Origin of the sequence: Bradyrhizobium sp. th-b2 (assembly GCF_000426785.1) — a bacterium.
GTDB lineage: Bacteria > Pseudomonadota > Alphaproteobacteria > Rhizobiales > Xanthobacteraceae > Bradyrhizobium > Bradyrhizobium septentrionale.
The window spans coordinates 110,704-166,203 of sequence record NZ_AUGA01000005.1 but is presented as its reverse complement, the minus strand read 5'-3'; the positions used below and the strand labels follow the sequence as shown (position 1 = coordinate 166,203).

Sequence of the window (55,500 nt, the reverse complement as noted above, 5' to 3'; positions counted from 1 at the left end):
GACGGGAGATCTTCGCCGGCTTCAAGAACACGGACCGTCGTCTCGGGGTCAGCGATACGCTGCAACTCGGCAAGCGCGCCTTCAGCGAGGTCTATCCCGGCTGGCCCGGCTCGCGCGTGGTGGCCAATCTCGATGCCGGACTGATCCGCGTCGATGACGTCAAGGGCTGGACCGCACAGGTCTACGGCGTCGGCCAGGTCGGCGACGTCGTCGATCTCAATGTCGGCACCTTCCGTCTCGACATCATCGACCAGCCGCTGATCGCCTTCGGTGCGACCAGCGGCTTGATGAAGGGCAAGATCGTTGGCCTGTTCTATCGCTACAAGACCGTCGGCGGCCTGGAGTATGTCAGCGATTTCGTGATCGGTCCGCGCGACGGCGACACGCCGCTCAACAACTATCCCGGCGACTCCGGCACGGTCTGGTTTCTCGACGATCCGGACGCGAAGAAGAACGCCGGCGGCGCGCGCATCCTCAGCCCTGTGGCGCTGGAATGGGGCGGCCAGGAATTGTTCGGATCGGGCGGCAAGGTTCCGATGCAGGTCGCGCTCGGCATCTGCATGGCAACGCTGTGCCGCGAACTCGACGTCGAATTGATCGGCGACTGGAATGCCGGCCATACCGAGTATTGGGGCGAATGGGGACACGTCAAGATCGGCGCCTACGCGACCGGCCTGATCGATGCGAAGCTTCCCAAGCTCGCCACCATGATGGAAGCCAACTCCGACAATATCGGCCTCGACGACAAGCTGCTCCAAGACCTCAAGCCGCATCAGAAAGGCACGTTCTCGCCGCTGGCCGACGTCGCTGATTTGGTCTGGCGCTTCACCCGGCACACCGACGAGAGCAACCATTTCGCCGACATGGACAAACCGGGCAGCGACGGCAAGACGCTGCTCGATCTTTGCGCCGAATCCACGCGCAACGTCGATCCGAAGGTCTGGAACGACTATTACCAGGGGATCGGCGAGGACCGGCGCGGTGCCTTGCCGTTCCGGGTCTGGCAGATCTTCGACGAGATGGTCGAGTACGCCGCCGCCAACCGGAAGCTGGAGTTCGTCTGCGCCGCCGGAATTGTCGCGCATTACATCGGCGATGCCTGCCAGCCGCTGCACATCTCGCAATTCCACCACGGCCTCGATCCGAGCGACAAGTCGCACGCCAAGGTGCACAGCGTGTACGAGACCACGATGATCGGCCGCCACGGCAAGGATCTCATCAAGATGATCCCCGATGCCAGGACCAGCGACGTCGCGGAGATTGCGCCGGGCGGAACGCCGACCGGGCGCGACGCCGCGGTCGCCGTGGTCGCGCTGATGCAGCGAACCGTCAAGCGGCTGCCGCCGATGACCATCGTGAACCTGTTCAACTCGCATATGGGCAGCGGCCAGGTCGAAACGCTGTGGTCCAAGCTGAAGGATGCGACGGCGGCCTGCATGCAGGACGGCGCGAAAACCCTGGCCCGGGTCTGGGAAGCCGCTTGGCGCGCCGGCGCCGGTGAGGACCGCGGGCAGGGCGGCAAGTTCGACCAGGACAACCTGAGCAAGCTCTACAATGATCCGAGCTTCCTGCCGGCGTTTCCGCTTCAGCAACTGACACTGGATGCCGACGATCACATCGTTCCGATCGGGGGCAGCGGCGGCGCACGGCGCCGTAGCGCAACCACGGCCCGGCGTGCGCGCCCGCAAGCAGCGAAGAAGGCGGTGAAGAAAGGGGCCAAGAAAGCAGCCAGGAATACGGCCAGGAAACCGCTCAAGAAGGCGGTGGCGCGCAAGCGTCCGGCTGCAGCCGCTCCGGTCCGCCGCGCCGCCGTCAGCAAGAAGACCGCGACCAAGCGCGGCGCGGCCAGGAAGCGATCCGTCGCAAAGACGCGGAAGGCGTCGCGCAAGCGCTAGGACCTAATCTGGCAGGCCTCCCTCGTCGGTCAGGCCGCATCTGATGTGGCGAGCGGGACGCTTGAGATCGGCGTCCCGCTCCTGCACCATGCGGAACAGCCGCGGCTTTAACCGCGGCATCGCGATCGGCTGCGATCGCCAAAAAAGACGACTGGGGAGAAACTCTCGATGAACCGCCGCGAACTCCTGCGCGCCGCTGCCGCTTTGCCGCTCGCGCACACTGCGCTTGCCAAGTCCGCCTTCGCGCAAGCCGCTTATCCCAACCGCAACATCACGATGATCGTGCCGTTTCCAGCCGGCGGCCAGGCCGATCTCGCGGCGCGTCCGGTGGCGCTGGCGCTCGAGCGGATACTCGGCAAGTCCGTCATCGTCGACAATCGCGCCGGCGGAGCGGGCGGATCGATCGGTAATGCGCAGGCCGCGCGTGCCGAGGCGGACGGCTATACGCTGTTGATGACCTTGTCCTCGCTTGCGGTGCTGCCGGAGGCCGACCGGCTGTTCGATCGTCCGATTGCCTACGAAGTGTCGCAGTTCGCGCCGGTCGCGCGCGTACTCGCCGACCCGACGCTGCTGGCGGTGCCGGCCTCGGCGCCGTGGACAACGCTGCAGGAGTTCGTCGACGACGCGAAGAAGCGCCCGGGACAAATCCCGTACGGCTCGTCCGGCCCCTACGGCACGCTGCATGTCGCGATGGAGATGTTCGCAGCGAGCGCAGGCATCAAACTGCTGCACGTGCCGTTCCGTGGCGCCGGTCCCGCGCTCACCGCGCTGCTCTCCGGCACCGTGCAGGCATTGGCGTCGGCGCCGGGCACGCTCAAGCAGCAGGTCGAAGACGGCAAGATGCGCGTGCTCGCCAATTGGGGCGCCGAGCGGATCGCGAGTTTTCCCGATCTGCCGACCTTCAGGGAACTCGGCTACAAGGACGTCGAGTTCTACATCTGGGCTGGATTGTTCGCGCAGGCCGCGCTGCCGGCGCCGATCATGACGCGCCTGCGCGCGGCGATGGCCGACGCGGTCAAGGCGCCGGAGGTGATCAAGACCTTCGAGACCGCGGGCAGTCCCGTCGCCTATCTGGACGCGCCGGAGTTTTCAAAATTTGTTGCAGACGACAGCGCGCGGTTGATTGCGGCGGTGAAGAAGATCGGCAAGGTCGAATAGGGAACCTGGCTCCCTTCGTCTTCACATTTAGTTGTCCGCGCGAACGATCCTTGGCCGCATTCATTTGCCAGCCTCAGGCAAATCGCCGCGTGGAACCCGCGCGTGCGCGGATCAAATCGAACAAGGGCACTGGGCATGCAGACGGAGCGGATTGTCCTGAGCTTAGCGATCGCGATCGGCGGCCTTGCCGCCGCAACGCCTGCGTCGTCGCAGGAGTATCGCGGCACCTGGGAACAGCAGATGGCGTGCACGCCCGACGTGATGCGCCTGTGCAGCGATCAGATTCCCGACACCAACCGGATCGTCGCCTGCCTGCGGCAGAACACGGCGCTGCTTGGCAGTTCCTGCCGGGCGGTGTTCGAGTCGAATGCGCAGCAGACGCAGGGGCGCGCGCCTCAGCCGCAGATGCAACAGCGGCAGCGCGCGCCGCAGCAGATGCAGCCGGCCCCGCTCGCGCCGCCGCGGTCGTCGCCCGACTACGATGAAGACTAGTTCTGGGGCATGATCCGGAAAAGTGTGAAGCGGTTTTCCGAACAGATCATGCCCTGGCAAGAAGCTAAAGCGCGATGACGATTCAGCTCGTCGCGCTTTAGGGACTGACGTCTGCCTGGGACCGGACTTCGCAGACGTCGACCCATTCCGCCGCGGTCAGCTCTGCCATCCTGTCGGGCGTGATGCGCACCGCGCTGTGGGTAGAGCCTGCGGCCGGCACCACGACATCGAATGCCTTCAACGACACATCGCAATAGACCGGCAGCGGCGTTTTCAGCCCGAACGGGCAGACGCCGCCGACCTCGTGGCCGGTGATCTCGGCGACTTCGTCGAGGCCGAGCATCTTCGGCTTGCCGCCGAACGCCGCCTTCACCTTCTTGTTGTCCATCCGCGCCGTGCCGCTGGCGACGATCAGCACCACGCGGTCGCCGACCCACAGGCTCAGCGTCTTGGCGATCCGCGCCGGCTCGGCGCCATAGGCCTCCGCCGCCAGCACGACGGTCGCGGAGCTCTGGGTGGATTCGATCACGGAAATTTCGGGCGCCTTCTCGGCGAAGAAGGCGCGGACGGAGGCGAGACTCATACGGTTCAGGACCTTGCAGACACCAGGGCAGGGAGTTCGGAGAGACCGTGGATCCGGTGATCGGGCACGACGCCGAGCTCGTCCATCTGGGTACGCAGCGTCTTGAACATCGTCAATGGGGCGACCGTCTCGCTCTCGACGCAGGCGAGCGCCATCGCTTCCGGCGTCACCCGTTCGATCCAGGCGACGGTGAGGCCGAACGCCTTGGCGCCGCAGGCGTCCCACGGGTTGGAGGAAATGAACAGGACTTCCGCGGGCGGCACTTTCAGCACCTCCTCGATCAGCGTGTAGGCCTCGGGCGCCGGCTTGAACACCTTGTGGCAATCGACGCTGATGGTCGCATCGAGCAGGCGGTCGAGCCCCGAATTGCGCACCAGCGCATTGAGCATGTCAGGGCTGCCGTTGGAGAGGATCGCGAGCTTCTTGTCCTTCATCGCCTCGAGGGCTGCGACCGCATCGGGATAGAGCGCGAGATGCTGATACTTGTCGATGATACGGGCGAACGTCGCTGCGTCATATTGCAGGCCGAGGCAGCGCAGCGTGTAGGTGAGCGAGTCGCGGGTGACCGCGGCGAAATCCTGGTAGCGCCGCATCAGCGAGCGCAGCCAGGAATATTCGAGCTGCTTGAGGCGCCAGATCTGCGTGATGATGTCGCCATAACCGGGGAACGCATCCTCGGTGACATCGGCCACCGACTGGACGTCGTAGAGCGTGCCGTAGGCGTCGAACACGATTGCCTTGATGGTCATTGAGTTTTCTCTTGTCCGCCAATGGTCGCATACAGGAATTTCCTGACAGCGTCGATGGACTGATCGAGGACCTGCGCGTTGAATTCGAGGTGATGACCGAGCAGCCGCCCCGGCGTGCGATATTGCGGCACGTCAAAATCGTGATGGGCGCCGGGATAGACGATCAGCTCGATCGGATAGCCGAGGCCCTGCTGGCGCGAGATGCCGTCATCGTCGCGGCCTTCCGCCAGGTTCCGGCACTCTTGCGCCGGCGTCCAGTCGTCGAGTTCGCCGACCATGATCAGGGTCGGCACGGTCATGTTGCCCTTGATGCCGAGGCAGCGCGGATAGAAGGCGACGGCGGCGCGGAATTTTTCCGTCGCGTTGACCTCGATCGCGCCGCGCTCGACCGACAACAATGCGAGCCAGCCGCCTTGCGAAAAGCCGATCACGGCAATGCGTGTCGGATCGACCAGGGATTGCCGGCTCAGGAAGCTCAGTGCGCGATAGGCGTCGTGAACCGTTGCGGCCGGGACACCGCCGGTGCAGGTGTCGCTGATGCCGCGCGGGCCGAACCGGTCTACGGTGAGCGTGACATAGCCCCACGCCGCGAGCCGTTTGCCCCAGCGCTCGTCGAGTTCCCGCCACTGCCCGCTGCAGCCATGCAGCAACACCACGGCGGGCAGGAGACCCGTTCGTTCCGGCCGCCGCAACAGGCCCTGCAGCGGCTGCGCGCTCGCAAGCGGGCTTTCGAACTCGACCAGCACGGAAGGCGCTTCGGCTGCCGCCGCAGGCTTGCCGCCCGCGCTCCCGATCAGGAGCACGGCGAGGACGGTGGCAAGTCCGGCGCAGTTCGTCATCGGCCGCCCCGCAAGCTGCAGCCGATGATACTCCCTTAAATACCCAAAATCTTGCGCGCGTTGGCTTTCAGGACCTTGGGGCGGATCTCCTCGCGGATGTCGAGTTTTGCAAAATCGGCGAGCCAGCGGTCCGGCGTGATGACAGGCCAGTCGGAGCCGAACAGCATCTTGTCCTGCAGGATCGAGTTGATGTAGCGCACCAGGATCGGCGGGAAATATTTCGGCGACCAGCCCGAAAGGTCGATGTAGACGTTCGGCTTGTGGGTGGCGACCGACAGCGCCTCTTCCTGCCAGGGGAAGGAAGGGTGCGCGAGGATGATCTTGAGGTCGGGGAAGTCGGCCGCGACGTCGTCCATGTACATCGGGTTGGAGTATTTCAGCCGCATCCCCATGCCGCCTGGCATGCCCGAGCCGACGCCGGTCTGGCCGGTGTGGAACAACGCGATCGCGCCGCCCTCGTTGATCGCTTCATAGAGCGGATAGGCCATGCGGTCGTTGGCGTAGAAACCCTGCATGGTCGGGTGGAATTTGAAGCCGCGGACGCCGTATTCCTCGATCAGCTTGCGCGCCTCGCGGACGCCGAGCTTACCCTTGTGTGGGTCGATCGAGACGAACGGGATCAAGACGTCGAGATGATCGGAGGCAATCTCCAGCATCTCTTCATTTTTATAGCGGCGGAAGCCGGTCTCGCGCTCGGCATCGACCGGAAAGATCACCGCGGCGATGTTCTTGGCGCGGTAATAGGCCGCGGTCTCCGGCACCGTCGGCGGATGCTTGTGCGGCGATTTGAAGTAATCGGCCATCTGCGCCTGGAAGTCGTCATAGCCGTCGTCGCCATGCATGCCGCACGGCTCCTCGGCATGGGTGTGGATGTCGATGGCTGTGACCTTTTCGATGTCGGGCAGTTTGAGCTTGGGCATTGCGGTTTCCCCGGCGGCCGGTTTGTTGGTGATGGAAAATAATTATATGATATAACGATTTTCGCAAGCGGTCTGCATTGGGAAAGCCGGACGCGCGAGGCTGGGTCGCAGCCGCAAACTCCCGGTCCGTGGCGCGGGCTTCAGCCGGGTGCGAACGCACGATTCGCCCTCGCTCCGCTGACGACATGATGTGACGGCGGACGGGATCGTGGTACAGGATAATCGTGCTTGCCGCCGTTTCCGGAGCGATCTCAATGGTATGGCTGGCAGCCAAAGGCCCGTTCCATGCCGGGCACGGGCCGAAAATCGGCCCGTCTCGGTTGACATTTAACGGTCCGATGGCTTAGAAGGCGGCCGTCCCGGGCGGCTGGCCGCTTGTAGGGGTAAATCCCATTTTGCCACCTTTCGGCATTGATCAGGCACGGCCTCCAACACGGGCCTTTCGAAGTAACAGGATTGTCCCATGAAGGTCCGTAACTCGCTGAAGTCGCTGCGCGGCCGCCATCGCAACAACCGTCTGGTCCGCCGCAAGGGCCGCGTCTACGTGATCAACAAGGTCCAGCGCCGTTTCAAGGCGCGCCAGGGTTGATTTCGGCGCGGATCGGCCCGCTGCGCTGATCCAACACATCTCTTTCACAGGTCTTTGACGCCGTGCTGCTTTGCAGTGCGGCGTTGTGCGTCTAGACTTCGGTCATGGGATTAAACTTCGGATTTAAGTTCCTTGGCCCTTTCCTTGGCCCCACCAATCGCCGGCTGGCGATCCTGATCGCCGCCCTTTTGGCCGGACCTGTTTTGACTTTGCCTGTCGCGGCCGCCGCGCAGGACGATCCCCGGGTGGTCCCGCCGCCGCGGGCCCAGAAGAAACTGCCGGAAGCGCCGACCAAGCTGCCGAAGGTGCCGGCCGACCGCACCCGCGGGCTGGATTTCCTGTTCGGCGCGCTGAAGGCCGCGCCCGATGAGGACAGCGCCCGCCATGTCGAGGCGCGGATCTGGGCGCTGTGGCTGCAAACCCCGAGCGATACCGCGGCGTTGCTGATGGTGCGCGCCAAGGCTGCGATCGACGCCCAGAACATCGATGTCGCGCTGCAGCTGCTGGACGCGGTGATCAAGCTCCGGCCCGACTATGTCGAGGCCTGGAACCGGCGTGCGACGATCTACTATTTGAAGAACGACTACGTCCGTTCGCTCGCAGACCTGCAGCAGGTGCTGACCCGTGAGCCCCGCCATTTCGGCGCGCTGGCGGGTGTCGGCATGATCATGCAGGACATGGGCGACGAAAAGCGCGCCCTGGACGCCTTCCGCAAGGCGCTGGCTGTCGATCCCTACCTCGAGAAAGTGCCGCAGATCGTCAAGCAGCTGACCGAGAAGGTCGAAGGCCGCGACATCTGATTGCGTGCAATTGATCGTGATCGCGGTCGGATGGCCGCGAATCGGCACGTGACTCGCGAGCTGGCATTTGCCCGCGATACGGTCCGGCGCAGGAGGCTAGTGCAGGAATTTTCCGCGGGACGCGCAGTCCTCGGCCACGGCAGCATAGAATTGCTGAAGCTCCGCTTCCAGGTGCTCATTCACGAGCAACAGCGCCTTCAGCGCACCGCGTAGGTCGCCATTGCAGCTCGCCACGATCTGATCGATGGCCGCATCGCTAGGGTCGGAAATCATGGTACTCCTCCGATTACTTCCCGTTGAACTCGTCGTGCGGACGCAGGTTCCCGTGAATCTTGTGCACAAGCCAAGAAGCGTTTTCCGGTGGCGTCCCGGTTTGGATGAAGCCTCGCGTCTGATGGCGAAATTGCCACCGCCAAACTATGAAATTACTAATGACGCAGGTATGAACCCGCTATCCACAGGCTGGGCGTGCTGTGGACAACTTCGCCGGGCGCGCGACCCGGAAAATCGACAATTGGCTTTCCGGACAAAAGCATGCTCGGGAGGACGCAAATCCAGTACCGGGCGAAACCTGACTTTGGGTACCTCGTAGTTTCCAGGTGCCCAACACCCTTCGGATCCCCTCGATGTTAACCGCGATCATCGCGCTGGCGGCCGCAGGGCTGGCGCTGGCCCTGGCAACGCAAATCGGCGTCACGCTGATCCAGCGCGCCTTTCCGCCTCAGGGCCGCATGATCGATGTTGCCGGCGCGCGGCTGCATGTCGTCGAGCTCGGCCCGCGCGATGCCGCGGGGCCGCCGGTCGTGCTGCTGCATGGCGCGAGCTCCAACCTCCGCGCGATGCAGCCGCTCGGCGATCGCATCGCAAGGACGCGCCGGGTGATCCTGATCGACCGGCCGGGCCATGGCTGGAGCACCCGCGAGCGCGTCGCGGATTCGACGCCCGCGGTCCAGGGCCGGATGATCATGGAGGCGCTGACCAGGCTCGGCATCGACAGGGCGATCGTGGTGGCGCATTCCTGGGCCGGCGCGCTCGGCCTGCGCATTGCGCTCGATCATCCGGACCGCGTCGCGGGCCTCGTGCTGCTGGCCCCCGTCGCCTATCCGTGGCGCGGCGGCGCCGGCCGCTACAATGACGTGATTTCGACGCCGCTGATCGGGCCGATGCTGGCGCACACGGTCACGCTGCCGCTCGGTTATCTCGTCGCCAATTCAGGCTCGCGCGGCGTGTTCGCGCCGCAAGAGATGCCGGACGATTTCGTCCGCGACAGCGCGACATTGCTCCTGCTGCGCCCGCGCGAGTTCATCGCCAATGCACGCGACCTCGTCACGCTGAAGGCCGCCGTCGTCGAGCAGGCGCCGCGCTACGCGGAGATCAAGGCACAGGTCACAATCATTGCGGGCGACGTCGACAAGACGGTCTCGACCCGCATCCATTCGCGGCCGCTTGCAGCCACGGCGCCGAACGCCAAGCTCATCGTGATGCCGGGCGTTGGTCATATGGTGCAGTACGCTGTGCCCGATCTTGTGGCGTCCGAGGTCGAGGCGGTGGCGGGCAAGTTGGTCCAACCGGCAGCAGCAAAGGACAAGACCGCCCCCGCGAATCTGTGATCGGCTAAGGCTTGCGCGGGTCCATCGCGCCGAACATCATGCGGCCGCGCGGTTCTTCAGATCTCACCCAAAGGATAAGCCCCATGCGGATCGACAACGTCGCCGACCTCATCGCTGAAACCCTTGCCCAGGCCGGCGTGAAGCGCATCTACGGTGTCGTCGGCGACAGCCTCAACGGCCTCACCGAGGCGTTGCGCAAGCGCGGCACGATCGACTGGCTGCATGTGCGCCACGAGGAGGTGGCCGCCTTCGCCGCCGCCGCCGAATCCCAGATCACGGCAGGCCTTGCGGTGTGCGCGGGCTCCTGCGGCCCGGGCAATCTCCATCTCATCAACGGCCTGTTCGACGCGCATCGCAGCCGCACCCCTGTGCTGGCACTGGCGGCGCAGATCCCTTCGGCCGAGATCGGCGGCGGCTATTTCCAGGAAACCCATCCGCAGGACCTGTTTCGCGAATGCAGCCACTATTGCGAGCTGGTGTCGGATCCGTCGCAACTGCCTTACATGCTGGAGAACGCGATCCGCGCCGCGGTCGGCAAGCGCGGCGTCGCCGTGCTGGTGCTGCCGGGCGACGTCGCGATGCGGCCGGCACCGAAGCGCGACATCGCGCCGAATGCCGGCCTGCTGCCGCCGGCACCGGTGGTGCGTCCGGCCGAACCCGAATTGAACGCGCTGGCGGCGCTGCTCAATGGCGCCAAGCGCGTCACGCTGTTCTGCGGCCGCGGCTGCGCCGGCGCGCATGACGGTCTGCTCAAGCTCGCCGAGACGCTGAAGAGCCCGATCGTGCATGCTCTCGGCGGCAAGGAATATGTCGAATACGACAATCCGTATGACGTTGGCATGACAGGCTTCATCGGCTTCTCCTCCGGCTACGCCGCGATGCATGGTTGCGACGTGCTGCTGATGCTGGGCACCGACTTTCCCTACAAGCAGTTCTTCCCGACCGGCATCAGCATCGCGCAGGTCGATCTCCGTCCCGAAAATCTCGGCCGCCGCTGCAAGCTCGACCTCGGCATCGTCGGCGACGTCGGCGAGACCATCGCCGCGCTGCTGCCGAAGCTCACGGTCAAGACCGACCGCAAGTTCCTCGACGCCAGCCTCGCGCATTACATGGATGCCCGCGCCGGGCTCGACGATCTGGCCCGCGGCAAGCCCGGCTCGAGGCCGATCCATCCGCAATATCTGGCGCGCCTGCTCAGCGAGCAGGCCACCGAGGATGCGGTGTTCACCGCCGACGTCGGCACGCCGACGATCTGGGCCGCGCGCTATCTGAAGATGAACGGCCGCCGCCGGCTGATCGGCTCCTGGGTCCATGGCTCGATGGCCAATGCAATGGCGCAGGCGATCGGCGTGCAGGCGGCGCAGCCCGGCAGGCAGGTGGCGTCGATGTCCGGCGACGGCGGCTTTGCCATGCTGATGGGCGATTTGATCACGCTGACGCAGGCCAAGCTGCCGGTGAAGGTCGTGATCTTCAACAACAGCGTGCTCGGCTTCGTCGCGCTGGAGATGAAGGCCGCCGGCTTCATCGAGACCGGGGTCGACCTGAAAAATCCCGACTTCGCGGCGATGGCCCGCGCCATGGGCATTCACGGCGTCAGGGTGGAGGATCCCGGCGAGCTCGAGGGCGCGATCCGCAACGTGCTCGCGCATGACGGCCCGGCGGTGCTCGACGTCGTGACCGCGACGCAGGAATTGTCGATGCCGCCGACCATTACGCTGGAGCAGGTCAAGGGCTTCAGCCTGTGGGTGCTGCGCGCCGTGATGAGCGGCCGCGGCGACGAGGTGGTCGATCTCGCCAAGACCAATCTGCTGCCGCGCTAGCTCGAGCATGATCCGGAAAAGTGCGAAGCGGTTTTCCGAAGAGATCATGCTTAAACAAGAATCTAAAGCGCGATGACGATTCAATCTGATCTCATCGCGCTTTAGGGTTGATCTCCGTCGCCCCGTTCTTGCGTCGGCTCAACCTAGATTCGGCGCAGGCACGCCGCGCTGAAAGGCTAAGAGGTCGAGTGAGGGCGGCTCGCCGCCGGTCAGGATTGAGCAGCACGCATGCGCCTGGCCGCGGTGGTGGGTCTGATGATTGAAGAGATGCAGCAGGATATCCTGCCGCGGCTGGCGATAGGGTTTGCCCGACGTTGTCTGATAGGCGATGGGCTCCATGAGGTCGGCGCCGGCATAGCCTTCGACCAACTCATTCAAGCGCGCATCCTCCGCCATCCGGGCACGAAGAAGATCGCGGCGATCGTCGTGCAAAATCGCGTCCAGGCGATCCGGATGCTCGCCGGTGCCGGTCAATCGCTTCAACCATATCCGATCCGTCAGCAGCAAATGATTGAGCGTCCCGTGCAGGCTGCCAAAGAACACGCCGGTTGAACGGCGATAGGCTTCCTCGGGCAGTTCAAGCGCGGCGCCGTAGAGCCGCAGGTTGGCCCAATGATTATAGGCCGCGAGCTGCCGGAAGTTTTCGGTTCCCATCTTGCTGTCCTGTTCGAAACGATAGCGGATGATAACTTGCCCACATCCCTCAATTGGTGAAAATATCTCACCAATCAGGAGGACTCGATGGGACGGTCGGTTCAACCATCGGCGCGTGCACTCACAGCGCTCTCGCTGTTCGCCACGCTCGGCACCCTGACCGAGACGGCCGAACAACTGGGCGTTACCCGGTCGGCGCTGTCGCACCGGATTGCCGAATTGGAAAAGCGCCTCGGCGTGGCATTGGTGAGAAAAGTCGGCCGGCGAATTTCGCTGACCGAGGACGGCGAACGATTGCTCGCCAGCATGGGCGACGCGCTCGACCGGTTGGAGGCGGCGGTTGAACCATTTCAACGTTATCGCGGGCAGATCCGTGTAAGCACGATCGCAACCTTTGCGTCTCACTGGTTGATCCCGCGCATTTCGCAATTTCAGGCGCGGCATCCCCTGATCGAGGTCGCTATCTCTACAACGACGAGAGCTGTCGACCTTGAAAAGGAAGACATGGATTGCGCCATCCGCCACGGCCGCGGGGCGTGGAAAGGGCTTTCCTCGACGCTATTGTTCCGGGAAACCCTGATGCCCGTTGCCAGACCTGATGTCGTGGGCCGTGCCGCGACGAGCGCCAAACCGGCAAATTCTGCAAAGACAAATTTTGCAAAGATCTGGCACGGCACACCACTGATTAGGGCCCGATCGCGATTCGCGGATTGGTCGATCTGGCAACAGCACGATGGTACGCTGACCAAACGGCGGATCAAATGGTTGACGGTGGAAACCCGCGCGCAGGCGCTCGATGCCGCAATGGCAGGCGCCGGCGTTGCGTTGATGGATATGGCCTATATTACGACGCCCGTGGACGAAGGCAGGCTCGAGAAGCTCGCGGAACGTCCCCTGCAACTCCAGACCGGCTACCATTTTGTAAACGTGCCCAACGCCCGCACCCTGCACCTGCTGAATCATCTGCGCGACTGGGCCGTGGAGGCGGCGCGGCCGTTTCGGACGGCGTAACGCGCCAAACAAGCTCCGCGTGATCTGGCGGAGTCTGATGTAGGGTCGAGGACCCTGGGGAACTCGACGTCGTCACCGCGACGCAGGAACGGTCGATGCCGCCGATTATCACGCTGAAGCAGGTCAAGGGCTTCAGCCTGTGGGTGCTGCGCGCCGTGATGAGCGGCCACGGCGACGAGGTGGTCGATCTCGCCAAGACCAATCTGTTATCGCGTTGATCGCGGCAACGGCGCCCGCCCTGGGAGTCGCGCAGGGCGGACGCCGGCCAATGGGGTCGATTACTTCGGCTTGCCATCCTTGTCGAACGACGACACGTAGGCCCAGAGGTTGTTGGCCTCGGTCTCGTTCTTGACGCCGGCGAACGCCATCTTGGTGCCGGGGATCTTGGCCTTCGGATCCTTGATGTATTCGAGGAAGGTGTCCTTGTTCCAGGTGATGCCGGAATTCTTGTTGGCGTCGGAATAATTGTAGTCCGGCGCGGAGCCGGAATGGCGGCCGTCGAGGCCATTGAGCTCGGGGCCGACCTTGTTCTTGGCGCCTTCGCCGATCGCGTGGCAGGCGAGGCATTTGTTGAACGAGGTCTTGCCGGCGGCGGCATCCTGCGCCAGCGCGGAGGATGCGGAGGCCAGCGATGTGACGACCGCCAGCGCGCTCAAGGTCTTTAGGTTCATGGGGTTCTCTTCGTTTCGTCCCGGGGGTAGTGTTTGGTTTGTGGCATGTCCGGCTTGGACAGGACAAGCCACGAAACTTTGACAGGTTTCATGGCCGCCCGCTTGTCCCAGAGAGAACTCGCCATTGCGGGGCGGGGCAATCCGACCTTCGGCCGGTTGACTGAAACAGGTGCAGAATTGATTGATTTGTCGTAACAAAATCGGCGAAGGGCAAAAGCCCTTCGAGGGAACAGCGATGTCCATCATGATGCCGGCGGCCGATCAGGCCGTCCTTGCCCGCCGCACTGAGATCGTGGCCGCCTTGCGCGCAATCGTCCCTGGCGAGGGCGTGATCGACAGCGCCGCCGAGATGCTGGCCTATGAATCCGACGGCCTGACCGCCTATCGGCAGCCGCCGATGGTCGTGGTGCTGCCCGATACGTCAGAGCAGGTCGCAAAGGTCCTCAAATATTGCCACGGGCAGGGCATCAAGGTGGTGCCGCGCGGCTCCGGCACCTCGCTGTCCGGCGGCGCGCTGCCGCTGGCCGACGGCGTGCTGCTCGGGCTCGGCAAGTTCAAGCGGATTCGCGAGATTGACTTCGACAACCGCGTTGTTGTCACCGAGCCCGGCGTCACCAACCTCGCGATCAGCCAGGCGGTCGCCCATGCCGGCTTCTATTACGCGCCCGATCCGTCGTCGCAGATCGCCTGCTCGATCGGCGGCAATGTCGCGGAAAATTCCGGCGGCGTGCACTGCCTGAAATACGGTATGACCACCAACAACGTGCTCGGCTGCGAGATCGTGCTGATGTCGGGCGAGATCCTGCGCATCGGCGGCAAGTCGGCCGAGAATGCCGGTTACGATCTGATGGGGATCATCACCGGCTCCGAGGGGCTGCTCGGCGTCATCACCGAGATCACGGTGCGCATCCTGCAGAAGCCGGAGACCGCGCGCGCGCTGATGGTCGGCTTCGCCGAGGTGGAAGCCGCCGGTGAATGCGTGGCTGCCATCATCGGCGCCGGCATCATCCCGGGCGGCATGGAGATGATGGACAAGCCCGCGATCCACGCCGCGGAAGCCTTCGTCCATGCCGGCTATCCGCTCGATGTCGAGGCGCTCCTGATCATCGAGCTCGACGGTCCCCAGATCGAGGTCGACGAACTGATCACGCGGGTCGAAACCATCGCGAAGGGCTGCGGCTCGGTGACGCTGCAGATTTCCAACTCGGAGGCCGAACGCAATCTGTTCTGGGCCGGCCGCAAGGCGGCGTTCCCCGCCGTCGGGCGCATCTCGCCGGACTATCTCTGCATGGACGGCACGATCCCGCGCGGCGCCTTGCCGAAGGCCTTGGCGCGGATCCGCGATCTCTCGGAGAAATACGGCCTCGGCGTCGCCAATGTGTTCCACGCCGGCGACGGCAATCTGCACCCCTTGATCCTCTACGATGCCAACAAGCCGGGCGAGATCGAGAAGGCGGAGGCGTTCGGCGCCGACATCCTGCGCTGCTGCGTCGAGCTCGGCGGCGTATTGACCGGCGAGCACGGCGTCGGCATCGAGAAGCGCGACCTGATGCCGGAGATGTTCACCGAGATCGACCTCAACCAGCAGCAGCGGCTGAAATGCGCGTTCGATGCGGAGGGCCTGCTCAACCCCGGCAAGGTGTTTCCCACCCTGCACCGCTGCGCCGAACTCGGCCGCGTCCATGTCCACGCCGGCAAGCTGGCATTTCCGGATATCCCGCGGTTCTAGTAGCGTCTCAGCAGGCCCAGCGCCGCGCTGGTCTCGCCATAGTCGGCGCAGGCCCCTTCCGGGTCTTTGATTAACTCCGCCCGGACTCGTTTGAACGTTTTGCCGGCCACTTCGGTCACCTCGGGGCGGAATTTACGCGGATCGTAGTCATTGCCGTCGTTGGCCTTGATGGCTGCGTCAAAGGCGCCGATCATAGCCATCGCGGCGTTGGGGCTGCCGAGAAGTCTGGCGCCGAGTTGAACGCCGCCGGCGCCATCGGCCTCATAGCCGGTGCATCGTTGTTCGAGCACCGCGGCTGCGGTGACGAGCTGGTCGAGGAACGTCGCCTCCGCGTCGGTGAGCATTTGGGCGCGCGCCTGTCCTGGTGCGATCATCGCAAGCAGTGCGATGGCTGGCAGTTTGATCTTCATGGTCGTTCTGCCTGCGGCCGTTGAGCCGTGATCACGGGGTTGCCGAGTTACGATGACGCAAGTCTGTTCCTTCGGGCATCAGGAGATGTATCAGCCGCGAGGCCGGTCGAAACAATTCGACGGATCGCGCTCACCAGCCGATAACCTTAACCGATGCTTGCCGCGATGGCCGTCAGGGCCCATCGCGCGTCGCCGCAATTTGCAGCCGGCACCGTTTACACGGCCTTAGACTGTTCCTCGGTATTTTCCCAAGATGCATGTCTTCGGCAACACATCGATGCCCAGCCTGGCCGATCAGCTGGCGCTTTCGCGCAATCGGCCCGCAGGGTTCGACTACATGCGGATTGCGCTGGCGGTGTCGATCATCGGCCTGCACAGCCTCAACGTGACGCTCGGGCTCGGCCGGGCGCTGGAGATCCAGAGCACGCTTCGCATCGGCGTCGCGATGATCCTCGCGCTGTTCTTTGCCCTGAGCGGCTTTCTGGTGACGGCGAGCCTGTTGAGGTGCAAGAGCCTGATTTCCTTCCTCGGCCTGCGCGTGCTGCGGATCGGACCGGCGCTCGCGGTCGAGACCACGCTGTCGGCCGTCATCATCGGTTCGCTCTTCACCGAGCTGCCGTTGGCGCAATATCTCGCCGACCCGAAATTCCACGCCTATTTCCTCAATATCGTCGGCGACATCCATTACGAACTGCCGGGCGTATTCCTGCACAATCCGCTGCCTGAGTTGGTGAATGCCCAGCTCTGGACGGTGCCGTATGAATTGTGGTGCTACGTCATCCTGGCGCTGCTCGCGGTGACCACGATTTGCTTCAACAGGGTGGCGTATCTTGTGTTCATGGTGATCACCCAGATCGGGCTCGCCGGCTACGACATCTACCGCTGGGACGAGGTGCCGATCCAGCTTCGCCCGCATCTTCTGGTGTTCTGCTTCCTCGCCGGCGTCGGCTTCTATCTCTGGCGCGACAAGGTGCCGTTCAACCGGACCGCCTGCCTGTGCGCGCTGGTGCTGTGTGCCGCCGCGATGGCCACTGGGCGCGGCGACGCGCTGGCGCCAGTGCCGGCCGCCTATGTCGCGTGCTATCTCGGCCTGATGAACCCGCGGCGGAGCTGGATCGTCTCGTCGGGCGATTACTCCTACGGGCTCTATCTCTATGGCTTCGTCATCCAGCAGTGCATTGCGACCTTCGGTCCGGGCGTTCAGCACTGGTATCTGAACATCCTGATCAGCCTGCCGCTCGCCTTCGGCGTCGCCGTTGCGTCCTGGCACCTGGTCGAGAAACACGCGCTCCGGCTCCGCGGCCAGGTCGAGAAGCTCGAGGCGGCAGCGCTGGCGCGGAGCTCGATCATAGGCTTCTGGCGCCGCTCGCCCGAGCGGGTCGAGTTGCGCGCAAGGCTCGGCAACAGCAGCGCATCGATCTGATCGGCGTGCGCGGGAAGGATTTGAGCTTCGGTTCTGATTGAATCAGAACCGAAGCTCTGGCTTCTTGTTTTGACGCGTTTTCTTCACGCGAACCGGTGTCCACTTCGCTCGAAAACGCTTAGCCTCCTCCCCGCGGCGGCGTCCCGTTACAGGAGGGCGTATTGTGTCCGCTCGCGCTTGGCGAGCAGCGGCAGCGCTTGTTCCGCGATGTAGGTCTTGAAGTAGGCGCTCTCCTGATGCGCCTTGAACGCCGCTTCGTCCTGGAACAATTCGTAGAACAGGAATTGCGCCGGATTGTCCTTGCCGCGGCCGATCAGGAACAGCTTGGTGCCGGCGTCCTTCTGCGCCTCGGGCAGGAAGCCGTCGAGAATTGCCGCGACCTTGTCGGCCTGTCCCTCCTTGGCTTCCCATTGCGCCACCACCAGAAGGCCTGATGTGTTGATTGCATCGCTGATGGTTCTCGTGCTCATCGCATAGTGCTTCATTTGCATTCCTCCGTTGCTTTGCTCCGATCGAGCTTGCGATCCGACCCAGGGCGAGACGCCGGCGATCGCCATGATCGCGAACGAGCCGATGGCCGATCGCCGGGTGAGCATCATCGTGGTGGTCGTGACTTCCGAACGTTTCATGATCGCCTCCAGATGGTTCGCACCAACCGTCTTGCCGGGCCGAACCGCGACGCGAGAGATAGTGGATCGTCCGGCGAACTCAGTTCGGTGGTGACCGAAATGTCGATGTCGTGAAAATGCTTCGACCATGGTCGAAGTGTTGCGGGCAGGGACGCGCCACGGTGGACGCCCCCACATCGGGCTTGCCGTGCCGACCGGCCTGCCGGAACAGGCGGAAATATCGTGTTCCTGCCTTTTGCAGGGCGGCGGATTTTGAGCTGAGCGGGACGTTCCGGGTAAGGCGGCGTGACGCCGTTTCCACGGTCGAGGCCCCCGCCACCGGGCCGTTCCGTCGAGATCACCGAGGCCGCGCTTGTCGCATTTAGAGATTTGTTCGGCGCGCATTTGATTTCGGAGCCGAATTTCGATACCGCCTAGCGTGTGGAAACGCTCAAAGTCAGGGATGCCCGGGACGTCGAAGAGGTGGTGCGCTCGGCTGTCGCCGGCGAGCAGCCGCTCGAGGTCATTGGCCATGGATCGAAGCGCGCCATCGGCCATCCGATGGCGACCAATGCGGTGCTTGATGTCTCGGTGCTCAACGCGGTCACCGCCTATGAGCCGAACGAGCTGATCATCACCGTGCAGGCCGGCGCGCCGCTCGCCGACGTGCAATCCCTGATCGACGCCAAGAACCAGCAATTCGCCTTCGAGCCGATGGACACATCGGTGCTGCTCGGCACTGCGGGAGCCGGCACGATCGGCGGCATGATCGGCGCAGGGCTGGCCGGTCCGCGCCGCATCAAGGCCGGCGGCGCCCGGGACCATCTGCTCGGGGCGCACGCGGTGTCCGGGTTCGGCGACAGCTTCAAGACCGGCGGACGGGTGGTCAAGAACGTCACCGGCTACGACCTCTGCAAGCTGCTCACCGGTTCCTGGGGCACGCTCGCCGTCATGACCGAGGTGACGCTCAAGGTCATGCCGAAGCCGGAAGCCGAGCGGACGCTGGTGCTGCGCTCCCTCGACGACGTCACCGCCAACCGGGCGATGACCGCGGCGCTGGGCTCGCCGTTCGACGTCTCCGGGGCGGCGCATCTGCCACAACAGGTGTTGCGGTCCGGGACCGGTGCGCTCGGCAGCCTTGCCGCCTCCGGCCAGGCCGTCACGCTGGTGCGGCTCGAGGGCATTTCGGCCTCGGCGGCACACCGGGCGGCCTCGCTGACCCAGACATTATCTTCCTATGGCGCGGTCGACGTCCTCGCGGACGATGCCTCGGCTGCGATCTGGAGTGCGCTGCGCGACGTCGTGCCGTTTGCGGCGAACGCCGCGCTCGGGGCCTGGCCGGTGTGGCGCATCGTTTGCCCGCCGGCCGCTGGCGGCGCGCTGGGCCAGGCGCTGTCGCGCTTAACCGGCGGCGACGTGATCTACGACTGGGGCGGCGGGCTGATCTGGGCTGCAGTGCCGCAGAGCGCCGACGCGCAGGCCGCGCTGGTCCGCGGCCAGGTCGAGGCGATCGGCGGGCACGCCACCCTGATCCGCGCCGGCGAGGAGGTGCGCCGTGCGGTCGATGTGTTCCAGCCGCAGGCGGCCGGGCTTGCCGCGCTCGGCGAACGGGTCCGGGCGAGCTTCGATCCGAGATCGATCCTCAACCGCGGCCGGATGAGGCGAGGCGGGGCTGCATGAAGACCGAGTTTTCCCTGGCGCAGCTTGCCGATCCCGACATCAAGGAAGCCGACAAGATCCTGCGCGCCTGCGTGCATTGCGGTTTCTGCACCGCGACCTGTCCGACCTATGTGCTGCTCGGCGACGAACTCGATAGCCCGCGCGGCCGCATCTACCTGATCAAGGAGATGCTGGAGAAGGACAAGCCGCCGACAGCAGACGTGGTCAAGCATATCGACCGCTGCCTGTCGTGCCTCGCCTGCATGACCACCTGTCCGTCGGGCGTGAACTACATGCACCTCGTCGACCAGGCCCGGGTCAGGATCGAGCGGGACTACCAGCGGCCGCTGACCGAACGGCTGCTGCGGTCGGTGCTCGCCTTCGTGCTGCCGCGGCCCGGCCTGTTCCGGATCAGCATGATCCTCGCCGGGCTCGCCCGCCCGTTCGCGGCACTGCTGCCAACGCCTTCGGTCGGCGCGTCGAACCCCGGCCTTTTACGGCGGATCAAGGCGATGCTGGCGCTCGCGCCGCGCGGCCTGCCGCAGCCGGGTCCATCTGCCGGAACCGTGTTTGCGCCGATCGGCCGGCGCCGCGGCCGGGTCGCGCTGCTGCAGGGCTGCGCCCAGCAGGTGCTGGCGCCGCGTATCAACCAGGCCGCGATCAACGTCCTGACCCGGCACGGCGTCGAGGTGGTGCTGGTCAAGGACGAGCAATGCTGCGGCGCGCTGACCCATCACATGGGGCAGGATCACGACGCGCTGGCGCGCGCGAAAGCCAACATCGCGGTGTGGCAAAGGGAAGCGGACCAGAGCGGGCTCGACGCCATCCTGGTGACGACCTCGGGCTGTGGGACAGTTGTCAAAGACTACGGCTACCTGCTGCGCGAGGACAAAACATTCGCTGAGCCTGCCGCGCGAATCTCGGCGCTGGCAAAGGATATCACCGAGTATCTCGCTGGCCTCGAGCTCGCGCCTTCAACGCAGAAAGGCGACGTCACCGTCGCCTATCATTCGGCTTGTTCGTTGCAGCATGGACAGAAAATAACTCAGCTACCGAAAGAATTGCTTTCCAAGAATGGATTCGTGGTGAAAGATGTACCTGAGAGCCATTTGTGTTGCGGTTCGGCGGGGACCTACAACATTCTCCAGCCCGACATTGCGAGCAGATTGCGCGATCGCAAGGTCGCCAATATTGCGCTTGTCAAACCGGACATGATCGCTGCGGGCAATATTGGGTGCATGGTTCAGATTGCCGGCGGTACGTCAGTTCCTGTGGTGCACACGATTGAGCTTCTCGATTGGGCGACAGGAGGTCCCCGGCCAGGATTGAATTGATCGACTGCCACTCGAGCATGATCCGGACCCAGCCTTGCCCTGATGCAACGTGAAGGACCGGCGCTTCCTTGCCACAGACGCGAAGCGATCGCGCGGCCATCATGCCCGACAAGCGAAGTGGAGGGGCCTCTCTCCGAGGTGCAGCCAACGTCCGGCAAGCGATCACTTCAATACGCCCGGTGGACTCAAATCAGCGGCAACAGGAGGACCACGATGGCGAAGTCGAAGAAGGCGAAGAAAAGCAAGAAGGCCAAAAAGGCCAAGAAGGCAGTAGCGGCGAAGAAGTCGGCCAAGAGGGCCGCGAAGAAATCCGCCAAGAAGGCGGCGAAGAAATCAGCGAAGAAATCAGCCAAGAAGTCGGCCAAGAAGACTGCAAAGAAAGCGGCCAAGAAGGCTGCTCCGAAGAAAGCGGCGCCCAAGAAAGCTGCTCCCAAGGCTGCGAAGAAAGCCGCCAAGAAGAGCGCTCCGAAGAAGGCCGCCGCGCCGAAGCCGGCTGCGCCGGTCGCAGCGCCCCCGGCCCCCGAGCCCGCGCCGCAGCCGGCCCCGAGCTGGGCGACGCCAAGCCCTGAACCCGCGCCGGGCTGGAGCGCCGGCAGCTCTGATAGTGGCGAGCACCACTAGCCGCAGCTCTCCCGGAGAGGTTCACCTGACCGAAGCCGCAGCGCACGCCGCTGCGGCTTTTCCGTTTCACGATTCCGTTCCACGACGGCGGTCCGTGCTTTTTGCGGGTACGGCGATTCGCTTCGGCGCTTTCGCAGCAGGCCGGCTGTTGCTCATCCCCCACTTCCGGTGCCCGGCTCAACCGCTACGGGAGCGACTGTTTTGTGGTGCAAATGCAACACCCGCAAGTCAACGTGCGACGGAATGGCTGGAACGCCTAAAAAGTCGGCACATGCATGTCTTTTTTGCTTCACGCTACCGTGCACGACCTGCAAATTGAACCCACGCGATTTAGTTGCAGTCCGTTATCGCGCGCCCTGGGGGCCACGGAGCTGGGCTGTCTGGACAGTAGATGGGGATCGTCATGAAGAAACTGGCTTTGTTAGCAACGGCGCTAGCAATGATTTCGAGCTCGGCAATGGCAGCTGACATGGCGGTGAAGGCCGTCAAGGCGCCGCCGCCGGCTCCCTTCGATCCCTGGGACATCGCCTTCGGCGCCGGCATCATGAACGACTACATCTTCCGCGGCGTCACCCAGTCGAACCACAATCCGTCGGTCACCGCGTATTTCGAGCCGCGCTACAACGTCAACAAGGACCTGCAGCTCTACATCGGTACCTCGACCGAAAGCATCTCCTTCGCCAACCGCGCCGCGGCCGAAGTCGACGTCTACGGCGGTATCCGCCCGACCTTCGGCGCCTTCGCCTTCGACATCGGTGTGTGGGGTTACCTGTATCCGGGTGGAACCTGCTATTTCGGCGGCCCCTTCGACACCGCCGGCAACCCGCTCAGCGCGCAGTGCGCCGCCAACTTCCTGCCGAACGGCAACGTCATGAAGAAGGACGTCTCGTTCTTCGAAGTCTACGGCAAGGCGACCTGGACCATCAACGACAACTGGGCGTTCACCATCAACGAGTACTACTCGCCCAACTTCCTCAACACCGGCGCCTGGGGCAACTACGCCTCGATCATCGGCAAGTACACCGCGCCCAGCACCACGTTCGGGTCGAGCGGCGTCGGCATGTATGTTTCGGGCGAGTTCGGCCGCCAGTGGCTCGGCACCTCGGACAGCTTCTACGGCGTTCCGGCGTTCCCGAACGGCATCAAGTATGCCGACTACAACACCTGGAACATCGGCATCGGCTTCACCTACAAGGTGTTCACGCTCGATCTGCGCTACTCCGACACCGACCTGTCGAAGGGTAATTGCAGCGCCTTCACCAGCGACTTCACCGCGGGCGGCACCACCAACGTGACCCCGATCAACCCGCTCGGCACCGGCTCCAACTGGTGCGGCGCGGCAGGCATTGCCAAGCTCTCGGTCGACCTGACGGCGGCGTCCAGCCTGAAGTAATTCTCCTCTCGGAGATCGCGGGGGCGGCAGAGTAATCTGCCGCCCCCTTTTGTTTTTGTGGGCAAGGCTCATGGCATCAGACCGGACCGCGGTGAAGGCATTGATGCGGGTGGGGCGGCGCGACTTGCTTGCGGGCGCGGTGGCAGGCCTCGGCGGCGCGATCGCGATCGGCACGATGGAGTGGTTCTCCGTTGCGGCCGGATATCCGCTGGGCGTGATCCCGTTCGCAACCTCGATCGTGCTGGTGGTGGGATCGCCGGAGGCCGAGCCGGCCCAGCCGCGCGCCCTGATCGGTGGACATCTGGTGTCCGCACTGGCCGGCTTTGCCGTGCTGTGCCTGACCGGGCCGCATGCCTGGGCGGCCGCCGCCGCGGTCGGGGTTGCAATCTTGGCGATGGTCGTGACCGACACCTTCCACCCGCCGGCGGGAATCAGTCCGCTCCTGATCGTCTCCGGCAATTTGCCGTGGTCATTCCTGCTCGCGCCGGTGCTCACCGGCGTCCTGATGCTGGCAGCCTTCGCCTATGGCTGGCACCGCTGGGTCAGCCGCAGGCCATGGCCGCGGCTGAGCCAGTAGTCCCCGCTACGACGCGGCGACCTTGACCGTGTCGCGCAGGCTGAAGCGATCGCCATCGCGGACCAGCGTGACGTTGCGCTCATGGAAGGCGCCGAGCGTCGAGCGGTGCCCGATCGAAACCACCGTGGTGTCGGGCAGCTTCTCGGTGATCAGCCTGTACAGCGCGGCTTCCGACGGCTCGTCGAGCGAGGCCGTCGCCTCGTCGAGGAACAGGAATTGCGGCGCATGCAACAGCGCCCGCGCGATGCCGAGCCGTTGCTGCTCGCCGAGCGACAGCATCCGGTTCCAGTGCGCCTCTTCCTCCAGCCGCGCCGCGAGCTGCGGCAGTCCGACCGCGGTGAGGACGTCCCGAACCCGGCCCGCCTCGAATTGCGTGGCCTCGCCCGGATAGACGACGGCGTCATGCAGCGACCCGATTGGCAGATAGGGACGCTGCGGCAGCATCATCAGGCTGGCATTGGCCGGGATCTCGACCGCGCCGTTGCCGAACGGCCAGATGCCGGCCACGGCACGGAACAGCGTCGACTTGCCGGCGCCGGAGGGGCCGGTCACCAGCGTCCGCTCGCCGGGACGGAAGCTGAAATGCTCGGCCGCGACCAGCGGCGTGCCGTTCGGCAGCTTGACCAAGAGCTGCGGCAGCGCGATCTCGCCGCCGGCCGCGGGCTTCTCGTGAATCGCGGCAGGATCGTCGGCGAGCTTTTCGGCAGCCGCAATCGCGTTCTCGAAGCCGTCGAGACGGGCGACGGTCGCGCGCCACTCCGCCAAGGTGCGGTAGGCCGAGACAAAGAACGAGAGCGAGTCCTGCACCTTGCCGAAGGCCTCGGCGATCTGGATCAGGGAACCGAGCTGCACCGTCTTGCTGACGAAATAGGCCGGGCCCGCTAGCGCGAAGGGAAACACCACCGACGCCTGCGCATAGCTTTGTGTGAAGGCGGTGATCCGCTTGGTGCGGCTCATGATGCCATACCAGTTGGCGACGACGCGGCCGAACCGATCCAGCAGCCGTCCGCGCTCGGCGCCTTCGCCCTTGAGCAGCGCGATCTGCTCGGAGTTTTCGCGCACCCGCACCAGGTTGAAGCGGAAGTCTGCTTCCAGCCGCTGCTGGTTGAAATCGAGACCGACCAGCGGCGAACCGATCCATTGCGTCAGCATGGTGCCGAAGATGGCGTAGACCAAGGCGGCCCAGACCAGGTAGCCGGGAATCGAGAGATCGATGCCGAACAGGGTCAGGGGCAGCAGTTCCGAGAGCCCCCAGAGGATGATCACGAAGGAGGCCAGCGAAACCACCGCGTTCAACAGGCCAAGGCCCAGCGCCAGCGTCTGGGCGACGAACAGCTTGACGTCGTCGGTGATGCGCTGGTCGGGGTTGTCGGCCGCATCGTTGGCGAGCTGCATGCGGTAGTGGTTGGCGTCATGCACCCAGTCGCGCAGATATTTGCTGGTCATCCATTTGCGCCAGCGGATCTGTAGCCACTGATTCAGGTAGAGCTGGTAGACGCCGAGGGCCACCGAGACGGCTGCGATCGCACAGAACACCAGCATTTCGCGCTTGAACGTGTCCCAGTCCTTGTTCTGCAGCGCGGTGTAGAAGCGGTTGCGCCACTGGTTGATCAGCACGTCCATGAGGACTGACGACAGCTCGATCGCGACGACCGCGCCAAGCAGCACGCGGCCGGCCCATTTGTCCTCGGATTTGAAAAAGGGCGAGGCGATGCGCCACACCGTCGCGAGTGTCGAGCGAATGTTGTTCACAGATTATCGTCTCCGGGGAAGGGGGCCGCAAAGGCCTGAAGAATCGGGACAATCGGAGTGGGCATCGACTAAAGTCGTAAGCCTGGCATGCAAGCGTTGGCTTGTCCCGGCGAGCGAGTCAACCCTAGCATGGCAGTCAACGGCGAGGGGCGGGGGACCTTCGATTTTCGCGAGGATGTGAGCGATCCTTACCGATCGTTCATTCGCGAGCCGGGGCTTCAAGTTTCGTAGACGGACTCCCGCAATCGCACCAGCGCCCGGCCTGCAGGCAGGCCGGCACGCTGCATAAGAACATGGGGAGGACCCGAGATGAACACCTGGAATCAAATCTACAATCCGCTGGGCAATGCGGCGCTGTCGACGATCGCGGCCGCCATTCCCGTCGTCACGCTGCTGATCCTGATCGCCAGCGGAAAGGTGAAGGCGCATATTGCTGCCATCATTGCGGTCATCCTGACCAATCTGATTGCGATCTTCATCTTCACGATGCCGGCCAACATGTCGATCCGCGCCTCGGTGCTCGGCATCGTCTCCGGCTTCTTCCCGATCGGCTGGATCGTTCTCAACGTCATCTTCCTGTACCAGCTCACGGTCGCAACCGGCCAGTTCGAGCTGCTGAAGCGCGCGGTCGGCGGCGTCACCGAAGACCGCCGCCTGCAATTGCTGCTGATCGCGTTTTCGTTCGGCGCCTTCTTCGAGGGGGCATCGGGCTTCGGCACGCCGGTCGCGATCACCGGTTCGGTGCTGATCGGGCTCGGCTTCTCGCCGCTCGCGGCCTCCGGCCTGTCACTGATCGCCAACACCGCCCCGGTTGCCTATGGCGCACTCGGCACGCCAATCCAGGGTCTCGCCTCGGTCACCGGGCTCGATCCCTACATCCTCGGCGCCATGGTCGGCCGGCAGCTGCCGCTGTTCTCGCTGATCGTGCCGTTCTGGGTGGTGTGGGCATTCGCGGGCTGGCGCGGCATGAAGGAGATCTGGCCAGCGATCCTGGTCACCGGCGTTTCCTTTGCGGTCCCGCAATTCGTGATCTCGAACTACATCAACCCCTGGATCGTCGACATCGGCGCCTCGCTGATCTCGATGGGCGCGCTGATCCTGTTCCTCAAGATCTGGCAGCCGAAGCAGCTCTGGCTGTCGCCGGCGCTGCGCGGGCGCGATGAATCGGCGGCGACGATGACCGCACCGAAGCCGATGGACAAGACGCCGCTCACCAACCGCGAGCTCTGGACCGCATTGCTGCCGTGGATCATCGTCTGCATCGTGATGCTGATCTGGGGCAACGGCGCCTTCAAGACCTGGGCGAACTCGATCTTCACGGTGAACTATCCGATCCCCGAGCTCGACAAGATGATCAACAAGATGCCGCCGGTGGCGGCCAAGCCGACCCCGGAAGGCGCCGTGTTCGGCTTCACCTATCTGTCGTTCACCGGCACTGGCATGCTGATCGCCGCGATCATTTCCGGGTTCTTGGCGGGCTTTTCGCCACTGCGGATGATCGCCGATTATGGCCGCACCATCCGCCTCTGCGCGATCTCGCTGATCACGATCTCGGCGATGCTGGCGATCGGCACGCTGACCAGGCTGTCGGGGGTCGACGCCACGCTCGGTCTCGCCTTCGCGGCGACCGGCGTGCTGTATCCCTTCTTCGGCACCTTGCTCGGCTGGTTGGGCGTGGCGCTGACCGGATCGGATACCGCCTCGAACATCCTGTTCGGCAATCTGCAGAAGATCACCTCCGAGCAGCTCGGCCTGTCGCCGATCCTGATGGCGGCGGCGAACTCCTCGGGCGGCGTGATGGGCAAGATGATCGACGCGCAATCGATCGTCGTCGCCTCGACCGCGACCAACTGGTACGGCCACGAGGGCTCGATCCTGCGCTACGTGTTCCTGCACTCGATCGTGCTGGCGTGCCTTGTCGGTCTGTTCGTGACCTTACAGGCCTATGTCTATCCGTTCACGGCGATGGTTTTGAAATAACGAGGCGAGGCGTCGCCCAAACGACGATCCCCGCGGGCGGCGAGCCCGCGGGGATTTTGCGTTTCAAGCGCTTTTTCTCGCGCCGCCATTCTAGCCAATCGCAGCTTCGTCCCATACAAGGGCGGCGTTGCGCGGGGTATGTCGAGGACGGGCATGATGTCGATGAAACGGATTCTGAACGGCGGCATCGCCGCGTTGGCACTGCTTGCCGCGGCCGTCGTCGCGGTTCCGGCCGAGGCCCAGGAGGAATTCCCGTTCGGCTTCGTGATGACGCTCGATGCCGCGCGCATGCCGGGCTCCAAGCGAATCCCCTCGATCGAGGTCGGCGACAATGGCGAGGTGATCCTCGAGCTGTGGTGCGACGGCGGCAAGGGCCAGTTCTCGGTAGCCGGCAACACCATCGTCTTCGTTTCCGGCGCGATGGAGAACCGCAGCTGCGCGCCGGAGCGGGCGCAGGCCGACAAGGATCTGCTCGCAGCACTCGGCGATATGACGACCTGGCGCCGGCAGGGTGATCAGGTCACGTTCATCGGCAGCAAGTCGCTGCGTTTCGTGATCAACAGTAACTGATGGCGGCGTAACGCGCTGGCGCGTCGAGCGCACCCGCTCAGGGCGTCGCGATCAATCCGCTGGCGGTGGCGACGATCCAGCGGTTGCCCCAGCGTACGATCGAGTCGACTCGACCAAGCCCAGGGACGACGTCGCCGCGCGCGGCCATCTTGACGCCCTCCGGCCCTTCGAGCACGGCGGTGCCGTCGCGAACCTCCACCACTGACCAGCCGGGGATGGTGCTTGGCCGCGTTTCGGGCGCGGCCGGAAGCGGCTGCTTCGGCCCGAGCGCCATGGCCTGCGCGTTCAACGTCGTGGGCGCAGCACCGACGACCTGCGGGCGCGGATTGGCAACGGATTTGGGAATGCTGCCGGTCACGGCGGGGTCCGCGTTGGACGCAGTCCGCCGCGGGCTCTCGATTCTCCCCTCGTTCTTGGGGCTCGGCCGCGTCTCAGCGATGTGCGGGACGGGCGCTTCCTTCTGGGCCACCGCGACCGGGGCGGGGCTTGCGAAGTCGTGCCAGTTGGCGCCGCCGGTCCAGCCCAGCACGAAGCTTGCGGCAAGGGCCGTGGCTGCCAGCAGCGCGGTGCCGATGCGGTCGGCGAACGGCTCGCGCAGCAGCAGGGCGGCGTCGTGGTTTTCGTTGGAGACGTCCCAGAGGTCCGCCGTCTGCGCCGGCGAATGCCCCTCCGTCACATCTGTTGGCCAGATGCTCGCAGCACTGATCGGCTCGCGGTTTTGCATGGCGTGACCTGTGTTCGATGACGCAAAGGATGATCCCCGAAACTAAATCGAGCCTTAATTTTCGGTGACCGAACTGGGGCAGCACGAAGTCTTTTGGTCGCAGTCCCCGTAAAAGTGCGGGGCTCAGGACGCAGCGGTCGTTTCCGGACGTCGTCTCCGCAAACCGGGTCGTCGCAGCGTGCGTGCGCGGCTATAGCGATCGCATGCTCGATTTCGCCGCACAATATGCCGCCTTTCAGCGCCGCGATCCGGCCTGGGACGGCATCGTGTTCGTCGCGGTCAAGACCACCGGCGTGTATTGCCGTCCGGTCTGCCGGGCGCGCACGCCGCTGGCGCGCAATGTGAAATTCTATGGCAGCGCCGCATCGGCGGAGCGTGCCGGCTTCCGGCCGTGCCTGCGCTGCCGTCCCGAGGCGGCGCCGTTCTGTCCGGCGTGGAAGGGCACCAGGACGACGGTCGAGCGCGCGCTGGCGCTGATCGAGGCGGGCGCACTCGATCGCGGCGATGTCGCGGCGCTGGCCGACCGGCTCGGCATCGGCACGCGGCATCTGTCGCGGCTGTTTGCCGAGCATCTCGATGCCTCGCCGCTGCAAATCGCGCTGTCGCTGCGCGTGCAGCGCGCCAAGCGCCTGATCGACGGCAGCGATCTTCCGCTCTCTCTGGTGGCGCAGCGCGCCGGCTTCTCCAGCGCAAGGCGCATGAACGCTGCGTTCGCAAGGCTCTACGGCCGCTCGCCCGCCTCGCTGCGAGGCAAGCGGCAGCCAGACATCACGATGCAATGAACCTCGATGGAGATCGGCAATGGCCAAGAGCTACGGCACCGTCAGTGCCGAACGCAAAACGCAGATGAGCGGCCTCGAATTAGTCCAGGGGCTCGCCTCCGGCGCGCTGCCGCTCAACACCATCGCGCAGACCCTGGGTTATGACGTCACTGAGGCCGAGCGCGGCCGCGTCGTGGTCACGCTAGAGCCGACGGACGCGCACCTCAATCCGGCCGGCACCGTGCATGGCGGGCTCACCGCCACGCTGCTCGACAGTTGCATGGGGCTTGCGGTGCAGTCGACGCTCGACGCGGGCACCAGCCAGACCACGCTCGAATTCAAGATCTCGCTGGTGCGGTCGATCACGCCGGACACCGGCCCGATCCGGGCGGAGGGCCAGGTGCTCAATTGCGGCCGCCGCATCGGCACCGCCGAGGGCAGGGTCACCGACACCAAGGGACGGTTGCTTGCACATGGCACGACGACGTGCCTGATCTTCCCATCGTAGCGCAACGCCGTTGGCGCGGAGAGACTGCGCCAGCCTGCATCTGTAGATGCGATGCCGGCGCAGCAACATTGGAACGTGTCCAGCGAGCCACCGAATTAGAGACCTTCAATTTCACTGAACCGATCGATTGGCTTACCCGAACGCTATGGGAATAGCGTTCGGGGAGACGTGATGCGATCGTCGATGAATCGCAGCTACCCTGCCGTTTTCCATCCGGCAGGCAATGCGCCGCCGGGATCAGCCGGCGTAGCCAACGTGTTCAGGCAAGCGAATGAGGCCGAGCTGAAACATCGCGGTCAGCGCATCTTCCTGCCCGAGCTCTTCGGCGATCCGTCCGTCGCGCACGCGGAGCACGGTCGTGCCGGCGAACGTCATCTTGCGGCCCGAGGCTGCAGGCAGCGAGCCGAGGCGGAAGTCGCTGAACGCCGGTCCGGTGTGGGTGCCGCCACCTTCCCAGCGGCCGACAACGAGGTCGCCTTCCGCGATCAGATCGCCGACGCCCCAGAAATTGAGATCTGGAAAGGCTACGCGAAATTCGGTGATGAATTTCTCGACCGCGGCGCGGCCGCGCTTCGGCTCGTGCATCGGGTAATGCACGACAATGTCTGACGTGGCGAGCTCGTTGATGATGCGCGGATTCCAGGGGTTGCCCCAGAATTCCTTGAACCATCGCCCCACGACGTTCTTGTTTTCCTCTGACATCGGATCGTCTCCATTTGCGGTTTGCCGGTATCGCGACCGGCGCTGTCTCGATGCACGCAATAAGCATCTGGAAGCGCGTGTCGTGCCACCCGATTCCGGATCGGGCGTGCGCTTGAGCATCAGGCGAGATTCCGCTGTGCCGGCATGGTGCTTGGCGCAGGTTTTTGCGCGCCGTCGCTCAATCGGGAAACGGGTGGTCCGCGCAACGCGGGCGCGAAATCATCGTCTCAAATACAATGGAGAACATCATGCGCAATTTTGATGCGATCGCCGCGCTGCGCGGCGACGGACTTCGTCCCGAACTGCGGGCGCTGTTTGATCGCGCTGCGATCGAGCCTCGCGCTGACTTGTTCATCACAAGCGACGGGATGCTTCAGTCCGGTCCGGACGCTGCTCCCAAAGCGGCGCGCGACAATGTCGTGCCGCTGAAGAGCAGGGCGGCTTGAATCACTGGAGCATGATCCGGAAAAGTGTGTAGCGGTTTTCCGAAGAGATCATGCTCAAATCAAAGAGCTGGAACGGGATGACTTCTCGAAGAAAGTCATCCCAGTCGAGTGCGCCGGCGTTAGCGCCACACCGACTTGTCGGCGTCCCAGCGCTGGCCTCTGAACTCCTTGATCAGGGCGTCGATCGCGCCGTTGTCGTCCTTCGGCTCGCTGCCTTCCTCGTCGCTGCCGCTGGAATCGTCTGAAAGATTGAGCTTGGCGCCGGCGCTGTCGTCGGATGTCGAGACGGTGGGCGTCGAGACCCACAGCATCAGCTTGTCCGAGCTGCCGGGCTTGTCGGGCGAGACGAGGGCGGTGACCTCGTAATTCTGGATCAGGCCGAGCGCCGGATAGACCGCGCTCGGCCGCTTCAGCACCAGCTTCAGCTTGCCGGTATTCGCGTTCCAGGTGGCGGAGGCAGGCTTCGCGGCAAGGCTCTTCGCCAGCACGCCGGCGACGGCGGAGGCGAGCTTGTCCTTGTTGATCTTGTCGCCATCGCGCCAGTCGGCGGCGGCAAAGCGGATCGTGCGATCCATCTCGAACACGCCGCTGGTCCAGCCGGCTGCGGTCACGCCGGGCGCGCTCTTGGCCTTGGCGAGCAGCGCGCCGGCGCGCTCGGGATCGACGGTGAGGTTGATGGTCTGCTCGCCGGCGCGGATCTCGTCGCAGGTCACCGCGAGGCTGGAGGTGCCGATCTCGACGGCCTCGCCCTTCAGGCTCTTGAGGAATTCGGCCGCCGCATCCAGCTTCACTCGCACGCCGATCGATTCCGGCGAGACATCGGTGAAATCCTTCGGCTGCGGGGTGATGTCGTCCTGGCTGGCCTGGCTGTCCTGGAATTCCTTCTCGCTGAGATCGGAATTGTCCGTCGAGGCGACCTCGGTCACGGCTTGGCCGATCGTGATCTGGCCGCGGAACTCGAAATCGTCGCCGGTCTGCTTGCGGGTCAGCTTGACGGTGACCGGCTGCTTGTCGGCGATGCTCTGGCTGGTGCCGGTGAGGCTCTGGCCGCTGACGGCGAGGTTGGCGATGAAGCGGTCCTTGCGGTCGGAGCCCTTCTCGACCGGATAGCAGACGTCGAGCACGGCCGCGGTCACGGTCTTGCCCTGGCGGGTTTCCTTCAGGATGACATCGGCATTGCCGTCCATCAGGCCGATGATCGAGTTGAAGTAGCGCGTCTCAGGGCCGCCGCCTGGCGCCGCCTTGGGCTGCAGCTTCATCTGGGCGAGAGCCGGCGCCGAGACGACGGCAAGACCGAGCAGCAGGAGCGGGAGCGCGCGCATACGATAAGTCCTCGAAGGGCAGAATCGGTTCCGTCGTAACTAGCAAACCTGCGTGTCATTGGCCAAAAAGAAGGCCGCCTAGCGGCGGCCGTGGAGCGTTTTCGAACGAAGTGGAAACTGATTCGCGTCATGCGCGCTTGTCAGGTTCCTCGCTGCTCTCCAGCCTGCCGCGCAGCGCGGTGACGACACGGCTCACGGTTTCGATGTCCTTTGTCGAGAGACCGTCGGCGAGGCCGTTCACCCAGGGTAGCTGCAGGCGCATCGCCGCGTCGAAGGCCTGCTGTCCCTTGCCGGTCAGCACCACGAGCTGGGCGCGGCGGTGATGCGGGTTGGTCTCGAAGGTGACGAGCCCGTCGCGCTCCAGGTCGTTAACGATCCGCTGCACGTTTTGTCTGGCAGCGCCGAGGTCGCGCGCCAGCCACGCCACCGGTTGCGGGCGTTCGGCGGCGATGATGGCACCGAGGATCTGCCAGCGCGCGCTGGTCAGCCCGAGCCCGGCCACGAGCCGGTCGCCGGCGGTGAACAGCAGGCTGTTCAGCCTGAACAGGTCGAGAATCAGGTTGCTCAGGGCCTCGCCGGCCGGCGTGCGCTTGGTCTGCGGCATTTGTCACCATAAGAGGATATTGACATCATGATGTCAATATTGATATGTATCCATCGTAACGGAATGACATCATAGCACCATATCAACGGAGCCAACCATGCCGCAGATGCGCCCCCTCGACCCCGCATTCCCGATCGACCGCCAGCTCGCGGTCGATGCCACCGCCGTCGTGCTCGTCAACCTCTTCACGCTCGATGCGGCCGACGAGGACACTTTCCTCAAGGCGTGGCAGGACGACGCCGTCATCATGAAGCGGCAGCCCGGCTTCATCTCGACCCAGCTGCACCGCGCGCTCGGCGACAGCCCGGCCTACCTGAATTACGCGGTCTGGGAATCGACCGCGGCTTTTCGGGCTGCCTTCGCCAATCCCGAGTTCAGGGCCAAGCTGTCGGCCTATCCGGCGTCCGCGGTGGCATCACCGCATTTGTTCCAGAAGGTGGCGGTGCCTGGCGTCTGCGTCGCGTAGGCGCACGGTGAGGTTGGCTCGATGCTGGGCTCCCTCTCCCGCTTGCGGGGGAGGGTAGGGTGGGGGTCTTACCGCGAGTCATACTGCGGTGAGAGCCCCCACCCGGATCGCATCTTGCGATGCGATCCGACCTCCCCCGCAAGCGGGAGAGGTGAGCGAGGCTGCTGCCTCAGACAAAAAAGAAGGCCGCCCGGAGGCGGCCTTCGATTGCGATGCGGATGCGCTGACCGGGCTCAGAAGCCGCCCATTCCACCCATGCCGCCGCCGCCCGGCATCGCCGGCGCAGCGTCCTTGGGCAGTTCGGCGACCATGGCTTCCGTGGTCACCAGCAGGCCGGCCACCGAGGAGGCGTCCTGCAGCGCGGTGCGCACCACCTTGGCGGGGTCGATGATGCCCTTGTCGACCATGTCGACATAGTCTTCGGTCTGGGCGTCGAAGCCGAAGGTCTCCGACTTGTTCTCGAGGATCTTGCCGACCACGATCGAGCCCTCGACGCCGGCGTTCTCCGAGATCTGGCGGACCGGAGCTTCCAGCGCCTTGAGCACGATGTTGATGCCGGCCTGGACGTCGGCATTGGCGTTGGTGAGACGGCCGACCGCCTTCTTGGCGCGCAGCAGCGCGACGCCGCCGCCGGGCACGATGCCTTCCTGCACCGCGGCGCGGGTCGCGTTCAGGGCGTCCTCGACACGGTCCTTCTTCTCCTTGACCTCGATCTCGGTGGCACCGCCGACCTTGATCACGGCAACGCCGCCGGCGAGCTTGGCAAGGCGTTCCTGCAGCTTCTCACGGTCGTAGTCCGAGGTGGTCTCCTCGATCTGCGCCTTGATCTGGCCAACGCGGGCGTCGATGTCCTTCTTCTTGCCGGCGCCCTTGACGATCGTGGTGTTCTCCTTGTCGATCACGATCTTGCCGGCGCGGCCGAGCATGTTCACCGTGACGTTTTCGAGCTTCATGCCGAGGTCATCGGAGATCAGCTGACCGCCGGTCAGGATCGCGATGTCCTCCAGCATCGCCTTGCGGCGATCGCCGAAGCCCGGCGCCTTGACGGCGGCGACCTTGAGCCCGCCGCGCAGGCGGTTGACCACCAGCGTCGCCAGCGCCTCGCCCTCGACGTCCTCGGCGAGGATCAGGAGCGGACGGCCCGACTGCACCACGGCTTCCAGCACCGGCAGCATCGACTGCAGGCCGGTCAGCTTCTTCTCGTGCAGCAGGATGTAGGCATCCTCGAGCTCGGCGGTCATCTTCTCGGCATTGGTGATGAAGTAGGGCGAGAGATAGCCGCGATCGAACTTCATGCCCTCGACGATGTCGACCTCGGTATCGAGCGACTTGTTCTCCTCGACGGTGATCACGCCCTCGTTGCCGACCTTCTGCATCGCCTGCGCGATCATCTTGCCGATGGCGGCATCGCCATTGGCCGAGATGGTGCCGACCTGGGCGACTTCCGAGGAGGAAGCAACCGGCTTGGCGCGCTTCTCGATGTCCTTGATGACGGCCGCGACCGCGATGTCGATGCCGCGCTTCAGGTCCATCGGGTTCATGCCGGCGGCGACCGACTTGGCGCCCTCGCGGACGATGGCCTGCGCCAGCACGGTCGCGGTGGTGGTGCCGTCACCGGCGGTGTCGTTGGTCTTGGAAGCGACCTCCCGCAGCATCTGCGCGCCCATGTTCTCGAACTTGTCGTCGAGCTCGATTTCCTTGGCGACGGTGACGCCGTCCTTGGTGATGCGGGGTGCGCCAAAGCTCTTCTCGATGACGACGTTGCGGCCCTTCGGGCCGAGCGTCACCTTCACGGCGTTGGCGAGCACGTCGACACCGCGCAGCATGCGCTCGCGGGCGTCTCCGGCGAATTTTACGTCCTTGGCAGCCATTGTTTTCAACTCCTGGAATGTCTGTGAATTGCTTGCCGCTCGTGTTGCTCGTCATTGCCGGCTTGACCCGGCAATCCATCGCTTCAGAAGACTCTTCCGCAGATTGATGGATGCCCGGATCAAGTCCGGGCATGACAGCGGAGGGCGCGGCGGCCCTCGGAGTGCATGGCGTTAAGCCAGCACGCCCATGATGTCGGACTCCTTCATGATCAGGAGCTCCTGGTTGTCGAGCTTGACCTCGGTGCCCGACCACTTGCCGAACAGCACACGGTCGCCGACCTTGAGGTCGATCGGGATCAGCTTGCCGGCCTCGTCGCGGCCACCCGGGCCGACGGCGACGATCTCGCCCTGGGACGGCTTTTCCTTGGCCGAGTCCGGAATGATGATGCCGCCCTTGGACTTCTCCTCGGCATCGATACGCTTGACCACGACGCGGTCATGCAGTGGGCGGAAGGTGGATTTAGCCATGACGTTCCCTCTTGGAGGCTCGGTTTCAGGTCCGGTTCATCGAGACCGGCGCTGAATGCCGGCCCGGTCGGCGCCAGGCAGGACGCCCGGCGCATTTAGCAATCGTGGTACGAGAGTGCTAATTGCGGGCCGGGAAATATGGCTTGGCGGGTTTTCTGTCAAGCAAAGTGGTTAAGGCCTTGGTGAGGCCAATATAGGATGGTGGACCGGAAACCAAATCGTAGCGATGACGTAATTTTGTCAGACGTCGTTGCTCCGCCTTAAGTTTTACGCTTGGCTGCAGGACGGGTGCGGCCGGGATATAGTCGGGGGATGCATATGATCAGGTCACTCAACGCGCGATTGGTCGCACGGTTCGCGGCTGTCTCGGTGCTGACGGCACTCTTGGCGGCGTGCAGCAGCTTCAGCCTGCCGTCATTATCGTCGAACCCCGAGCCGGCGCACATCGAACCCGGGGTAGCCCCGGAAATGCCGGCGAGCATCCGCCCCGACGAGATCGTCGGCCGCTGGGGTCTCGCCTCGTTCCAGAATCCCGCCGACCGCGCCCGCACCGAGGCCGCGGCGCGCGGCCAGTGCAAGCAGCCCTACGTGATCGGGGCCGGCCAGAACGGCGGCGTCATCATGCATCTGGCCGACCAGGCCACCCCGCAGGAATTGCGGCTGAAGGGTTCCCCTGGCGGCAAGAACTATATCGGCCCGCCAGGACCTGTGCCCGGCGAACAGGACCGCGAGATCATCTCGTTCGACGGCCGGGTCTTGATCACCCGCTTCGTCGACAAGGACGCCGCCACTCGCTACGGCAACATGGTCTACGTCCGCTGCGCGCCACGGGCGTAACGGCGAGGCATCCGTTTTATCTCGGGCTAGCGCCACATCGGCAGTCCGCCTCTCCCCTTGCGGGAGAGGCCGGATTGCATCGTCAGATGCAATCCGGGTGAGGGGTCTCTCTCCGCGATTCCAACTCTGTCATTTGAACTCGTGGAGAGAGACCCTCATCCGGCGCCATAGCCGATGCGAAGCATCGGCGTTCTACGAGACGGCGGCCGGAAGACCGCCTGTGCCACCTCCTCCCACAAGGGGAGAAGGGAAGGTTGTCGTCATTGCGAGGAGCGAGGCGACGAAGCAATCCATGCCGCCGCGATAGATTGCTTTGCGTCACGAGCCCCCAATCTGCACATGCCTGCGGGATTACGCCCTTAGACAAATGGCCCCGACGATATCCACGTCGGGGCCATTCGAGATCATCGGCCACGGGTACATCCGCCGGACCATCCGATCATAAGCGTCGCTGATCACGGTACTTGGTCAGGGCTGGATGTGGCAATCGCTCCATCGAGGTAATCACATTCCGTGCAAAAGCGGCTCGCGGCCAGCTCGCGCTTGCGCCAACCAGAACGCGGCCGGATGCATCAGTTTGTCTTTGCAATCCGATACGTGCCCTTCTTGTGGCCAATGACCTGACCAATGCCTTCGAAATTGCTCTTAAGAGGCTCGATGGAAATGATCAGTTCGGCTTGCAGCCCTTCGAATTTGCCGGTCCCGCCGGTTATGTTGCACTTGTTGGGTTGCCCCGGCAGGAAATCGCATTGTTCGAATGTTTGATCGCCGTCCTTGTCGACGTAAGTACAGAACCCGTGGATTTCGACGGTCTTCGCCGATGTATCTCTGAGCCGACTAAACTGGCATCGTCCACCCATGTTATTGAGCACCGGGTTTCCCGCGTCGTTCATTGCTGCCATCGCTTGGTTCAGCAGGTCAAACTCTCTACCGCCGCCGATCGGCATTGGCTTCGGTGGCGGGATTGGTGTCGCAGTAAATGTCACCGAGACGGGCCCTTCCGGTGGCATGCTCTGAGCCTGGGCATTGCCAGCCGTGAGAACAGCTGCAATCGAGGACAACGCGACAAGTACGTGAGTAATTGACATTGTTCCCTCCCATAATGGCGTTTGAGAACTAATTGCGTCGAGCGATAACTTGATTGGCAAACGAACCGCTTGCAGTAAATTGCAGGCGCTCCTGTTCGTGGAGCACGCAGCGGAACGTACAACCCTGCATTGCTCCGTACAAGTTGACGAATTCGACCAATTGACGCAGATGGGTCAGCGTCGTTGACGAAGAGCCTCACTCAACCGCACTGGGATGATGCGTGATGTGTTCGCGGACTGAGGCGCCAGCAGTATCACACGCAATGCTTCGGTATCAGGTCGGGCACTTCCGCCGCGCCTTCAGGTTTCGTTGAAGTCGCTGATTACCGCATCCAACGCCGGCCCGAAGGCCGGCGTTTTCGTCTGTCTATGACGAACTTCAGGGGGGCACGAACGAACCTGGCTTGCCGTCTGCCGTCCAAAGTCGTGACCCGCAAACAACTGCTACCGCCGCGCTCCGACGCGATTGACGCCGCCATTCAAATTGCCGCCCGCGTTATGACGAACCGCAGCACGCGCCACCGGACGAGGCCTGAGCACCACGCCTGCTCTCGCCACGCAACCCACTGGATAGCCGACGTACTGGCAATAAATGACGGCCTTAGCCGGTGCCGGACTGAGAGTGACACCTGCAAACCCCAGCACGAGGCTGGCCGCAATTCCCGCAACGGTCACTGACCTGGTCGAAAGAATGTTCGTCCGACGCATGGTGATCCTCCTCATCGCACGCGAACCGAAAGGTGATGGAGCCGCTGCAGATGCGGCCCAACATATCGTCGGAGGTAAAGGATGAGTGATGTTGACATGGATCAACGCCGGGCGGGCCCCCCGGGCCATTTCCGGACTCTTGCATCGCAAGAAGTCCTCCAAAAATGACGCGCCAATCCAATTGTCTGCCCGGAGTGGCGCTTGCTACTTGCAGCCGCGGCAAATCGTAAGCTTGCCCTTTAGCTTGTCATCTTCCCCGGGATCGACCGATTGCTGCCCAGAGACACGATCTGCTTCTTGATTGAGTTTGGGCTGCTTTGCCCGGCGCGACCTGACGGGGCGTGTCGTCCGGCTTGACGTGTCATTGTCGTCGTCGATTCCGACGCTAAAGCCATCGTAATCGGTGGCCGGCTTGGCGGACGGCGGCGACCTGTCGATCACTTGTGCTGGCGAAACGCTGTCGGACTCTAGCGGCGTGTGCTCGACAGTGGCAGATCGTGGGGCGGTCGCGCGTGGCGGCACATCTTTAACGGCTCGGGGCGGTACCGAACCCTTGGCTCCCCTGGCGGTCGCCGTCGGCGGCGGAACGTCATCCGTCGCCCGTGACGAACCAACATTGCTCTTTGCCGATGGTGTGGGACTTTCGGCCGCCGCCCGCGGCGGCGACACGCTGGGTGCCGCCACCGGCGGCCAAACGCTGTTGGTCGCGGCCGGAGATGCCGACCCCTCATTCAACGGAGACGGCGGCGCAAGCGAGAGCGGCGGGGACAGCGACGTCTGACATCTCGCGCTGTCGTGTGACCAAACTCCCGCCGCCAATAAACCAAGGGCAAACAGCGTTGCGTTTTTCATTGCCGTCCTGCAAATCACTTAGACAAAAGAATTGATCGCGTGACTCCTGCAGCCACGCTTCGGCGAAAATTTCCACATCTGACATGGCGATCAAAATTGACGGAAGTGGGGAGTCAGGGCGGTTGCATGCGCGCTTCGGTCCGCTTGGGGCTTTAGGCCACCCTCGTTATTGGCCCCCATGTCTGCTTGGGCCAAAACCGGAAGTGACACCGCGCCGCATTCTAAATCGAGGCGTTGTTGCGGGACAAGACGTCGATGATCACTGCATCGACGGTCACCATTCGTCGTAAAACCACTCCCTTGGGATTCGAGGCCGCAATCTTGCGTACGGTGGCTGAGACGTCCGCTCGGGCTTGCGTACGGCCGGAGTCGACTGCGTCGGAGGCGGTAACGTCCTCTGCTCGGAAACCTTCGCGAGCGCCCGTTTCATTTCTTCCTGGCTCGCCTTGAGTTCCTCAATGGCTTTGGAGCTCTCGCGGGCCATTTGTTGCTGGTCCGCCTTGAGCTGTTCGATATTTCGCTCCAAATTTGCGAGGTCGTGCGCGATCGTTTGCAGCAGCTGCGTCTGATCGGGCAGGGCTGTGTTGGCTGTCGGCGCGGCGTCCTGCGGCGGTGCGGTCTGAACCATGGGCGTCGCTTGGGGCGGAGCGGCGTCCGCCGCGGCGACCTGAACGGTGGGTGGAGCGGGCTGCGCCGTAAGCGGTGGATCATCAGGCGGCAATGACGGAGTTGAAACAAGCTGCGGCGCCCAACGGGCGGCAATCAGCTTGGCTTCCCCACCATAAGACGACTGCAAAGCCAGGGCAGCGATAACGATACACGCTGCCAGCGACAAGCCGGCGAGGGCTCGGAACACCGGCCTTCCAGGCGGCGATTGCGAGCCAGGTCCGGAAGAGCCAGGTCCGGAAGAGGCAGGGCCAGGCCCGGAAGAAGCAGGGTTAGGTCCGACCGCAGGCGGGTTAGGTTGCGCCGAAGGTGGGGACGCGGCATCGCGCTCCATTCTTGCAAGCTGTTCACTCAAACGCGTGAGCTCTTCATCGGCGCGCGCGATCTGCTTGCGGGCTTCCGCGAGTCTTTCGTCGGCGCGCGCGGTCAGGCTATCGTTCGATTCAACTGGGTTTGGAGTGGGGGTGGAGTTCACTGACGTTTCCCTTTCCGTCCAATGTCACCCAAGCAGCCGACCCGGCTATCCGTTAGGGTCGATCAGCCCCCAGCACTCCCGTCAGTTTTGTCCAAAGAATGGCCGGATGAAAGCGCGCTTGAGGTCTCGTGATAATAGAGCGGGATACCGGCCCGGGCCTGGCCGGAGGTCAGGTGCGCTCGGGGTCACAAGCCGCCGATGACGATCGATCCCGGCGAGTTCTGCCTCGTAGTTGGAAGCCGACGCTTATGAGTACACGTCCTGGTCCGTCATGAAGATCAAGAGGGCGGCTCCAGGAGCCGCCCTCTTGCGGTGCCGTTGCGACGACTTCACTGGCAGACGTACATGTTGCCGTCAGGCATTTTCGTCATCGTACCGGGTTCGCAGCCGATACCATTGGCGGCCTTGTAGTCTGCCCATCCGGCATAACCGTAATACGGACTGACCCGTTGATAGGCTCGTGCGGGATAGTAGGGCTGGCCAAAGCGGGGATCCGTCTGGGCGGCATATGAATCGGTCCAGTTATTCGTGCCCCAGCCCGAATAGGCCGCCGTGGTAGCGGCCGCCGTGGCGACCGCCGCCGTAGCAGCGACCCCCGCGCCAACCCCGTATCCATACGCAGCGCGCCGGGTTTGGCGACGCGCAACGCCTGCGACGCTCATGGGCGTCAGCGGTCGGCCCACACGCGCCTGGGCGCTTTCGACTGACGCCGAAACGCCGCCCTGCTCAGACCAGGTGATGGAGAACAGTGTCGCACAAGCGAAAGTCGAGAGCGCAATTGCAGTATTCCTGACCATTCTTTGCGTCATGTTCAATCTCCAGCGTTGAGTACTCCAGTGGCTCCCCCCAATCAGTTATCCGATAACAAGGCGTACGGCATCGCTCGAGAGAAGCCAGCTTGCCCTCGTCGGATGCGCGCGGCGAGTGGCCGCGAACCTGTGACTGTGTGCTTGTGGAAGTACAAAACCCCGCTCGGGGGCGACCGGATTCACTCCGGAAGTCCCATGCAACCGGCACCAAATGTTGGCTTCCGGCATGCGCATGACAATTTCCCTCAGACACAGTATGCGTCCGCGGCAGCAAACCTGCCAGTCAATTTCCAAGTGTTGCAATTTCCAAGTGTCGCAATTGGCACAAACTGCATGAGGTCGAGACAGAGGTTCTGACTGATGCGTCACTTGACGCACACACACGGAGAGCCGCAGCACTCAAACAAAAAACGCCGGCCCGAGGGCCGGCGTTTTTTGTCTTGATCCGACAAATCTCAGTTGAACATCGCGTCGATGTCGTCCTGCGAGGCGTGGCCGGCGTCGCCGTCGAGCTTCGGGCCGTTGAGCAGGCGGGCGTCGCCCTCGCGGGTGTCGACAACAGGCGGGACGTGCGTCTTGATGGCGTCGACTCCGCCCCAGATGTTCATCATCTCGTTGATGTGCTGCTCGATGAACTTCATCGTCTGCATCACCTTGTTGATGCGCTGGCCGGTGAGGTCCTGGAAGTTGCAGGCCTCGAAGATCGAGACCACGCGCTCCTGGATATCCTCGCTGAGCCGCCTCTGCTGGTCGGGGGTGACGTTGTTGGCGAGCGCCGACGCGGCCTGGTCGATCGCCTCGACAGCCTCGAGGATCTGCTGGGTGGCCTGCTCGGTGCCGCCGACCACGGCGCCGAGCTCGCCATTGACCTTGGCCATCTCCTCGCCGTTGAAGCTCTTGCCGTGCAGCACGGCGATCTCGCGCTTGGTGCGGCTGATCGCGTCATGGATCAGGTCGAGCTCGACCTTGAGCTTCTCGCATTGTTCGACCTGGGCGCGATAGGTCTCGAGCATCTTATGCGTCTCGGCGACCTCGCGGGCCACGATGGAATCGATGCTGTCGGCGGTGCGCTGCGCCGGTGCTGCGGCCATCTGGGCGCGGATCGAGCGAAGCTCGGCCATAATCTCGCGATGCATCGGACCGAGGTCGTCGCCGCCGGCGGCCTCCGGCTCCGCCATCACCACTTCGCCCATCGCCTGCTCGACACGAAAACGCTTGCGCTTCACTGACATGATTTCATTCCCGCCCCTTCACTGAGGTCCGTTCTAGCGAGAGGTGATTTAACGTCAGGTTCACGCGGAACAATTTGCGCGCACGGCGCGCGGCGGCGGGCTAACGGCGATTAACCATGTTGCCGCGGCGTTCACGCAAAATAAACGCTACCCGGCAAAACCGTGCGCCATTACCGGGATGGTGAATCGAAACCGCCGATCCGTTTACCAAACCGATGCGGTTTTCATTGCTTATTGACCACGTGCAACGGCGCTCGTCGCGCCCGCGCGCATCACCTCACGACGAAACCAGTACAGAGTACGTCGATGTTCAGGAAAACCACGCTTGCGCTGCTTGCCGGCGCCTCTTCTCTTGTTGCCATTCCCCATCACGCCATGGCGATCGACGCGGTGTCGTCCGCCGAGCCCTCCGTGATCTACGCCAACCAGGGCGCGCCGCAGCCGCCGATGCGCACCGCCTATGTGCAGCCGCAGCGCTCCAGCATGGGCGGCGGCTTCATCGAATTCCTGTTCGGCGATGCGCCGTCGTCGCAGGGATATTCGCCGCAGTATCAGCAGCAGCCCGGCTATTACGGCAACCGCCAGGGCCTGCCGCCGATGGATCCGCAGCAGCAGATGATCCGCCAGCAGGAAGAGGCCGCGGGCGATCCGGCCCAGCGTCGGTTCGATCCGCGATATGAAAAGCAGCTGGTCGACTATCACGGCAAGGAAGGCGTCGGCACCATCGTGGTCGATACGCCGAACAAGTTCCTCTATCTGGTGCAGGGCGATGGCCGCGCGATGCGCTACGGCATCGGCGTCGGCCGGCCCGGCTTCACCTGGGCCGGCGTCAAGACGATCTCGGCCAAGAAGGAGTGGCCGGCCTGGACGCCGCCGCCGGAAATGCTGGCGCGCCGCCCCGATCTGCCGCGGCACATGGAGGGCGGGCCGGAGAATCCGCTCGGCGCACGCGCGATGTATCTCGGCTCCTCGCTGTACCGCATTCACGGCTCCAATGAGCCCTGGACCATCGGCACCAACGTCTCATCCGGTTGCATCCGGATGCGCAACGAGGACGTCATCGACCTCTATGGCCGCGTCAATGTCGGCGCCAGGGTCGTCGTGATGTGATCGTGGTTTTGAAGCAGCTGCCCCAAAGATGGTGTCGTCCCGGCGAAAGCCGGGATCCATAACCACAGGCGGTTGTTACTGAGAGAAGCTGTAGCCCCAGCCGTGTCAAATCTTGCACGGTTGTGGTTATGGGTCCCGGCTTTCGCCGGGACGACGGAATCAAAACGGCCGCTCGATTGGAGCGGCCGTTGTCGTTTCAGCGATCGCGTTTACGCGTAATCGCTGTTGTCGTCGCCGCCGTTGTCGTCGAAGTCGTCGGCGTCTTGATCATCGTCACTGTCCCGGTCGGCCTGCGCCTGGTCGAACGCGCCGGCGCGCGAGCCGGAATCACTGTCGCGGCCGGATGAACCGACATCGTTGATCCCGGCGTCACGCGCCAGGTCGCTCGACGACTGGTCGCCGCCCCAAGGACGCGAACCGCCGCCGAGGCCGCCGGCATCGGCCAGCGACTGGTGGCTGCCGCCACCCATCATGCCGCGGATGCTGGAGAGCAATAGCCCGCCGCCGACCACGCCGGCCGCGGCCGCAGCCGCCGTGCCGAGGAACGAGCCGCCGCCACCACCGGGAGCGCCACCGCCGAAGGCCGGGGGCTGCGGGCCGCCGTAAGGCTGGCCGTATTGGCCCTGTCCGTATTGCTGCGGCGGCTGGCCGTAGTTCTGGCCATAGCCGCCTGCCTGCTGCATTGCCTGGCCCGAGTTCCAGACCGGGCGGCTGCCGCCGATATCGGGGGCGCGGACCGGCGGCACCGAGCCATGCGGCTGGCCCTGTCCGAAGACCGCGTCGCGCATCGAATCGAGGAAGCCGCCGCCCTGCTGCTGTGCGGGCGGTTGCTGGCTGACCGCGGCCTCGAGCTCCTGGATCCGATCATGGGCGCGCTTCAGCGCCTCGTCCTGCACCAATGCGGTCTGCACCAGCGCGTAGACCGCATTCGGCGCACTGCGCAGGCCCTGCATGATCGCGGACATGGCCTCGCCGTCGCGCGGGGCATTCTCCAGCTTGGCAAGCCGGTCGAAGAGATCGTCGATCAGTTGGCGTTCTTGCGGTGTCATGGCGTTCTCCATCGCGTCGATCGAATCGGCGCGCCCGAGATGTAGGACGGGCTTTGTGGCGCAAGGAGTGGGGGGCCGAATTAAATTTATGTATGCGACAATACGACCGGCGGCTTTTCGTGAACCTAAAGCGTTTTCGAGCGAAGTGGGTACCGGTTCGCGTGAAGGAAACGCGTCAAAGCAAGGGTCAGGCAAGGTAACTTTATTCGAGTGTAACTTTATTCAGGGCGAGCAGGGCCGGGAAATCGTCGCCTGCCAGATAGGCATGTTCGGTCTCGCGCTGCGTCGTCAGCGGGTCGAGGCTTTTGAGCGTGTCATCGACGAAACCGGGATGGCACATCACGAGGCCGCCGTCGGGCATGCCGTCCAGAAAGCCGCGCATCAGCGCCGCGAAATCGTTCTCGCGTGTAAAATCATAGGCGCCGGCGAAGGCCGGGTTGAACGTCAGGCCGGCGCGGGTCGCTTTCGCCCGGAATTGCGTGCTGAGCACGTTCAGCACCAGAGCCTTCGGCCCGACCAGTCGCGCCAGCGGACCGTCGCGTCCGCACTGCCGCACCCAGGCCTGCGGCGCGCGCTCCTTCACCGCGCGCAGGAAGCCGTCGCGCACCTGCGGGAACAGCTGCGCATGCTGGTGACCGTCGACGAAATCGGGCGCGCGGCCGAACAAATCGTGGAAGGCGTCGAGCTGCGCCAGCACCTCGGCATGCACGAGCTCGGCGTCGAGCCGCCGCATCAGCCCGGCGCGCAGCAGTTTCGCGAACGGCAGGAACATGTCGCCGTCGAGCGGGCGGAAATGCATCGTCAGCGGCCGGAACGGCGCGGTCAGCGTCACATGCAGCCCGATCGCGCAGCGCGGGCTGTTCGCCACCGAAGCCTGCAGCGCCGCCGCAGCCTCGCGGCCGATCGCCGGCGTCACCGTCATCACCGAGGTCGCGTTGAGGCGGCCGCGCTCGATCAGGTCGCGGATCGCGCGGTTGACGCCGTCACTCAGGCCATAATCGTCAGCACACAGCCAGATCCGGCGTGGCGCAGCGGCATCGCTCATTCGGCGGCGGTCCGCTCGGCGGCGCTTTGCGCCGCGCCGCCGTCGGCGTGCTTCTCGGTGTGCTCGGCGACGAAGTAGATCGGCCGCGCCTTCAATTCGGAGAGGATCTTGCCGATATATTCGCCGACGATGCCGATCATGATCAGCTGCACGCCGCCGATCGTCATCACGCCGATCATCAGCGACGGATAGCCGGGGACCTGCTTGCCGGTGGTCAACACTTCCCAGAGGATCGAGAGACCGAACAGGAAGGCCGCGCCTGCGAGCAGCGCGCCGAGCAGGCTGGCGAAGCGCAGCGGCGCCACCGAGAACGAGGTCAGGCCCTCGATCGACAGGCCGATCAGCCGGCCGGCATTGAAGGTGGTGACGCCATGCGCGCGCGGCGCCGGCTCGTAGTCGACGCGGATCTGCCTGAAGCCGATCCAGCTGGCGAGCCCCTTGAAGAAGCGGTTGCGTTCCGGCAATTGCCGCAGCGCTGCGGCCGCGCGGGGCGACAGCAGGCGGAAGTCGCCGGCATCCTCCGGGATCTTCTGCCGCGCGCCCCAGTTGATCAGCGCGTAGAAGCCGCGCCCGGCCAGCCGCCGGAACGCCGATTCATTGTCACGATGCGCCTTCGCCGTGTAGACGACGTCGTAGCAGTCATCGATCCAGTGCGCGACCAGCTGCTCCACCAGCGTGGGCGGATGCTGGCCGTCGCCGTCCATGAACAGCACCGCGCCGCGGCGAGCGTGGTCGAGGCCGGCCATCAGCGCGGCCTCCTTGCCGAAATTGCGCGACAGCGACACCACCTGCAGGTCCAGCCCATCGGCGGGCAGGCCGTGCGCGATGGCGAGCGTGCTGTCGGCGCTGCCGTCGTCGACATAGACCACTTCGCAGGGAAGCCCGTAGCGGGCGCGCAGCGACTTGGCGAGATCGATCAGCCGCTGGTGCAGCGCCGCAAGCCCGGCGGCCTCGTTGTAGACGGGCACGACGATGGACAGACCCTGCGCGGCGGCGGTCTTGGCGGTTGTGGTCAGGCTGGAAACGTCAGAGCCCAGCATCATCGGTCAGGTTCCAGAACTAAGCGCGTTTTCGAGCGAAGCGGACATCGGGCTCGCGTGAGGAAAACGCGTCAAACGAGAGAGCATGGACACAATATGGTACCGACGGCCGGCTGTCGCCAAGATGAACGGCCTTATCGACTCATTGTCGCAGGAACGCCTCGAGCCTGGCGAACAGCGGGTTCTCGCGGTCGAACACATAGTCCAGCGACACCACCGACACGGTTTCCGCGCCGTGGTCGCGCAGGAAGCTTCCGAGCCCGTAAAGTTTCCCTGGTGGGCAGTGCAGCGTAAGCATGCCCGACGAGGTCGGCCCGCCGAACGGGGCAACCACGCCGAAACGGTTGTGCGCCTCGGAGAGCAGCGCATCGTTGCAGCCGGCAAAGCGGGTGCGGACCTCGCGATACTTGCTGGCACGGGCGCGGGCGGCGATGTGGTCGAGGATCACGCGCGCGGTCTCGCGGGCGCCGGTCGACCAGTCGGCATCCCGCGACGCCACCAGATTGGCCTGGCTGCGCAGCATGACGCCGTCGTCGAGCACCTTGAGCCCGTTGGCGGCGAGCGTCGCTCCGGTCGTGGTGATGTCGACGATCAATTCCGCGGTGCCGGCCGCGGGCGCGCCTTCGGTGGCGCCGGCGCTCTCGACGATACGGTAGTCGCCGACGCCGTGCTTGGCGAAAAAGCCGCGCGTCAGATTGATGTATTTGGTCGCCACCCGCATGCGGTGATTGTGCTGCTCGCGGAAACCGGAGGCGACGTCGTCGAGGTCGGCCATGGTGCGGACGTCGATCCAGGCCTGCGGCACGGCGACCACGACATTGGCAAAGCCGAAGCCGAGGCCTTCGATCATCAGCACGCGCTTGTCGGCATCCGGAATGCTCTCGCGCACGAGGTCCTCGCCGGTGACACCCAGATGCACGGAACCGCGCGCCAGATTGGCCGCGATCTCGCTCGCCGAGAGATAGGCGATCTCGACATTGTCGACGCCTGAGATGGTGCCGCGATAGTCGCGCGCGCCGCCGGCCTTCGACAGCGTCAGCCCGGCGCGGGCGAAGAAGCCTTCCGCGTTTTCCTGCAGGCGTCCCTTGGAGGGAACGGCGACGACGAACGGCGTGCTCATGGGGCGCCTCCGCGGCCGGCGGCCTTGCCATGCCGGGTCATTGCCTCGATCCAGACCGAGAAGCCGACCGCCGGAATCGGGCTTGCCGAGCCGAGCTGCGTCATCAGCCCATCATAACGGCCGCCCGCGACCAGCGGCTCGGCGCCGTTGCCCTTGGCGTGCAGCTCGAACTCAAAGCCGGTGTAGTAGTCGAGGCCGCGGCCGAACGCGGTCGAGAACCGCGTCTTTCTTGTGTCGATGCCGCGCGCCGCCATGAAGCCGACCCGGCTTTCGAACTGATCGATCGCGGCGGCAAGGTTGAGCTTCGCGTTGTCGGCCAGCGCGCGCAGTTGCGCGACTGCGTCGTCGGGGTCGCCCGATATCGCCAGGAAGCGCTTGATGATCGCGACCGCGTCGTGCGGCAGCGCGCCGGCCTTCAGCGTCGATTGCTCGAGGAAGCGGTCGGCGATCTCGGCGACCGTGCGTCCGCCGACATTGGTGGTGCCGGCGATCGACATCAGATCGGTGACCAGCGCCAGCGCCGCCTTGCGGTCGGAGCCGGCCAGAGCTGCGAGCACGCCCTCATATTCGTTGCGGCCCGGCGCGGTCGCTAAGGTCAGCTGCTCGATGTCGTCGGTCAGCGAAACCTTGCGGTTGAAATCCTTGATCAGCCGGCGCCGCCACACCGGGTAGAGCTCGAGCGCATCGATCAGCGCGTTGAACAGCGCGACGTCGCCGGTGCGGATCTCGACATCCTTCAAACCAAACGCCGTGGTCGCCTCCAGCGCCAGCGCCAGCATTTCGGCATCGGCCGCGGCGCGGTCCTGCCGCCCGAACGATTCGATGCCGGCCTGCAGGAACTGGCTGGGCTGCCCGCCGCGATAGCGGAACACCGGCCCGAGATAGCTGAAGCCGGCCGGCTGGCCGGCCCTGTTGGAGGCGAGGTAGTCGCGCGCCACCGGGATCGTGAGGTCCGGACGCAGGCAGAGCTCCTCGCCGCTCGGGTCGGTGGTCAGATACAGGCTCTTGCGGATGTCCTCGCCGGAGAGGTCGAGGAACGGCTCGGCCGGCTGCAGGATCGCGGGCTCGGACCGGAGATACCCAGCCTGCGCGAACGAGGCCAGCAACGCATCCGCCCAGTCGGCGGATCCGGCGGCGGATCGTGGTGCGGCAGCTTCGGTCATCTCGACGTCCAATTCGCTCCGAAATCGCGGTTCCAGAGCGGGTTCCATGGGTGGTGTTGGCGGAGCCCTTAGCATGGTCGGCCCGGGCTTTCGACAGGGATCGGCCAAGTGGCTTAATGATTGGGTTCGTTAACGATTTTGCGACGGCTTGGCTAGGGAAAGATGTTTTCCTTCATCCTGGCTACGCGCTGCGGCACGGGCGGTCCACCTCTCCCGCTTGCGGGGGAGGTCGGATTGCATCGGAGATGCAATCCAGGTGGGGGCTCTCTCCACTCAAAGAATCTCGTTGCGGCGAGACCCCCACCCCAACCCTCCCCCGCAAGCGGGAGAGGGGGCGCAGTCCCTTCTTGGCTACGAGTTCGCCCCCCAATCCCCCAGCGCCGCCTGCACCAGGGCCAGTGCGGCGACGGCAGCCGTGTCGGCGCGCAGGATGCGCGGGCCGAGCGCGAGGCGGAGGATGTTGGGCTGGCGCAGCAGCAGGGTGCGCTCCTCCTCGGCGAAGCCGCCTTCCGGGCCGATCAGCACATCGATCCCGGCCTTCGCAGCCTTTGCGGCCTGCAGCGCCTGCACCGGGTTCGCGACCTCGGCGGCCTCGTCGCAGAACACCAGCAGGCGCGCCTGGTCGCGCCCCGCCAAGAAGCGTTCCAGCGGGAGCGGATCGGCGACCTCGGCGAGCGAGATGATCCCACACTGCTCGGCGGCCTCGACCACATTGGCGCGCATCCGCTCGCCATTGACCCGCGACACCTGGGTGAAGCGGGTCAGCACCGGAACCAGCCGCGCCGCGCCCATCTCGACCGCCTTCTGCACCATGTAGTCGAGCCGCGCATGCTTCAGCGGTGCGAACACATAAGCGACGTCGGGCAGGCGGTCCTGCGCGCGGGTCTGCGTGATGATCGCGAGCGTGTCGGGGCGCTTGCGGCCACCAATCTCGGCGCGCCATTCGCCGTCGCGGCCGTTGAAAACCAGCACGCTGTCGCCGGCGCCAAGCCGCAGCACATTGCCGAGATAGTTGCTCTGGTCGCGTTCGAGCGCGACGGTCGCGCCGGCGCCAAGCGGCGCATCGACAAACAGGCGGGGGCTGCGAAAATCGAGTTCAGGCATGTTCTATTCCGGACCGCGCTTTAGCCCAAAAGGCAAGGCGGCCTTATTGCTCCGTGGCAAATTTACCAATCTGAGCAATACCGTAGTCCCGCGGACTCGTCAGGAATTCGCCGACCAGCGTAGTAAGGGCCTGTCGATGTATTGCTTCTGTCACCAAGTCATTGGTTAAGTTGTTAAGTCCAAAGTTCTCAGACCCAAGGGGTCGCTTGCACGCGGCCTCTTTTGCTTTTCAGTCACCCCTGCGCGGCGTGGGGCCGCAAATCCAGACTGTGGCATGACCGAAAATCGGGATCAGGTATATTTGATGGTCCGGTTTTACCGCCGTTCGTGGCCTAAAGGCTTATAAACGAGGAACAATTTAATGTGGCCGGTGTGGCCCTACGCCGCGCTGTCGCCCAAATCGACGGGTTGTTAAGGCGCCACAGGAATCGTAAAACGCCCCCAAATTGGTTGCTTCGTTTTGTTGCGCTGGGGTTGCCTGGACCTTTTGCCGGAGAGACACCCTCGATGATCCGCCGCCTGATCGTGCTGACCGTTGCCGCGACCGCCCTGTCCGCGGGCCAGGCCGCTGCCCAGAGCGCTTTTCCGGCCCCGCTGCCCAATCAGGCCGGCAAGGCCGGCACCGCCTCTGATCCGGCGTTTCCGCCGGTAAGTGGTATGCGTCCAAGCCAGGCCGCAACCCCCTCGGATTCCGCATTCCCGCCGGTCAATGGCGCGCCGGCAGCCAGGGCCGGCGCGGCGCCGTCGGCGTTCCCGAGCAATGGTGCGGCCCCCATCGCCGGTGGTGGGTTGTCCTCGCCGCCGCCCCCGCCGAGCGAGGCGTCAGGCGGCGCAGGCGAGGCCTGCATGAAGAATTTCGTTCCGCTGCGTGAGGAAGCGGAGAAGCGCGGCAAGGCGATCAAGGCCGCGAGCGATCGCCACGCCAGCCCGCAGGAGGCCTGCAAGCTGATCGGCAATTATAGCCAGGCCGAGGTCAAGATGATCAAATATGTCGACGGCAACGCGGCCAAGTGCGGAATTCCGCCGCAGATCGCCAACCAGCTCAAGGACGGCCACAAGAACACGGAAGCGCTGCTGAAGAAGGTCTGCAATGTCGCAGAGCAGGCGGCGGCGCAGCCGCGCGGCCCCGCGGGGCCGTCGCTGAGCGACGTGCTGGGTTCGTCCGCCGCGCTGCCGGAAGCGACCCCGACCAAGAAGGGCGGCAGCACCTTCGATACGCTGAACGGCAACGTCCTCACCCGATAAGAGACCGCCCGATGATCGACCGCTCATGAGTGACGTCTCCGCCCGCGTTGCCGACTCCACAGGCAACTGGGTGGACACCCATGCGCCGGTCTGGTCGCGGCCCTATCTGCGGCTTGCGCGCTACGACCGGCCGATCGGCTCCTGGCTGCTATTGATGCCGTGCTGGTGGTCGGCGGCGCTCGCCGCCGGCGTCGCGCGTGATGTCCGCTCCTTGCCGCTCGCGGTGCTGCTGTTCTTCATCGGTGCCTTCGTGATGCGCGGCGCGGGCTGCACCTGGAACGACATCACCGATCGCGATCTCGATGCCAAGGTCGAGCGCACGCGGTCGCGGCCGATCCCGGCCGGGCAGGTGACGGTGACGCAGGCTGTGGTCTTCATGGTGCTGCAGGCGCTGATCGGGCTTGCGGTGCTGCTGCAGTTCAACCGCTTTGCGGTGATGACCGGCATCGCTTCGCTTCTGATCGTCGCGATCTACCCGTTCATGAAGCGGATCACCTGGTGGCCGCAGGTCGTGCTCGGCCTCGCCTTCTCCTACGGCGCGCTGATGGGATTTGCGGTGACGCTCGAACGCATCGATGCAACGGCGATTGCGCTCTATGCCGGATCGATCGCCTGGGTGATCGCCTACGACACCATCTACGCCCATCAGGACGCCGAGGATGACGCGCTGATCGGCGTCAAATCCACCGCGCGCCTGTTCGGCGCACGCACCCACCGCGCGCTGGTGATCTTCTATGGTCTCGCCGTGCTGCTGATCGGCGTGGCGTTCGCGCTCGCGGGCGCACGCTGGCCGGCCTGGATCGGCCTTGCGGCATTTGCGCTGCATCTCGCCTGGCAGGTCCGCCGGCTCGACACCAGCGATCCCGCGCTCTGCCTGCGCATCTTCAAGTCCAACCGCGACGCCGGCTTCATCCTGTTCACGAGCCTTGTCGTCGATGCGGTGATGCGCGCGGGGTGATGAATTCCTGGGGCCGGTACTCATAAATTCCGGTCGTGTCCTCTTCGCTTCGATCATGGCCACTTTTGTCCAGCGGCAGCAAATGTCGACGTGTCATCTTCGGACCTCGGCGAAGATGGTACCTTGCCCTGCGGAGGCTCGAAGAGTGCTGAATCAATAATGTCCCAACAGCAGGAGAGGGCTTTGCTTTCATCGCTGAACCGTCGCAAGGCTGCGTTGTTTTTTGGAGCATGCATCCTGGCAAGCGCGTCAGTGAGCGCTGGACCGTTACCCGAGCGCGTGGAAATGGCTGTCCGGGATCGAATCGCGACCGGAACCTATCAGACGCTGGTTTTCGGCGTGGTGGACGGCGACAAGAGCGAGGTTATTGCCTTCGGCAAGCTCGATGACGGCAAAGCGCCGGATGGGGACACTGTTTATGAAATCGGTTCGATCACGAAGACCTTCACGGCTACGCTGCTGGCGCAGTCCGTGCTTGCGGGGCGCGTGACGCTCGATACGCCGGTGGCGCAGCTTTTGCCGGATTTCCAAGTTCCGTCACGGGGCGGCATGGAGATTACTCTCGGTGAACTCGGCACCCAGCACTCCGCCCTGCCGCGCGTGCCTTCCAATTTGCAGCCCAAGGACGCAGGCGATCCCTATGCCGGCTATGATGCGGCGAAGCTGAAGGCGTTTCTGGCGGGATACCAACTGCCGCGCGATCCGGGCGCGACTTACGAATACTCCAATCTGGGTTTCGGATTGCTGGGCTTCGCGCTGGCGCAATCGGAACGCATGGCTTACGGCGCCTTGATCGACCAAGGGATTCTTAAGCCGCTCGGGATGTCGTCGAGCGGCGCGGTCTTTAGCGACGCCATGCGAGCGCGTCTCGCTCTCGGTCACAACAACAGAGGCGACGTAGCGAAGAACTGGCACATGGATGCCTTGGCGGGGGCCGGCGCGATCCATTCCACCGCCAATGACATGCTACGCTATCTGAGGGTCAATATGGGCGTCGATCAGTCGCCATTAGCCGAGGCGATGAAGCTTGCGCAACAGCCGCGCAGCGACATGACCAAAACCATGCGCATCGGCCTGGCCTGGATGACGACCCGCAAGGGAACCATCTGGCACAACGGCGAGACCGAAGGGTACCGAAGCTATATCGGTTTTACGGCCGATGGGCGGCGCGGCGTTGTCGTGCTCAGCAATACGGATGCTTACCTCGACGATCTGGGTTTCGGCGCGCTCGACCCCGACGCCAAACTGTTGCCCGCCTATCAAGCGATTGTCCTGCCCAATGCATCGCTTGATGAATATGTGGGAACCTACAAGGTTGGCGACCGCCTTCTGCTAAAGATATTCCGCACCAACGACCAGCTTCTCGTCCAGGAGACCGGACAAGGTCCGATCCCGATTTTTCCTTCCGCGCCCAACGAGTTCTTCGCCAGGTCCGTAAGAGCCAGTGCTAGTTTCACGCGCGATCCGGGGGGCGAGGTGAACGGACTTGTCCTGCACCAGAACGGCGACCATGCAGCCCGAAAATTGAGCTCGTCCGAGCGACCGGGGAGCGAATGAGGACTCGGACAATTCATGTCGCGAGAACGCGGAAGCATGACTCACAAATCGCGCAACGCATTCGATGTCGTCCTGGCGAAGGCCAGGACCCATTACCCCAAATCTCCATTGTTGCGCGACGCTCGGGCCGCGATCCCGTTCATCACCGAATGCGGTGGTTATGGGTCCTGGCTTTCGCCAGGACGACGAAAGAGGTGAGAGCGTGGAAGGCGGCGAAACGACCTAATCCCGCGCGATGATCTCGCGCTCGTCGCGGTGCACGCTGGCTTCGTTGAGCTGGACACCGGCGCGGCGGCGGACCAGGAATTTTGGGCGGCGGGCGCGGATCGCGTTGCGGCGACGGCGGCGCGGGGCCGGCTGGCGCGGCGCCGGCTCGGTCAGTTGCGGGAGACGGAAGATGTCGCTCCACATCTGCCAGGCGGACGTGATCTCCTCGTCATCCGAACTGGTGCCGAGCGGAATGGAGAGCGCGGGATCGCGGTGAACCAGCACCAGCATCTGCGCGTCGTCGATGCCGCGCACCGCGACGCCGAGAAAATCGCTGACGCGAACATTGACAGCCATCCGCATGCCGAGAACGGCGCGGCGCAGCACGACATGTTCGCGATGAAGCTCGACCTGCCGCGTGCCGCCATCCGCGCGCGCATCCTGCGCGTGGAAAGAGAGCGGAAGGGAAAGAGGGTCGAGCCGCAATGCGCAGCTCGACCCGGCGGAATTGATTCCGCTTGTTGGTGTTTGACGCCTCAAAGCCTTATCTCCCCGCCGGGATTATGTTCCCGGTCGATGTGTGAGAGCCTAGCCGAGCGATGGCCGTTTCGGCTTAAAAAGCCTGGTTAACCCATCCTCACCTGCCGCCATGATTGACAAGAGGTTGGCCCGCATGATTGACGAAGCCTTGCGCCGATCACTCAAATCTTTGTTGCCCGGCGGTGCAAAGTGCTTGAAATCCCTGTGAATCCTGCACATCTGGTGGGTCTGTCGACCTCGTTCCGGGCCTCCCCTCAATCCGCAGGAATTCGTTCGTGAACCCTTCACCATCTGCATCGTCGTCGCGACACGGCGATTCCTCCGATCTGTTCGACCAATCCGGCCTCACCGACCTCGCGCAGCGTCTGGTCGAGGCCGCGAGGCGCGCCGGCGCAGACGCGGCCGATGCGATCGCGGTGCGCGGCGTCTCGCAGGGGGTCGAGGTGCGCGACGGCCGGGTCGAGGAAACCGAGCGCTCCGAAGGCGACGACGTGGGCTTAAGGGTGTTCGTCGGCCAGCGCCAGGCGGTGGTGTCGACCAACGATATAAGCGGCGACGGGATCGCAAAGCTTGCCGAGCGTGCGGTGGCGATGGCGCGCGTGGCGCCCGACGACAAATATGTCGGTCTGGCCGATCCGGCGCTCCACGCGCATGATTTCCCCGATCTTGATCTGCTCGATCGCAAGGTCCCGACCACGGCCGAGCTCGAGCAGCGCGCCATCGAGGCGGAGGCTGCAGCGCTCGCGGTCAAGGGCGTCAGCAAGTCCGGCGGGGCATCGGCCTCGACCGGGATCGGCGGCATGGTGCTGGTGACGTCGACCGGCTTTCACGGCTCCTATCTGCGCTCCAGCCACGGCATCTCGACGACCGCGATTTCCGGTGAGGGCACCGGCATGGAGCGCGACTATGATTTCACCAGCGCGCCGCATGGGTCCGATCTCGATTCACCCGCTTCCGTCGGCCGCAAGGCCGGCGA

General features: G+C 64.4%; 56 protein-coding genes and 1 pseudogene (2 of these 57 cut by a window edge). 28 read left to right on the top strand and 29 right to left on the bottom strand.

Translation table 11 applies throughout. The annotated features are described in order from the left end of the window. The 3 genes from K359_RS63240 to K359_RS0110285 form a co-directional block, all read left to right on the top strand. A protein-coding gene (locus K359_RS63240; RefSeq protein ID WP_051346077.1) for a hypothetical protein crosses the window boundary here: on the top strand, positions 1–1,895 show its 3' portion. Its footprint begins 196 nt before the window's first position; the window shows 1,895 of its 2,091 coding nt (coding positions 197–2,091); its start codon lies off the left edge, out of view; the stop codon is at positions 1,893–1,895. A gap of 168 nt (positions 1,896–2,063) precedes the next feature. Next, entirely contained in the window at positions 2,064–3,053 is a 990-nt protein-coding gene (locus tag K359_RS0110290) for a tripartite tricarboxylate transporter substrate binding protein (RefSeq protein ID WP_029079269.1), read from the top strand. 135 nt (positions 3,054–3,188) lie between these two features. Then, positions 3,189–3,545 (top strand): hypothetical protein, encoded by a 357-nt coding sequence (locus tag K359_RS0110285; RefSeq protein WP_029079268.1) that lies wholly within the window; start codon positions 3,189–3,191, stop codon positions 3,543–3,545. A 97-nt stretch (positions 3,546–3,642) separates the two neighbouring features. Here K359_RS0110285 and K359_RS0110280 read toward each other — a convergent pair whose 3' ends face one another. From K359_RS0110280 to K359_RS0110265, 4 genes are read right to left on the bottom strand one after another with little or no spacing between them, the layout of a single operon-like run. Further along, positions 3,643–4,128 carry a YbaK/EbsC family protein gene (locus K359_RS0110280; protein ID WP_029079267.1) on the bottom strand — a complete coding sequence of 162 codons (486 nt, stop codon included), beginning with the start codon at positions 4,126–4,128 and terminating at the stop codon, positions 3,643–3,645. A gap of 5 nt (positions 4,129–4,133) precedes the next feature. Next, positions 4,134–4,877: a haloacid dehalogenase type II gene (locus tag K359_RS0110275; protein ID WP_029079266.1), complete on the bottom strand. Its 744-nt coding sequence runs from the start codon at positions 4,875–4,877 to the stop codon at positions 4,134–4,136. Further along, on the bottom strand, positions 4,874–5,716 hold the full coding sequence (locus K359_RS0110270; RefSeq protein WP_029079265.1) for a dienelactone hydrolase family protein: 843 nt from the start codon (positions 5,714–5,716) through the stop codon (positions 4,874–4,876). The genes K359_RS0110275 and K359_RS0110270 overlap by 4 nt, the downstream gene beginning before the upstream one ends. Before the next feature lie 35 nt (positions 5,717–5,751). After that, positions 5,752–6,636, bottom strand: a complete 885-nt coding sequence (locus tag K359_RS0110265) for an amidohydrolase family protein (protein ID WP_029079264.1) — start codon at positions 6,634–6,636, stop codon at positions 5,752–5,754. A gap of 463 nt (positions 6,637–7,099) precedes the next feature. Here K359_RS0110265 and ykgO point away from each other — a divergent pair, with 463 nt between their 5' ends. After that, a complete protein-coding gene (gene ykgO, locus K359_RS0110260) occupies positions 7,100–7,225 on the top strand; it encodes a type B 50S ribosomal protein L36 (protein WP_002718645.1) in 126 nt (41 codons plus the stop codon). Positions 7,226–7,329: 104 nt separating this feature from the next. Beyond that, a complete protein-coding gene (locus tag K359_RS0110255) occupies positions 7,330–8,025 on the top strand; it encodes a tetratricopeptide repeat protein (protein WP_245284564.1) in 696 nt (231 codons plus the stop codon). A 96-nt stretch (positions 8,026–8,121) separates the two neighbouring features. Here K359_RS0110255 and K359_RS63235 read toward each other — a convergent pair whose 3' ends face one another. Beyond that, positions 8,122–8,298, bottom strand: a complete 177-nt coding sequence (locus K359_RS63235) for a hypothetical protein (RefSeq protein ID WP_165126306.1) — start codon at positions 8,296–8,298, stop codon at positions 8,122–8,124. Between the two features lie 353 nt (positions 8,299–8,651). Here K359_RS63235 and K359_RS0110245 point away from each other — a divergent pair, with 353 nt between their 5' ends. Both K359_RS0110245 and poxB read left to right on the top strand, forming a co-directional pair. Next, the gene (locus K359_RS0110245; protein WP_035976403.1) at positions 8,652–9,635 is read left to right on the top strand and encodes an alpha/beta fold hydrolase; all 984 of its coding nucleotides are present in this window, start codon (positions 8,652–8,654) and stop codon (positions 9,633–9,635) included. A gap of 83 nt (positions 9,636–9,718) precedes the next feature. Beyond that, positions 9,719–11,455, top strand: a complete 1,737-nt coding sequence (poxB, locus tag K359_RS0110240) for a ubiquinone-dependent pyruvate dehydrogenase (protein WP_029079261.1) — start codon at positions 9,719–9,721, stop codon at positions 11,453–11,455. A gap of 138 nt (positions 11,456–11,593) precedes the next feature. Here poxB and K359_RS0110235 read toward each other — a convergent pair whose 3' ends face one another. Then, positions 11,594–12,109, bottom strand: a complete 516-nt coding sequence (locus K359_RS0110235; protein WP_051346075.1) for a DinB family protein — start codon at positions 12,107–12,109, stop codon at positions 11,594–11,596. A gap of 87 nt (positions 12,110–12,196) precedes the next feature. Between K359_RS0110235 and K359_RS0110230 the strand changes: the two genes are divergently transcribed. Then, positions 12,197–13,120 (top strand): LysR substrate-binding domain-containing protein, encoded by a 924-nt coding sequence (locus tag K359_RS0110230; protein ID WP_029079259.1) that lies wholly within the window; start codon positions 12,197–12,199, stop codon positions 13,118–13,120. 41 nt (positions 13,121–13,161) lie between these two features. Beyond that, positions 13,162–13,338 (top strand): annotated as a pseudogene (locus K359_RS65760) (ubiquinone-dependent pyruvate dehydrogenase); the annotation flags it as partial. 60 nt (positions 13,339–13,398) lie between these two features. Here the strand turns inward: K359_RS65760 and cycA are convergent. Then, positions 13,399–13,791, bottom strand: coding sequence for a cytochrome c-550 CycA (cycA, locus tag K359_RS0110220; protein WP_029079258.1), 393 nt, complete (start codon positions 13,789–13,791; stop codon positions 13,399–13,401). Positions 13,792–14,026: 235 nt separating this feature from the next. Here cycA and K359_RS0110215 point away from each other — a divergent pair, with 235 nt between their 5' ends. Beyond that, on the top strand, positions 14,027–15,520 hold the full coding sequence (locus K359_RS0110215; RefSeq protein WP_029079257.1) for an FAD-linked oxidase C-terminal domain-containing protein: 1,494 nt from the start codon (positions 14,027–14,029) through the stop codon (positions 15,518–15,520). Here K359_RS0110215 and K359_RS0110210 read toward each other — a convergent pair. After that, complete coding sequence (locus K359_RS0110210) at positions 15,517–15,930, bottom strand: hypothetical protein (protein WP_029079256.1); 414 nt, start codon at positions 15,928–15,930, stop codon at positions 15,517–15,519. The genes K359_RS0110215 and K359_RS0110210 overlap by 4 nt on opposite strands. Before the next feature lie 277 nt (positions 15,931–16,207). Here K359_RS0110210 and K359_RS0110205 point away from each other — a divergent pair, with 277 nt between their 5' ends. Then, positions 16,208–17,353 (top strand): acyltransferase, encoded by a 1,146-nt coding sequence (locus tag K359_RS0110205; protein ID WP_029079255.1) that lies wholly within the window; start codon positions 16,208–16,210, stop codon positions 17,351–17,353. Positions 17,354–17,499: 146 nt separating this feature from the next. Here K359_RS0110205 and K359_RS0110200 read toward each other — a convergent pair whose 3' ends face one another. Continuing rightward, positions 17,500–17,982, bottom strand: a complete 483-nt coding sequence (locus K359_RS0110200) for a putative quinol monooxygenase (protein WP_245284563.1) — start codon at positions 17,980–17,982, stop codon at positions 17,500–17,502. Between the two features lie 420 nt (positions 17,983–18,402). Between K359_RS0110200 and K359_RS0110195 the strand changes: the two genes are divergently transcribed. Further along, complete coding sequence (locus tag K359_RS0110195; protein ID WP_029079253.1) at positions 18,403–19,641, top strand: FAD-binding protein; 1,239 nt, start codon at positions 18,403–18,405, stop codon at positions 19,639–19,641. Further along, on the top strand, positions 19,638–20,954 hold the full coding sequence (gene glcF, locus K359_RS0110190; protein WP_029079252.1) for a glycolate oxidase subunit GlcF: 1,317 nt from the start codon (positions 19,638–19,640) through the stop codon (positions 20,952–20,954). Before K359_RS0110195 ends, glcF begins: the two co-directional genes overlap by 4 nt. Positions 20,955–21,139: 185 nt before the next feature. Here the strand turns inward: glcF and K359_RS63230 are convergent, their stop codons facing one another. Beyond that, a complete protein-coding gene (locus K359_RS63230) occupies positions 21,140–21,409 on the bottom strand; it encodes a hypothetical protein (protein ID WP_051346073.1) in 270 nt (89 codons plus the stop codon). A gap of 569 nt (positions 21,410–21,978) precedes the next feature. Between K359_RS63230 and K359_RS0110180 the strand changes: the two genes are divergently transcribed. Together K359_RS0110180 and K359_RS51595 are read left to right on the top strand one after the other, a co-directional pair. Further along, on the top strand, positions 21,979–22,968 hold the full coding sequence (locus K359_RS0110180; protein WP_029079251.1) for a TorF family putative porin: 990 nt from the start codon (positions 21,979–21,981) through the stop codon (positions 22,966–22,968). 70 nt (positions 22,969–23,038) lie between these two features. Next, the gene (locus K359_RS51595) at positions 23,039–23,545 is read left to right on the top strand and encodes an HPP family protein (protein ID WP_084518341.1); all 507 of its coding nucleotides are present in this window, start codon (positions 23,039–23,041) and stop codon (positions 23,543–23,545) included. 6 nt (positions 23,546–23,551) lie between these two features. Here K359_RS51595 and K359_RS0110170 read toward each other — a convergent pair whose 3' ends face one another. Beyond that, positions 23,552–25,297, bottom strand: coding sequence for an ABC transporter ATP-binding protein/permease (locus K359_RS0110170; protein ID WP_029079250.1), 1,746 nt, complete (start codon positions 25,295–25,297; stop codon positions 23,552–23,554). A 309-nt stretch (positions 25,298–25,606) separates the two neighbouring features. On the opposite strand from K359_RS0110170, the gene K359_RS0110165 reads away from it, so the two are divergent. Further along, a complete protein-coding gene (locus K359_RS0110165) occupies positions 25,607–27,277 on the top strand; it encodes an L-lactate permease (RefSeq protein WP_029079249.1) in 1,671 nt (556 codons plus the stop codon). Between the two features lie 153 nt (positions 27,278–27,430). Then, positions 27,431–27,847: an META domain-containing protein gene (locus tag K359_RS0110160; protein WP_029079248.1), complete on the top strand. Its 417-nt coding sequence runs from the start codon at positions 27,431–27,433 to the stop codon at positions 27,845–27,847. Between the two features lie 37 nt (positions 27,848–27,884). Here the strand turns inward: K359_RS0110160 and K359_RS0110155 are convergent, their stop codons facing one another. Then, positions 27,885–28,571: a hypothetical protein gene (locus K359_RS0110155; protein WP_029079247.1), complete on the bottom strand. Its 687-nt coding sequence runs from the start codon at positions 28,569–28,571 to the stop codon at positions 27,885–27,887. Positions 28,572–28,774: 203 nt separating this feature from the next. On the opposite strand from K359_RS0110155, the gene K359_RS0110150 reads away from it, so the two are divergent. Both K359_RS0110150 and K359_RS0110145 read left to right on the top strand, forming a co-directional pair. Then, complete coding sequence (locus K359_RS0110150) at positions 28,775–29,353, top strand: bifunctional transcriptional activator/DNA repair enzyme AdaA (protein WP_029079246.1); 579 nt, start codon at positions 28,775–28,777, stop codon at positions 29,351–29,353. Between the two features lie 19 nt (positions 29,354–29,372). After that, entirely contained in the window at positions 29,373–29,840 is a 468-nt protein-coding gene (locus K359_RS0110145; RefSeq protein ID WP_029079245.1) for a PaaI family thioesterase, read from the top strand. 237 nt (positions 29,841–30,077) lie between these two features. Here the strand turns inward: K359_RS0110145 and K359_RS0110140 are convergent, their stop codons facing one another. Further along, positions 30,078–30,542: an ester cyclase gene (locus K359_RS0110140; protein ID WP_029079244.1), complete on the bottom strand. Its 465-nt coding sequence runs from the start codon at positions 30,540–30,542 to the stop codon at positions 30,078–30,080. Positions 30,543–30,790: 248 nt separating this feature from the next. Here K359_RS0110140 and K359_RS0110135 point away from each other — a divergent pair, with 248 nt between their 5' ends. After that, positions 30,791–30,988: a hypothetical protein gene (locus tag K359_RS0110135; protein WP_156928433.1), complete on the top strand. Its 198-nt coding sequence runs from the start codon at positions 30,791–30,793 to the stop codon at positions 30,986–30,988. A gap of 119 nt (positions 30,989–31,107) precedes the next feature. Here K359_RS0110135 and K359_RS0110130 read toward each other — a convergent pair whose 3' ends face one another. Together K359_RS0110130 and K359_RS0110125 are read right to left on the bottom strand one after the other, a co-directional pair. Continuing rightward, positions 31,108–32,310: a hypothetical protein gene (locus K359_RS0110130; protein WP_029079242.1), complete on the bottom strand. Its 1,203-nt coding sequence runs from the start codon at positions 32,308–32,310 to the stop codon at positions 31,108–31,110. A 127-nt stretch (positions 32,311–32,437) separates the two neighbouring features. Further along, positions 32,438–32,914, bottom strand: coding sequence for a MarR family winged helix-turn-helix transcriptional regulator (locus tag K359_RS0110125; RefSeq protein ID WP_029079241.1), 477 nt, complete (start codon positions 32,912–32,914; stop codon positions 32,438–32,440). 97 nt (positions 32,915–33,011) lie between these two features. Between K359_RS0110125 and K359_RS0110120 the strand changes: the two genes are divergently transcribed. Then, the gene (locus tag K359_RS0110120; RefSeq protein ID WP_029079240.1) at positions 33,012–33,380 is read left to right on the top strand and encodes an antibiotic biosynthesis monooxygenase; all 369 of its coding nucleotides are present in this window, start codon (positions 33,012–33,014) and stop codon (positions 33,378–33,380) included. 233 nt (positions 33,381–33,613) lie between these two features. Here the strand turns inward: K359_RS0110120 and groL are convergent, their stop codons facing one another. Together groL and K359_RS0110110 are read right to left on the bottom strand one after the other, a co-directional pair. Next, positions 33,614–35,251, bottom strand: a complete 1,638-nt coding sequence (groL, locus tag K359_RS0110115) for a chaperonin GroEL (RefSeq protein ID WP_029079239.1) — start codon at positions 35,249–35,251, stop codon at positions 33,614–33,616. 171 nt (positions 35,252–35,422) lie between these two features. Then, positions 35,423–35,719: a co-chaperone GroES gene (locus tag K359_RS0110110; protein WP_018269780.1), complete on the bottom strand. Its 297-nt coding sequence runs from the start codon at positions 35,717–35,719 to the stop codon at positions 35,423–35,425. A 318-nt stretch (positions 35,720–36,037) separates the two neighbouring features. Here K359_RS0110110 and K359_RS0110105 point away from each other — a divergent pair, with 318 nt between their 5' ends. Further along, positions 36,038–36,556 carry a hypothetical protein gene (locus tag K359_RS0110105; protein ID WP_029079238.1) on the top strand — a complete coding sequence of 173 codons (519 nt, stop codon included), beginning with the start codon at positions 36,038–36,040 and terminating at the stop codon, positions 36,554–36,556. 572 nt (positions 36,557–37,128) lie between these two features. Here K359_RS0110105 and K359_RS0110100 read toward each other — a convergent pair. Together K359_RS0110100 and K359_RS64335 are read right to left on the bottom strand one after the other, a co-directional pair. After that, a complete protein-coding gene (locus tag K359_RS0110100) occupies positions 37,129–37,644 on the bottom strand; it encodes a hypothetical protein (RefSeq protein WP_029079237.1) in 516 nt (171 codons plus the stop codon). A gap of 444 nt (positions 37,645–38,088) precedes the next feature. Further along, the gene (locus K359_RS64335; RefSeq protein ID WP_084518355.1) at positions 38,089–38,352 is read right to left on the bottom strand and encodes a hypothetical protein; all 264 of its coding nucleotides are present in this window, start codon (positions 38,350–38,352) and stop codon (positions 38,089–38,091) included. Between the two features lie 553 nt (positions 38,353–38,905). Between K359_RS64335 and K359_RS0110095 the strand changes: the two genes are divergently transcribed. Next, positions 38,906–39,133 (top strand): hypothetical protein, encoded by a 228-nt coding sequence (locus tag K359_RS0110095; protein WP_245284562.1) that lies wholly within the window; start codon positions 38,906–38,908, stop codon positions 39,131–39,133. 345 nt (positions 39,134–39,478) lie between these two features. On the opposite strand, the gene K359_RS57190 is transcribed toward K359_RS0110095, so the two are convergent. The 3 genes from K359_RS57190 to K359_RS0110080 form a co-directional block, all read right to left on the bottom strand. Further along, on the bottom strand, positions 39,479–40,060 hold the full coding sequence (locus K359_RS57190) for a hypothetical protein (protein WP_029079235.1): 582 nt from the start codon (positions 40,058–40,060) through the stop codon (positions 39,479–39,481). A 614-nt stretch (positions 40,061–40,674) separates the two neighbouring features. Further along, complete coding sequence (locus tag K359_RS64330) at positions 40,675–41,154, bottom strand: hypothetical protein (RefSeq protein ID WP_245284561.1); 480 nt, start codon at positions 41,152–41,154, stop codon at positions 40,675–40,677. 455 nt (positions 41,155–41,609) lie between these two features. Beyond that, entirely contained in the window at positions 41,610–42,386 is a 777-nt protein-coding gene (locus K359_RS0110080) for a protein phosphatase CheZ (RefSeq protein ID WP_029079234.1), read from the bottom strand. A gap of 306 nt (positions 42,387–42,692) precedes the next feature. On the opposite strand from K359_RS0110080, the gene K359_RS0110075 reads away from it, so the two are divergent. Then, positions 42,693–43,496: a L,D-transpeptidase gene (locus K359_RS0110075; RefSeq protein WP_029079233.1), complete on the top strand. Its 804-nt coding sequence runs from the start codon at positions 42,693–42,695 to the stop codon at positions 43,494–43,496. Between the two features lie 209 nt (positions 43,497–43,705). Here the strand turns inward: K359_RS0110075 and K359_RS0110070 are convergent, their stop codons facing one another. From K359_RS0110070 to K359_RS0110045, 6 genes are all read right to left on the bottom strand, one after another. Next, a complete protein-coding gene (locus K359_RS0110070; RefSeq protein WP_029079232.1) occupies positions 43,706–44,545 on the bottom strand; it encodes a DUF2076 domain-containing protein in 840 nt (279 codons plus the stop codon). A 202-nt stretch (positions 44,546–44,747) separates the two neighbouring features. Beyond that, positions 44,748–45,590 (bottom strand): ChbG/HpnK family deacetylase, encoded by an 843-nt coding sequence (locus K359_RS0110065; RefSeq protein ID WP_029079231.1) that lies wholly within the window; start codon positions 45,588–45,590, stop codon positions 44,748–44,750. After that, positions 45,587–46,633 carry a glycosyltransferase family 2 protein gene (locus K359_RS0110060; RefSeq protein WP_029079230.1) on the bottom strand — a complete coding sequence of 349 codons (1,047 nt, stop codon included), beginning with the start codon at positions 46,631–46,633 and terminating at the stop codon, positions 45,587–45,589. Before K359_RS0110060 ends, K359_RS0110065 begins: the two co-directional genes overlap by 4 nt. A 139-nt stretch (positions 46,634–46,772) precedes the next feature. After that, positions 46,773–47,750, bottom strand: a complete 978-nt coding sequence (gene hisG, locus K359_RS0110055) for an ATP phosphoribosyltransferase (RefSeq protein ID WP_029079229.1) — start codon at positions 47,748–47,750, stop codon at positions 46,773–46,775. Further along, the gene (locus tag K359_RS0110050; RefSeq protein ID WP_029079228.1) at positions 47,747–48,913 is read right to left on the bottom strand and encodes an ATP phosphoribosyltransferase regulatory subunit; all 1,167 of its coding nucleotides are present in this window, start codon (positions 48,911–48,913) and stop codon (positions 47,747–47,749) included. The genes hisG and K359_RS0110050 overlap by 4 nt, the downstream gene beginning before the upstream one ends. A gap of 351 nt (positions 48,914–49,264) precedes the next feature. Then, positions 49,265–50,017, bottom strand: coding sequence for a 16S rRNA (uracil(1498)-N(3))-methyltransferase (locus K359_RS0110045; protein ID WP_029079227.1), 753 nt, complete (start codon positions 50,015–50,017; stop codon positions 49,265–49,267). Positions 50,018–50,524: 507 nt separating this feature from the next. On the opposite strand from K359_RS0110045, the gene K359_RS0110040 reads away from it, so the two are divergent. The 3 genes from K359_RS0110040 (at position 50,525) to K359_RS51580 (ending at position 53,777) form a co-directional block, all read left to right on the top strand. Then, positions 50,525–51,262: a hypothetical protein gene (locus K359_RS0110040; protein ID WP_029079226.1), complete on the top strand. Its 738-nt coding sequence runs from the start codon at positions 50,525–50,527 to the stop codon at positions 51,260–51,262. Positions 51,263–51,287: 25 nt separating this feature from the next. Next, on the top strand, positions 51,288–52,220 hold the full coding sequence (ubiA, locus tag K359_RS0110035) for a 4-hydroxybenzoate octaprenyltransferase (RefSeq protein ID WP_029079225.1): 933 nt from the start codon (positions 51,288–51,290) through the stop codon (positions 52,218–52,220). Positions 52,221–52,403: 183 nt separating this feature from the next. Further along, entirely contained in the window at positions 52,404–53,777 is a 1,374-nt protein-coding gene (locus K359_RS51580; protein WP_165126282.1) for a serine hydrolase, read from the top strand. A 222-nt stretch (positions 53,778–53,999) separates the two neighbouring features. Here the strand turns inward: K359_RS51580 and K359_RS0110025 are convergent, their stop codons facing one another. Then, positions 54,000–54,524, bottom strand: a complete 525-nt coding sequence (locus tag K359_RS0110025) for a DUF6101 family protein (protein WP_029079224.1) — start codon at positions 54,522–54,524, stop codon at positions 54,000–54,002. A gap of 275 nt (positions 54,525–54,799) precedes the next feature. On the opposite strand from K359_RS0110025, the gene K359_RS0110020 reads away from it, so the two are divergent. Further along, positions 54,800–55,500, top strand: partial view of a TldD/PmbA family protein gene (locus K359_RS0110020; RefSeq protein WP_029079223.1) — the 5' portion only. 694 nt of this gene lie beyond the right edge of the window; 701 of the gene's 1,395 nt are visible here — the first part of the coding sequence; it begins with the start codon at positions 54,800–54,802; its stop codon lies beyond the right edge, outside the window.

Coding starts and splice junctions, on each gene's coding strand:
- K359_RS0110040 (WP_029079226.1), top strand. CDS start 50,525: ATGATCCGCCGCCTGATCGTGCTGACCGTTGCCGCGACCGCCCTGTCC.
- K359_RS0110130 (WP_029079242.1), bottom strand. CDS start 32,310: ATGCGCGCGCTCCCGCTCCTGCTGCTCGGTCTTGCCGTCGTCTCGGCG.
- K359_RS0110050 (WP_029079228.1), bottom strand. CDS start 48,913: ATGACCGAAGCTGCCGCACCACGATCCGCCGCCGGATCCGCCGACTGG.
- cycA (WP_029079258.1), bottom strand. CDS start 13,791: ATGAACCTAAAGACCTTGAGCGCGCTGGCGGTCGTCACATCGCTGGCC.
- hisG (WP_029079229.1), bottom strand. CDS start 47,750: ATGAGCACGCCGTTCGTCGTCGCCGTTCCCTCCAAGGGACGCCTGCAG.
- K359_RS0110080 (WP_029079234.1), bottom strand. CDS start 42,386: ATGTCAGTGAAGCGCAAGCGTTTTCGTGTCGAGCAGGCGATGGGCGAA.
- K359_RS51595 (WP_084518341.1), top strand. CDS start 23,039: ATGGCATCAGACCGGACCGCGGTGAAGGCATTGATGCGGGTGGGGCGG.
- K359_RS0110100 (WP_029079237.1), bottom strand. CDS start 37,644: ATGTCAATTACTCACGTACTTGTCGCGTTGTCCTCGATTGCAGCTGTT.
- K359_RS0110045 (WP_029079227.1), bottom strand. CDS start 50,017: ATGCCTGAACTCGATTTTCGCAGCCCCCGCCTGTTTGTCGATGCGCCG.
- K359_RS0110075 (WP_029079233.1), top strand. CDS start 42,693: ATGTTCAGGAAAACCACGCTTGCGCTGCTTGCCGGCGCCTCTTCTCTT.
- K359_RS64330 (WP_245284561.1), bottom strand. CDS start 41,154: ATGACGCAAAGAATGGTCAGGAATACTGCAATTGCGCTCTCGACTTTC.
- K359_RS0110245 (WP_035976403.1), top strand. CDS start 8,652: ATGTTAACCGCGATCATCGCGCTGGCGGCCGCAGGGCTGGCGCTGGCC.
- K359_RS0110290 (WP_029079269.1), top strand. CDS start 2,064: ATGAACCGCCGCGAACTCCTGCGCGCCGCTGCCGCTTTGCCGCTCGCG.
- K359_RS0110275 (WP_029079266.1), bottom strand. CDS start 4,877: ATGACCATCAAGGCAATCGTGTTCGACGCCTACGGCACGCTCTACGAC.
- K359_RS0110150 (WP_029079246.1), top strand. CDS start 28,775: ATGCTCGATTTCGCCGCACAATATGCCGCCTTTCAGCGCCGCGATCCG.
- K359_RS63235 (WP_165126306.1), bottom strand. CDS start 8,298: ATGATTTCCGACCCTAGCGATGCGGCCATCGATCAGATCGTGGCGAGC.
- K359_RS0110135 (WP_156928433.1), top strand. CDS start 30,791: ATGCGCAATTTTGATGCGATCGCCGCGCTGCGCGGCGACGGACTTCGT.
- ykgO (WP_002718645.1), top strand. CDS start 7,100: ATGAAGGTCCGTAACTCGCTGAAGTCGCTGCGCGGCCGCCATCGCAAC.
- K359_RS0110125 (WP_029079241.1), bottom strand. CDS start 32,914: ATGCCGCAGACCAAGCGCACGCCGGCCGGCGAGGCCCTGAGCAACCTG.
- K359_RS0110060 (WP_029079230.1), bottom strand. CDS start 46,633: ATGATGCTGGGCTCTGACGTTTCCAGCCTGACCACAACCGCCAAGACC.
- K359_RS0110070 (WP_029079232.1), bottom strand. CDS start 44,545: ATGACACCGCAAGAACGCCAACTGATCGACGATCTCTTCGACCGGCTT.
- K359_RS0110280 (WP_029079267.1), bottom strand. CDS start 4,128: ATGAGTCTCGCCTCCGTCCGCGCCTTCTTCGCCGAGAAGGCGCCCGAA.
- K359_RS0110235 (WP_051346075.1), bottom strand. CDS start 12,109: ATGGGAACCGAAAACTTCCGGCAGCTCGCGGCCTATAATCATTGGGCC.
- K359_RS0110265 (WP_029079264.1), bottom strand. CDS start 6,636: ATGCCCAAGCTCAAACTGCCCGACATCGAAAAGGTCACAGCCATCGAC.
- K359_RS0110210 (WP_029079256.1), bottom strand. CDS start 15,930: ATGAAGATCAAACTGCCAGCCATCGCACTGCTTGCGATGATCGCACCA.
- K359_RS0110110 (WP_018269780.1), bottom strand. CDS start 35,719: ATGGCTAAATCCACCTTCCGCCCACTGCATGACCGCGTCGTGGTCAAG.
- K359_RS0110065 (WP_029079231.1), bottom strand. CDS start 45,590: ATGAGCGATGCCGCTGCGCCACGCCGGATCTGGCTGTGTGCTGACGAT.
- K359_RS64335 (WP_084518355.1), bottom strand. CDS start 38,352: ATGCGTCGGACGAACATTCTTTCGACCAGGTCAGTGACCGTTGCGGGA.
- K359_RS0110270 (WP_029079265.1), bottom strand. CDS start 5,716: ATGACGAACTGCGCCGGACTTGCCACCGTCCTCGCCGTGCTCCTGATC.
- ubiA (WP_029079225.1), top strand. CDS start 51,288: ATGAGTGACGTCTCCGCCCGCGTTGCCGACTCCACAGGCAACTGGGTG.
- glcF (WP_029079252.1), top strand. CDS start 19,638: ATGAAGACCGAGTTTTCCCTGGCGCAGCTTGCCGATCCCGACATCAAG.
- K359_RS0110145 (WP_029079245.1), top strand. CDS start 29,373: ATGGCCAAGAGCTACGGCACCGTCAGTGCCGAACGCAAAACGCAGATG.
- K359_RS0110285 (WP_029079268.1), top strand. CDS start 3,189: ATGCAGACGGAGCGGATTGTCCTGAGCTTAGCGATCGCGATCGGCGGC.
- K359_RS0110160 (WP_029079248.1), top strand. CDS start 27,431: ATGATGTCGATGAAACGGATTCTGAACGGCGGCATCGCCGCGTTGGCA.
- K359_RS0110180 (WP_029079251.1), top strand. CDS start 21,979: ATGAAGAAACTGGCTTTGTTAGCAACGGCGCTAGCAATGATTTCGAGC.
- K359_RS0110200 (WP_245284563.1), bottom strand. CDS start 17,982: ATGAAACGTTCGGAAGTCACGACCACCACGATGATGCTCACCCGGCGA.
- K359_RS0110165 (WP_029079249.1), top strand. CDS start 25,607: ATGAACACCTGGAATCAAATCTACAATCCGCTGGGCAATGCGGCGCTG.
- K359_RS0110120 (WP_029079240.1), top strand. CDS start 33,012: ATGCCGCAGATGCGCCCCCTCGACCCCGCATTCCCGATCGACCGCCAG.
- K359_RS0110255 (WP_245284564.1), top strand. CDS start 7,330: ATGGGATTAAACTTCGGATTTAAGTTCCTTGGCCCTTTCCTTGGCCCC.
- K359_RS0110215 (WP_029079257.1), top strand. CDS start 14,027: ATGTCCATCATGATGCCGGCGGCCGATCAGGCCGTCCTTGCCCGCCGC.
- K359_RS0110205 (WP_029079255.1), top strand. CDS start 16,208: ATGCCCAGCCTGGCCGATCAGCTGGCGCTTTCGCGCAATCGGCCCGCA.
- groL (WP_029079239.1), bottom strand. CDS start 35,251: ATGGCTGCCAAGGACGTAAAATTCGCCGGAGACGCCCGCGAGCGCATG.
- K359_RS0110105 (WP_029079238.1), top strand. CDS start 36,038: ATGATCAGGTCACTCAACGCGCGATTGGTCGCACGGTTCGCGGCTGTC.
- K359_RS0110140 (WP_029079244.1), bottom strand. CDS start 30,542: ATGTCAGAGGAAAACAAGAACGTCGTGGGGCGATGGTTCAAGGAATTC.
- K359_RS0110155 (WP_029079247.1), bottom strand. CDS start 28,571: ATGCAAAACCGCGAGCCGATCAGTGCTGCGAGCATCTGGCCAACAGAT.
- K359_RS0110230 (WP_029079259.1), top strand. CDS start 12,197: ATGGGACGGTCGGTTCAACCATCGGCGCGTGCACTCACAGCGCTCTCG.
- poxB (WP_029079261.1), top strand. CDS start 9,719: ATGCGGATCGACAACGTCGCCGACCTCATCGCTGAAACCCTTGCCCAG.